The 57671-nt window shown below is 41.1% G+C and carries 54 protein-coding genes (1 of these 54 running past the window's edge); 12 read left to right on the forward strand and 42 right to left on the reverse strand.

Going from position 1 to position 57671, the window contains the following annotated elements; translation table 11 throughout:
• Positions 1–80: 80 nt before the first annotated feature.
• From PR683_RS19150 to PR683_RS19180, 7 genes are all read right to left on the reverse strand, one after another.
• Positions 81–791 carry an ArsR/SmtB family transcription factor gene (locus PR683_RS19150; protein ID WP_109913266.1) on the reverse strand — a complete coding sequence of 237 codons (711 nt, stop codon included), beginning with the start codon at positions 789–791 and terminating at the stop codon, positions 81–83.
• Positions 772–1179 (reverse strand): amino acid-binding protein, encoded by a 408-nt coding sequence (locus tag PR683_RS19155; RefSeq protein WP_109913267.1) that lies wholly within the window; start codon positions 1177–1179, stop codon positions 772–774. Before PR683_RS19155 ends, PR683_RS19150 begins: the two co-directional genes overlap by 20 nt.
• A complete protein-coding gene (locus tag PR683_RS19160) occupies positions 1172–1495 on the reverse strand; it encodes an antibiotic biosynthesis monooxygenase family protein (protein ID WP_109913268.1) in 324 nt (107 codons plus the stop codon). The genes PR683_RS19155 and PR683_RS19160 overlap by 8 nt, the downstream gene beginning before the upstream one ends.
• 118 nt (positions 1496–1613) lie before the next feature.
• A complete protein-coding gene (locus tag PR683_RS19165; RefSeq protein ID WP_184957451.1) occupies positions 1614–1946 on the reverse strand; it encodes a YfiM family lipoprotein in 333 nt (110 codons plus the stop codon).
• Positions 1947–2013: 67 nt separating this feature from the next.
• Complete coding sequence (gene pssA / locus PR683_RS19170) at positions 2014–3369, reverse strand: CDP-diacylglycerol--serine O-phosphatidyltransferase (RefSeq protein WP_109913270.1); 1356 nt, start codon at positions 3367–3369, stop codon at positions 2014–2016.
• Between the two features lie 159 nt (positions 3370–3528).
• The gene (locus PR683_RS19175; protein ID WP_272581944.1) at positions 3529–6174 is read right to left on the reverse strand and encodes a bifunctional acetate--CoA ligase family protein/GNAT family N-acetyltransferase; all 2646 of its coding nucleotides are present in this window, start codon (positions 6172–6174) and stop codon (positions 3529–3531) included.
• Positions 6175–6402: 228 nt separating this feature from the next.
• On the reverse strand, positions 6403–7104 hold the full coding sequence (locus PR683_RS19180; protein ID WP_109913272.1) for a tRNA-uridine aminocarboxypropyltransferase: 702 nt from the start codon (positions 7102–7104) through the stop codon (positions 6403–6405).
• A gap of 169 nt (positions 7105–7273) precedes the next feature.
• Between PR683_RS19180 and PR683_RS19185 the strand changes: the two genes are divergently transcribed.
• Positions 7274–8368: a tRNA/rRNA methyltransferase gene (locus PR683_RS19185; RefSeq protein ID WP_110731775.1), complete on the forward strand. Its 1095-nt coding sequence runs from the start codon at positions 7274–7276 to the stop codon at positions 8366–8368.
• 151 nt (positions 8369–8519) lie between these two features.
• On the opposite strand, the gene emrB is transcribed toward PR683_RS19185, so the two are convergent.
• The 11 genes from emrB to nrdH all read right to left on the reverse strand — a co-directional run bounded on the left by emrB (position 8520) and on the right by nrdH (position 21951).
• Complete coding sequence (gene emrB / locus PR683_RS19190; protein WP_272537974.1) at positions 8520–10058, reverse strand: multidrug efflux MFS transporter permease subunit EmrB; 1539 nt, start codon at positions 10056–10058, stop codon at positions 8520–8522.
• A gap of 14 nt (positions 10059–10072) precedes the next feature.
• Positions 10073–11254: a multidrug efflux MFS transporter periplasmic adaptor subunit EmrA gene (emrA, locus tag PR683_RS19195; protein WP_123382164.1), complete on the reverse strand. Its 1182-nt coding sequence runs from the start codon at positions 11252–11254 to the stop codon at positions 10073–10075.
• Positions 11255–11470: 216 nt separating this feature from the next.
• Positions 11471–11986: a transcriptional repressor MprA gene (gene mprA / locus PR683_RS19200; RefSeq protein WP_109913276.1), complete on the reverse strand. Its 516-nt coding sequence runs from the start codon at positions 11984–11986 to the stop codon at positions 11471–11473.
• A 663-nt stretch (positions 11987–12649) separates the two neighbouring features.
• Positions 12650–13849 (reverse strand): MFS transporter, encoded by a 1200-nt coding sequence (locus tag PR683_RS19205; RefSeq protein WP_109913277.1) that lies wholly within the window; start codon positions 13847–13849, stop codon positions 12650–12652.
• Between the two features lie 130 nt (positions 13850–13979).
• A complete protein-coding gene (proX, locus tag PR683_RS19210; protein WP_109913278.1) occupies positions 13980–14975 on the reverse strand; it encodes a glycine betaine/L-proline ABC transporter substrate-binding protein ProX in 996 nt (331 codons plus the stop codon).
• A 102-nt stretch (positions 14976–15077) separates the two neighbouring features.
• On the reverse strand, positions 15078–16253 hold the full coding sequence (proW, locus tag PR683_RS19215; RefSeq protein ID WP_164529095.1) for a glycine betaine/L-proline ABC transporter permease ProW: 1176 nt from the start codon (positions 16251–16253) through the stop codon (positions 15078–15080).
• Positions 16246–17445 carry a glycine betaine/L-proline ABC transporter ATP-binding protein ProV gene (gene proV, locus PR683_RS19220; RefSeq protein WP_004908883.1) on the reverse strand — a complete coding sequence of 400 codons (1200 nt, stop codon included), beginning with the start codon at positions 17443–17445 and terminating at the stop codon, positions 16246–16248. Before proV ends, proW begins: the two co-directional genes overlap by 8 nt.
• A 728-nt stretch (positions 17446–18173) precedes the next feature.
• Positions 18174–19145: a class 1b ribonucleoside-diphosphate reductase subunit beta gene (nrdF, locus tag PR683_RS19225; RefSeq protein ID WP_004908884.1), complete on the reverse strand. Its 972-nt coding sequence runs from the start codon at positions 19143–19145 to the stop codon at positions 18174–18176.
• A gap of 12 nt (positions 19146–19157) precedes the next feature.
• Positions 19158–21290, reverse strand: coding sequence for a class 1b ribonucleoside-diphosphate reductase subunit alpha (gene nrdE / locus PR683_RS19230; RefSeq protein ID WP_109913214.1), 2133 nt, complete (start codon positions 21288–21290; stop codon positions 19158–19160).
• 11 nt (positions 21291–21301) lie between these two features.
• The gene (gene nrdI / locus PR683_RS19235; RefSeq protein ID WP_115167758.1) at positions 21302–21715 is read right to left on the reverse strand and encodes a class Ib ribonucleoside-diphosphate reductase assembly flavoprotein NrdI; all 414 of its coding nucleotides are present in this window, start codon (positions 21713–21715) and stop codon (positions 21302–21304) included.
• 8 nt (positions 21716–21723) lie between these two features.
• A complete protein-coding gene (nrdH, locus tag PR683_RS19240; protein WP_109913212.1) occupies positions 21724–21951 on the reverse strand; it encodes a glutaredoxin-like protein NrdH in 228 nt (75 codons plus the stop codon).
• Between the two features lie 288 nt (positions 21952–22239).
• Here nrdH and PR683_RS19245 point away from each other — a divergent pair, with 288 nt between their 5' ends.
• The gene (locus PR683_RS19245; RefSeq protein ID WP_004908893.1) at positions 22240–22698 is read left to right on the forward strand and encodes a methylated-DNA--[protein]-cysteine S-methyltransferase; all 459 of its coding nucleotides are present in this window, start codon (positions 22240–22242) and stop codon (positions 22696–22698) included.
• Positions 22699–22914: 216 nt separating this feature from the next.
• Positions 22915–23124 (forward strand): transcription antiterminator/RNA stability regulator CspE, encoded by a 210-nt coding sequence (cspE, locus tag PR683_RS19250; RefSeq protein ID WP_004257099.1) that lies wholly within the window; start codon positions 22915–22917, stop codon positions 23122–23124.
• Positions 23125–23257: 133 nt separating this feature from the next.
• Here cspE and lipA read toward each other — a convergent pair whose 3' ends face one another.
• From lipA to rsfS, 9 genes are all read right to left on the reverse strand, one after another.
• Positions 23258–24223 (reverse strand): lipoyl synthase, encoded by a 966-nt coding sequence (lipA, locus tag PR683_RS19255; RefSeq protein ID WP_004908904.1) that lies wholly within the window; start codon positions 24221–24223, stop codon positions 23258–23260.
• A gap of 123 nt (positions 24224–24346) precedes the next feature.
• Complete coding sequence (gene lipB / locus PR683_RS19260) at positions 24347–24910, reverse strand: lipoyl(octanoyl) transferase LipB (RefSeq protein WP_231136593.1); 564 nt, start codon at positions 24908–24910, stop codon at positions 24347–24349.
• A 391-nt stretch (positions 24911–25301) separates the two neighbouring features.
• A complete protein-coding gene (gene ybeD, locus PR683_RS19265) occupies positions 25302–25565 on the reverse strand; it encodes a DUF493 family protein YbeD (RefSeq protein WP_004908910.1) in 264 nt (87 codons plus the stop codon).
• Positions 25566–25716: 151 nt separating this feature from the next.
• Entirely contained in the window at positions 25717–26928 is a 1212-nt protein-coding gene (gene dacA, locus PR683_RS19270) for a D-alanyl-D-alanine carboxypeptidase DacA (RefSeq protein WP_109913210.1), read from the reverse strand.
• A 172-nt stretch (positions 26929–27100) separates the two neighbouring features.
• Positions 27101–28069 carry an endolytic peptidoglycan transglycosylase RlpA gene (gene rlpA, locus PR683_RS19275; RefSeq protein ID WP_004908915.1) on the reverse strand — a complete coding sequence of 323 codons (969 nt, stop codon included), beginning with the start codon at positions 28067–28069 and terminating at the stop codon, positions 27101–27103.
• Positions 28070–28082: 13 nt separating this feature from the next.
• A complete protein-coding gene (mrdB, locus tag PR683_RS19280; RefSeq protein ID WP_109913209.1) occupies positions 28083–29195 on the reverse strand; it encodes a peptidoglycan glycosyltransferase MrdB in 1113 nt (370 codons plus the stop codon).
• A gap of 37 nt (positions 29196–29232) precedes the next feature.
• Positions 29233–31122 carry a peptidoglycan DD-transpeptidase MrdA gene (gene mrdA / locus PR683_RS19285; protein WP_004908921.1) on the reverse strand — a complete coding sequence of 630 codons (1890 nt, stop codon included), beginning with the start codon at positions 31120–31122 and terminating at the stop codon, positions 29233–29235.
• Positions 31123–31154: 32 nt separating this feature from the next.
• Positions 31155–31625, reverse strand: coding sequence for a 23S rRNA (pseudouridine(1915)-N(3))-methyltransferase RlmH (gene rlmH / locus PR683_RS19290; RefSeq protein WP_004908925.1), 471 nt, complete (start codon positions 31623–31625; stop codon positions 31155–31157).
• Positions 31626–31627: 2 nt separating this feature from the next.
• On the reverse strand, positions 31628–31954 hold the full coding sequence (gene rsfS, locus PR683_RS19295) for a ribosome silencing factor (protein ID WP_080641496.1): 327 nt from the start codon (positions 31952–31954) through the stop codon (positions 31628–31630).
• A gap of 344 nt (positions 31955–32298) precedes the next feature.
• Here rsfS and PR683_RS19300 point away from each other — a divergent pair, with 344 nt between their 5' ends.
• Positions 32299–32943 carry a DUF1722 domain-containing protein gene (locus tag PR683_RS19300; RefSeq protein ID WP_226537872.1) on the forward strand — a complete coding sequence of 215 codons (645 nt, stop codon included), beginning with the start codon at positions 32299–32301 and terminating at the stop codon, positions 32941–32943.
• On the opposite strand, the gene nadD is transcribed toward PR683_RS19300, so the two are convergent.
• The 8 genes from nadD to PR683_RS19340 form a co-directional block, all read right to left on the reverse strand.
• Positions 32931–33596, reverse strand: a complete 666-nt coding sequence (gene nadD, locus PR683_RS19305; protein ID WP_109913207.1) for a nicotinate-nucleotide adenylyltransferase — start codon at positions 33594–33596, stop codon at positions 32931–32933. The genes PR683_RS19300 and nadD overlap by 13 nt on opposite strands.
• Positions 33589–34620 carry a DNA polymerase III subunit delta gene (gene holA, locus PR683_RS19310; protein WP_272581945.1) on the reverse strand — a complete coding sequence of 344 codons (1032 nt, stop codon included), beginning with the start codon at positions 34618–34620 and terminating at the stop codon, positions 33589–33591. Before holA ends, nadD begins: the two co-directional genes overlap by 8 nt.
• Complete coding sequence (gene lptE, locus PR683_RS19315; protein WP_004908937.1) at positions 34620–35159, reverse strand: LPS assembly lipoprotein LptE; 540 nt, start codon at positions 35157–35159, stop codon at positions 34620–34622. Before lptE ends, holA begins: the two co-directional genes overlap by 1 nt.
• A 30-nt stretch (positions 35160–35189) precedes the next feature.
• Positions 35190–37772, reverse strand: coding sequence for a leucine--tRNA ligase (leuS, locus tag PR683_RS19320; protein WP_109913205.1), 2583 nt, complete (start codon positions 37770–37772; stop codon positions 35190–35192).
• A gap of 350 nt (positions 37773–38122) precedes the next feature.
• Positions 38123–38848, reverse strand: coding sequence for an amino acid ABC transporter ATP-binding protein (locus PR683_RS19325; protein WP_004257041.1), 726 nt, complete (start codon positions 38846–38848; stop codon positions 38123–38125).
• Entirely contained in the window at positions 38845–39522 is a 678-nt protein-coding gene (gene gltK, locus PR683_RS19330; protein WP_109913215.1) for a glutamate/aspartate ABC transporter permease GltK, read from the reverse strand. The genes PR683_RS19325 and gltK overlap by 4 nt, the downstream gene beginning before the upstream one ends.
• A 4-nt stretch (positions 39523–39526) precedes the next feature.
• Complete coding sequence (locus tag PR683_RS19335; protein ID WP_109913204.1) at positions 39527–40267, reverse strand: amino acid ABC transporter permease; 741 nt, start codon at positions 40265–40267, stop codon at positions 39527–39529.
• Between the two features lie 115 nt (positions 40268–40382).
• The gene (locus tag PR683_RS19340; protein WP_004908948.1) at positions 40383–41276 is read right to left on the reverse strand and encodes an amino acid ABC transporter substrate-binding protein; all 894 of its coding nucleotides are present in this window, start codon (positions 41274–41276) and stop codon (positions 40383–40385) included.
• 582 nt (positions 41277–41858) lie between these two features.
• Here PR683_RS19340 and PR683_RS19345 point away from each other — a divergent pair.
• The 5 genes from PR683_RS19345 to PR683_RS19365 all read left to right on the forward strand — a co-directional run bounded on the left by PR683_RS19345 (position 41859) and on the right by PR683_RS19365 (position 46643).
• Positions 41859–42269 carry a hypothetical protein gene (locus PR683_RS19345; RefSeq protein WP_042851762.1) on the forward strand — a complete coding sequence of 137 codons (411 nt, stop codon included), beginning with the start codon at positions 41859–41861 and terminating at the stop codon, positions 42267–42269.
• Positions 42270–42317: 48 nt separating this feature from the next.
• Positions 42318–44390, forward strand: coding sequence for a protein-disulfide reductase DsbD family protein (locus tag PR683_RS19350; protein WP_272581946.1), 2073 nt, complete (start codon positions 42318–42320; stop codon positions 44388–44390).
• Positions 44387–45118 (forward strand): DsbA family protein, encoded by a 732-nt coding sequence (locus PR683_RS19355; RefSeq protein WP_004908958.1) that lies wholly within the window; start codon positions 44387–44389, stop codon positions 45116–45118. The genes PR683_RS19350 and PR683_RS19355 overlap by 4 nt, the downstream gene beginning before the upstream one ends.
• A gap of 386 nt (positions 45119–45504) precedes the next feature.
• Positions 45505–46005, forward strand: a complete 501-nt coding sequence (locus PR683_RS19360; RefSeq protein WP_004908960.1) for a protein disulfide oxidoreductase — start codon at positions 45505–45507, stop codon at positions 46003–46005.
• A 110-nt stretch (positions 46006–46115) separates the two neighbouring features.
• Positions 46116–46643, forward strand: coding sequence for a protein K (locus PR683_RS19365; RefSeq protein ID WP_117162198.1), 528 nt, complete (start codon positions 46116–46118; stop codon positions 46641–46643).
• A gap of 48 nt (positions 46644–46691) precedes the next feature.
• Here the strand turns inward: PR683_RS19365 and PR683_RS19370 are convergent, their stop codons facing one another.
• Entirely contained in the window at positions 46692–47405 is a 714-nt protein-coding gene (locus PR683_RS19370; RefSeq protein WP_004908966.1) for an NUDIX hydrolase, read from the reverse strand.
• Positions 47406–47556: 151 nt separating this feature from the next.
• Between PR683_RS19370 and PR683_RS19375 the strand changes: the two genes are divergently transcribed.
• The gene (locus PR683_RS19375) at positions 47557–48576 is read left to right on the forward strand and encodes an SPFH domain-containing protein (RefSeq protein ID WP_109913202.1); all 1020 of its coding nucleotides are present in this window, start codon (positions 47557–47559) and stop codon (positions 48574–48576) included.
• Positions 48576–49499: a sugar kinase gene (locus tag PR683_RS19380; protein WP_272581947.1), complete on the forward strand. Its 924-nt coding sequence runs from the start codon at positions 48576–48578 to the stop codon at positions 49497–49499. The genes PR683_RS19375 and PR683_RS19380 overlap by 1 nt, the downstream gene beginning before the upstream one ends.
• Before the next feature lie 47 nt (positions 49500–49546).
• On the opposite strand, the gene lnt is transcribed toward PR683_RS19380, so the two are convergent.
• The 5 genes from lnt to miaB form a co-directional block, all read right to left on the reverse strand.
• Entirely contained in the window at positions 49547–51076 is a 1530-nt protein-coding gene (gene lnt / locus PR683_RS19385) for an apolipoprotein N-acyltransferase (protein ID WP_123382158.1), read from the reverse strand.
• A complete protein-coding gene (corC, locus tag PR683_RS19390) occupies positions 51076–51960 on the reverse strand; it encodes a CNNM family magnesium/cobalt transport protein CorC (protein ID WP_004908986.1) in 885 nt (294 codons plus the stop codon). The genes lnt and corC overlap by 1 nt, the downstream gene beginning before the upstream one ends.
• 365 nt (positions 51961–52325) lie before the next feature.
• Complete coding sequence (gene ybeY, locus PR683_RS19395) at positions 52326–52793, reverse strand: rRNA maturation RNase YbeY (RefSeq protein WP_004908987.1); 468 nt, start codon at positions 52791–52793, stop codon at positions 52326–52328.
• A complete protein-coding gene (locus tag PR683_RS19400; protein WP_004908988.1) occupies positions 52794–53846 on the reverse strand; it encodes a PhoH family protein in 1053 nt (350 codons plus the stop codon).
• Between the two features lie 39 nt (positions 53847–53885).
• Entirely contained in the window at positions 53886–55316 is a 1431-nt protein-coding gene (gene miaB / locus PR683_RS19405) for a tRNA (N6-isopentenyl adenosine(37)-C2)-methylthiotransferase MiaB (protein WP_004908990.1), read from the reverse strand.
• A 461-nt stretch (positions 55317–55777) separates the two neighbouring features.
• Here miaB and ubiF point away from each other — a divergent pair, with 461 nt between their 5' ends.
• Complete coding sequence (gene ubiF, locus PR683_RS19410) at positions 55778–56965, forward strand: 3-demethoxyubiquinol 3-hydroxylase (protein ID WP_109912840.1); 1188 nt, start codon at positions 55778–55780, stop codon at positions 56963–56965.
• Positions 56966–57035: 70 nt separating this feature from the next.
• Here the strand turns inward: ubiF and PR683_RS19415 are convergent, their stop codons facing one another.
• Positions 57036–57671 carry the 3' end of a dicarboxylate/amino acid:cation symporter gene (locus PR683_RS19415; RefSeq protein WP_109912839.1) on the reverse strand. The gene runs 720 nt beyond the window's last position, so 636 of the gene's 1356 nt are visible here — the last part of the coding sequence; its start codon lies off the right edge, out of view; the stop codon is at positions 57036–57038.

The raw sequence follows: 57671 nt of genomic DNA on the forward strand, positions 1-57671 counted from the left end.
ATCGAAGCCTCGTGATGAAAATCGCGAGGCTTTTTTGTATTGATAACATACTGAATTTTATCGATAATGCCTATTTTAGGTTAACCGATATTAATATCAAAAATACGTTTTAAAGCTTTTTTACCATTGGAAGTAAAAGTAATTTCTCTATAGCCTTTTGCTTTATCTATCCATCTATTTTTTTCAAAGAATTGTAGTAGCAAGGCTCCTGCAAGTCCTCCTAGGTGCATACGCCTTTCACTCCAATCCAAGCAAGCGCATGCTATTTTTCGTTTTGTATGAGGAATAATATCTATCCCAAATTTTTTAAATTGCGCCATACCAATATCTGATAACTTGTTTTCTTTAGCGGTAAACCAACCATTTTTATCCATAAATTCGTAGATCTGAACAGCAACTTCCCCTGCTAAGTGATCATAGCAAGTACGTGCTTTTCGCAGATGAATAGGTGTTGCTATTGTTGGGGTATACTCTAATTTAATGGATACCCCCATTAATGTTTCTAATAATTCGGCAATATCTGAGCCTGCAAGTCGGTAATACCGGTGCCTTCCTTGAGATAGACAGCTAATTAAGTGGCTATTTAATAGCTTAGTGAGGTGTGCGCTCGTTGTTGATGGTGCTATATCTGCAACTGCACTTAATTCTGTTGCTGTCCATGCCCTACCATCCATTAATGCACACAAAATGCTGACTCTTGAAGGGTCAGCAATCGCAAATGCAACTTTTGCGATAGATTTCTCTAATGGTTCTTTTTCTTCAATGAGAATACTATTTTTGCTTGGTATCATATGGTAGGTTTTCCCACTTCTTTGTAACTTCAGTAGTTAATATATTATTGTCTGTTATTAATATTAGCCTGTTATTATGGTCGCTATATTGGACTAAGATATTAATTTGGTGGCGTGCAAGCAGAGAAACAATTTCTCCAAGTTCGCCTGGGCGTTCTTGTTTTAATTTACGGATCACAGGTTTTGAAATACTTTCAATCTTCAGCCCTACTGTAGCCAGAGCATTGCTTGCTTTTTCTGGCTGGGTGACGAGAAAGTGAGCATGGCTTTTTCCTTCGATAGAAAAAACACCACCACCTTCAAGGCCAATACCATGTTTCCCTAATGTTGTCGCCAATAGTGCTAAAGCACCCACTTGGTTTTCAATAATCACATGAATATCATACATTAAAATTATCCTCTTTATTGAATGAGTAATCCTTTAGGGTATTAGCAATTCGAATTCTATAATGAGAAAAAATGGTTTGTTGTCCTTCAACTTGTGCTTCAATATGCATGAAATGTTTTTTCCAATTTTTTACGGCTTCTTCTGTTTCCCACCACGAAAGTGAGAGAATTTTTCCTTCAGTGGTTATACTTTGAAAACGTTCAACCGAAATAAACCCTTCTATGCGCATAAGTTCAGATTTTAGTTGACCGGCTAGTTCAAAATAACGATTTTTTTGTTCTGGTACTGGGATGGCTTCGAAAATCACTGCGATCATGAGTCTCTCCTTAATATTGAGAGCTCAACTATAAAGGGTTAATTAAGAGATACTTCGATGGTGAGCGAAATATTGAAAATAGCAGGGGAATTTAAAAGAATGGGAAGTAAGGAGAGGGTTACTTTAAGGACTGATATAAACTATAACCCGCTATTGACCCTGCAACATCATAGGCAAAATCATGCCAACTCCACCCCGTACCAGCAGGCCTGCTGTCATAAAGCTCTTTTGCTGCGCCAAGAGAAACTGAGAATAGAATACCGAATATGGCAGCATCGCGGTGTTGTATATTTTGTTTGTCTGCATAAGCGTTACCCGATGCAGCCATAGCGGCTGAAAATGCAAAATGTTGTGCTTTATCTTTGCCTTGCCAATTGTCATTGGACCAATGAAAACCACTGCATCCTGTGATGGAAAATATAAGTAAGCTAAAAATTAATGGCTTAAACATATTAGGTATCATTATCCAGATGATGAATGTAAAAAGCGTCACTTAAGTGACGCTAAATTGAGATGTATTATAAAATCCGACTAATTAACCGATCCACTCGTATTCGACGTAGACGTCGGATTAATTTTTTCACTTTAACAGGATAGGTTTGAATACTGTCTAATTCACGAAAATGGCTAACAACCTTAGTATGAGTTCGAATACACTCTAGCTCGTGATTGCGTTGCTCTTGCAACTGTTGTTTTGGGTCGTGAATTAATACTGCGTTTTCAAGATCTAACCCCCAAGCGCGTGGGTTTAAGTTGTTACCCGTGATCAATTGCCAGTGATTATCAACCCACATTCCCTTTAGATGATAGGTATTGTCTGCGTCTTTCCAGAGCCTAACTGTTAACTGCTGGCTATCAATAAAGCGTTGCAAGCGACTAACAAAACGGCGCAGATTGATCTCATAAAGGTATGGTAACGCACCAATTATTTTAAAGGGTTCTTCAGGTGGGATGTAGAAGTCATTGGCAGTTTTGTCGCCAATGATAATTTCTACTTGTTTGCCATCACGGAGTAACCGACTAATAACTCTGACTAACACCGCAGGTAAATTAAAATAAGGCGTGCAGATTGTTAGTTTATTATTTGTTGCACCCATTAAATGAGTGATAACACGGTTTAAATCGTTTTTCTTGCCGAGGCCAACAAAGGGAGTGACAGACAACTCATCATTTGATGCGTTTCCTGAAAATTGATAGGACGCTCCCCGTAAGCCCAAACGAAATTGCTTAATTAGGTGCTTAAACTCAGCTGTTTTTGGCCGATTCGGTGTATTTAATAGATGAATGGCATCAGACTGTAGTAATGCGTCATCAATAAATTTTTTCATTGATGCGGTAAGTTGGCTGTTTTTGATAAGGTGATAACGGTCATAACGGTATTTATTATGACGCTGTAAATAGACGTCATTAATACTTGCACCGCTATAGAGCAGAGTATCATCAAATAAAAAGCCTTTTAGGTGCAGAACACCTAGTGCTTCCCGTGTATTTACAGGAATACCGTAGATAGGAATTTCAATTTCAGGGTAATGTTTTGCAACATCGTAATACCAATCGGCGTTTGTGGCATTTGCAGCAGCCCCTATCCGGCCTCGTTGAGCACGGTGCCAGTCTACGAGAATTTTGATATCCAATGATGTATTAGCTTGTTTTGCAGCATATAGAGCATGAAGTACGTCTTTACCTGCATCGTCTTTCTCTAAATACAAAGCCGTTATGTAGATAGTATTTTGAGCCTGAGAGATTTGTTTAAGCAGTTCATCACGAAAATCTTCTGTCTTATATAGCGTTTTTACATCAGCAATTTCTTGAGATAGTTTTGGCAAACTGACCAAATATTGTTGATGTTTTGCTTGTTTTAATTTTGACAACATCACAGTGTGAATTTTCTCTTATTAGTCTAATAGCAACTCGCTTTGCGCACATTTTTAAGCGAATGATCTATGGATGATAGCATATTTAGCCAAACCATTTAGTATAAATTGACGACTTGTTTAATTACTATACAAGTTGAGCCGTATTCTTGGATATTTCTATAAGTGCAGTGTCAGATTAACTACTCCATCTTCAAACTGAACGTCAATTTCAAAGCCGAGTTTTTTCGCTAGGCTAATCATATTACGGTTTTCAGGCATGGTTATTGCCGTCAGTTTTTTAATGCCGTGGCTCCGAGTATAGTTAAGTAACTTTTGCATCAGTTGATAACCGAGCGTTTGCCCCTTCATGTCGGAACGAACCAGTACTGCAAATTCAGCTTCTTGGTTATCAGGATCCGCCATAGCCCGTGTTACACCTATAATTTCAGGAGCTGTATTGGGGTTTCTTACCGCAACAAAAGCCATTTCCCGATCATAATCAATCTGAGTCATATTGGCGAGATCATCATGGGTAAACTCACTAATTTCGCTAAAGTAACGATAATAAAGATCCTCTTTAGTAACTTGTTCTATAAAGGATTTTAGCAAAGGCTCATCTTCAGGGAGGATCGGACGTAGTAAACAGGTAAGGTCTTCTTTTAAATGAATCGTTTCTTCGAGTTCACTAGGGTAAGGGCGAATTGCCAGCCTAGATGTTGTTGCATCATCTGTTGGGCTTAGAGTCATGGAGACATCAAGTAAAGTGAATTCATCCCCTGAGGCAAGTAATGGGTGAATGTCTAACCTTGTAATATTTGGGCAATCAATAATTAAATTTGAAACGCGCACTAATAAAGCTGACAACCCTATGATATTTAAAGGTTCTAAAGCACTTCGAGATTTGATTTTGTAACTTTTGATGGCATTGATAACTTGGTAGCGAGCTAAAGCCATATTTAGCGGGGGAAGAGCGACAGCAGCTTGGCTCTCTTGTTGCCACTCAATACCACCTTCTCCTAACATGATGAGAGGGCCAAAAACAGGGTCTAGCTCAACAGCGATTCTGAGTTCTTGAGCGCCAGCTCGATTGGCCATACTTTGTACCAACAGGCCTTCAATTCGTGCATTAGGGAAATTTGTTGAAACACGTTCCATAATCGCTTTAGCTGCATCTTCTACCTCTTTAGCATTGCGTAAATAGAGCATGACCCCTTGTACTTCTGACTTATGAATAATATCAGGAGAGCGTAATTTCAAGGCGACGGGATAGCCAATTTTTTCTGCAATTTCAATGGCTTCATTACTAGAGTGTGCTATCCATGTGGGTAAGCTATTTAACCCGTAGGCTTTTAAAATAGGTTGAACTTCATGTGTATCCAAGTGTAGCTTATTATTTTCCAGTGCTTGTTGAATATATTCATGAGCTTGTTGAGTATTCGCTGTAATACCAATAGGTAAAGCCGGAGTTTCTTTGAGTTGTTTTTGGTTACGGCGATATTCCACCATATGCATGTATGCTGTGATTGCCCCTTCTGGAGTACGGTAGGTTGGGATCCCTGCTTCACTAAATAGCCTGCGAGATTCTTGAGATGAATATTCTCCACACCAGTTGGTTAAGATGGTTAGCCATTTTCCTCGTGGGTGCTGCTTAATCGTTTTAATAATTTTTTCTGCCATGGCTTTACTTTCCGTTATCGCACTGGGAGTGTGGATAAGCAATAAAGCGTCATGGTCGTGGCTGTCGAGCATTTTGTTCAGTACATTGATGTAGCGCTCAACGGTGGAATCATCCCCCAAGTCAATTGGGTTTTTCGTCGATAAATCAAGAGGTAACAGGGAGCTTAATTCATTTTCTGTTTCAACACTTAACGTTGCAAGTTTGCCACTACGCAAGAGAAGTTCGTCTAATGCCATCGCTGCGGGTGCAGAACCGTTGCTCATAATAGAGAGGCGTTCACCGCGTAATGGTGTCATATAGCTTAATGTTTCAACCGCAGAAAACATTTCGTGAGTATCTTGCACGCGAAGTAGCCCAGCACGTTGGATAGCGGCGTCATAAGCGGCATCTAGGCTCGGTTTATCGCCTAGAAGTTCTTGTGCTTTGCGGGTTCGACCGCTTTTTATTACTAATATAGGTTTATTACGTGAAGCACTGCGAGATGAGGATAAGAAACGTCGCGCATCACTAATACTTTCGAGATACAGCAAAATGGCACTGGTTTTGCTATCACGGGCTAAATAATCGAGTAAATCGTCAATATCAATATCGATGCTATCACCAAGGGCAATAAAATAAGAAAAACCGATGTCTCGGTGCCTTGCCCAATCCAGAACGGTATTTGATACAGCAGCAGATTGTGAGATAAACGCGAGTTTCCCTTTTAAGATTGGAATCGGGGAGAAACTGGCATTCAATCCTTGCCATGGGGCGAGAAAACCGAGGCTATTCGGGCCTAATAGGCGAATTTGATATTGCTGGGCGACTTTTTTTAATTCATTAAACTGAATGGAAGGGGATGATAAAATAATAACCACTTTACAGCCGGCTTCCCCTAATTGCTGTAAACAGGCGATATTACGTGAGTAATGCGTGCAGATAACGGCAAGGTCGGGTTTGAGTGGCAATTTATCTATGGAAGGATAAGCAAGTACGCCAAGGACAGAGTTTCGGTTTGGGTTAACAGGTAAAATAGGGCCTTTAAAGCCGCTGGTAAGTAGGTTTTTCATCATCACCGAACCTGCACGGCCAGGATTTTCAGATGCTCCAACGACAACGATAGACTTTGGCCTGAATAAAGATTCTAACTGACTGACTAAACCCATAGTTGATAACCCTTTGCTTTGCTGAACGAGATAAGCGTTCAATAGGTAAAAAGTGGCTGAGTGATACTTATGAATACTATGCCTTATCTTTGCGATTGCGCTAGTTTATCTGGTGAGTTTAATTAATTTATACAAGCACGTTCACGTTTTATCAGCACGATTATCTAAAAGTTATCATTTAATGGTACTAGGCTCGAAAAGAAAGAGAAAAATAGTACCAATAAATAGTTAGAGATGAGATTCAGTGAGTAGCATCTGTGCGATAGGGTGATGCGGCTTTCCTTCAAGGTATTTTTGACGGAACAAATTGAAATGGCTAAAGAGTTGTTGTGAAGCGTTTAAATCTCCCGCTAATTCTAAAACGGTAGCTGCAACTTCAGCGGTACAATGTTGCTCTTCCCTTGATGGTGTACGTAGTAAGTAATCACTCCTTGCTTTGGTATTAATTGAAAGCATTGGAATATCATTAAGATAAGGGCTTTTCCGAAACATTTTACGTGCTTCTGGCCAGGTCCCATCGAGTAAAATAAATAAAGCGGGTTTATCCGACAAAGTAGGCTCGTTGACTACGACGCGTTCATTTTGAGCGTAGCTTTCTGGGAAAATGAGGTAAGGTTGCCTTGTGGTGTCTTGTAATGCTGCCAGTAGCTGCGCATCAGGCTCTGTCCTTGACCACTGAAAGGCCAAAGTGTTGGGCAAAACATCCGCAATCAATTTTCCCGTATTGCTTGGCTTAAATACTTCACCATCAAACATAATCAAGCAGAATTGACTTTTTGCTTGTGACGATACGGTATCTTGGCACAGGCATTGTGGGATAGGTAACAAGCAATATTGGCAACGTTTTACTCGGCAGCCTCGCGCTTTAAATGGTTTAGTTGATAATGCGAGGCGCTGTTGACGCAAGTGATAAACGGCATTCGAAGTCATGTTGAGTGATATTTTTTAGGTCTAAAATGAAGGCACATATTGTACGCAAAACGATTTCTATGCGATAGAAGTATATTCAATAACTTTTAGATGAGATAATAGTGTGAATCGGTAGCGTAGCCATGCAACATCATGTAATCTTCGCGCCATAGCTTAGTAGGGGATAGTGATGAACGACTCGAATGATTTTAGTGGTAAAAACGGCAAAGTAAAAGTGATGTATGTCCGCAGTGAAGAGCAGGACAATAATAAAGGTAATGACAAACGCCGAGGCGGTGGCCGTGACGATAGGCGTGGTAATGACAAGCGTGGTGGCGATAGACGAGAGGGGGCCCGTCAAGATCGTGGTGGCCGCTCAAATCGCCCTGAAGGAAGTCGTGAAGGGCGTCGCTCCGATAACCGAAATGAGGTATCTCGTGAACGTTCGCCATGGCGCACTGTTTCAAAGCCAGATAGCGAAGAATTAGCGAATGACCACGGCGGAATTGTTGGCAAGAGTCAAATAGATCCTGAACAACTACGTAAGCAGCGCCAGGAAGAAACTCGTATCTATGGTGAGAATGCCTGCCAAGCTATGTTTAAAAACCGCCCTGATGCGATTGTTCGTGCATGGTTCTTACAATCCGTTACGCCGCGTTTTCGAGACGCGTTAAAATGGATGGCGGCAAATCGCAAGGCTTACCACGTGGTAGATGACGAAGAGTTATCGAAAGCATCAGGAACCGAACATCATGGTGGTGTCTGTTTTATCATCAAAAAACGTGGTGGAATGAGTGCGGATGCGTATTTACAACAAGCCGCAGAAAAAGATTGCGTATTGGCACTTGAAGATGTGGGGAATCCACATAATCTAGGTGGAATGATGCGTAGTTGTGCCCACTTTGGCGTAAAAGGCGTTATTTTACAAGATGCTGGCATGTTGGAGTCAGGTGCAGCAATTCGTACCGCAGAAGGTGGGGCTGAGCATATTAAGGCGATTGATGCTGATGGGCTGACTGACACTTTGGATAAATTCCGTAAAGCAGGCTACACCATTGTGACGACTTCCAGCCATAAAGGCAGTCAAGATCTCGCAAAAGCGAAGTTACCCGCCAAAATGGTACTAGTTTTAGGCCAAGAGAGTGATGGTTTAAGTGATAGTACGTGGGATCAAGGCGATATGAGTTTGTATATCGGTGGAACAGGTAAAGTGGAAAGCTTGAATGTCTCTGTTGCAACGGGAATTATGTTGGCCCAGTGGTGGCAACAAAACCAAGTTAAATAATCCTTACGTTTTATAAGAAAAATAAAGCCATACATAAAGGATGCATATCCCAGTTGTATGGCTTTTTTATTTCTGTCATGAAGACAACTTACTGAATCAGTAAGAGTATTTTGCCAATAGCCTCCCATAAAATTATATGGGGTTGGGCTGATTAATGAGCACCACCGCCGTCTTTCGAACCTGCCCCAAATGGTGGCTTAGCGAACCAGACAATGACCATTAGTAGGATGAAAATTCCAGCTGAGAGCCAAAATATCTCATTTGCTGACATAATCAGTCCTTGGTCAGTGATCGTTTTAGCGAGGTATGCCGAACTTTGCTGCTCATTCATACCAATTTTTGCCAGCTCGCTGTACATCTGTTGGGCATTTGGGTTGTATGGGTTAACAAATTCAGTGAGGTTTTCATGATGCATTGACTCTCTTTGGGTCCACATGGTCGTTGTGATTGATGTCCCGATGGCTCCAGCTAAGGTACGAGTGAAGTTAGATAAACTGGATGCAGAGGCCATTTTTTCTGGTGGTAGGCCAGATAATGTAATGGTTGTCAAAGGCATAAAGAAACAAGCGATAGCTAAACCTTGCACAAATTGCGGCCAAGCGGCCTCGGCAAAACTCATTTCAGGTTCGAATGTATAAGCACGCCAATAGTAACAAACTGCATAGATAATAAAGCTGAATGTCACTAAATAACGCATATCAATTCGGTTACCAAAACGCCCTATAATTGGCGTAATCAGTAGCGGTAATAACCCTACAGGAGCAGAGGCTAGCCCTGCCCAGGTCGCAGTATAGCCATAAACCTCTTGTAGCAATTGCGGCAGTAGTACAATCGTCCCGAAATAGAGCATGTAAGCCAAACTTAGGGATAAACAGCCAATCGTAAAATTGCGTTCTTTAAACAGGGATAAGTCGATGACGGGATGGTCATCGGTGAGTTCCCAGACAATTAAGAAGGCGATAGCGACAACGGCAATAACGGTTAGGACGATAATTTCAGTCGAGTTAAACCAATCCAGCTCTTTGCCTTGGTCAAGCATGATTTGTAAAGCACCAATACCGACAACCAATAGTACCAAACCAATAGTATCAATACGCTGAATAGATATTTTAGTTTCACGGCCTTTTAAGGTACGCATGATGGCAAAAATGATTGCAATACTAAATGGCACATTGATAAAAAATATCCAGCCCCAATGGTAATTATCACTAATATAACCACCAAGAATCGGTCCGCAAATAGGTGCAATAACGATAGTCATTGACCAAAGGGCGAGGGCCATGTTGCGCTTGGCAGGAGGATAATTATTAAGCAGTAGGCTTTGAGACAAAGGAATGAGAGGCCCTGCGACTAAACCTTGTAAAACACGAAATAAGATCAACATCTCTAGGCTGCCAGAAATACCGCACAGCCATGAAGTTAAAGCGAACAAGCCAGTGGACCATAAAAATAGCCTGACTTCACCGATTCTACGCGCTAACCAACCAGTAACAGGGATGGAAATTGCATTAGCAACACCGAAAGAGGTTATTACCCATGTTCCTTGTGAATTGGAAGCCCCTAAATTTCCAGCAATGGTCGGAATAGCTACGTTAGCAATTGTAGAATCAAGAACTTGCATAAATGTTGCCAATGAAAGGGCAATCGTCATCCATGCGAGTTTAGATCCCGTTAAAGGTGCTGTCGTCACGATTGCACCTCCACCTATTGATTCTCTAGGTTATTATTAATTATCTCAGTAACTATTTTGTCTGCAGGAGACATATCCACAGCTAATGCAGCAGTATGATAAGCAGGAGTAGCGCGCATCCCTTTAGAAAGCACTTTGCCGTTTTTATCTAATGTATCAACCGTAACTTCGGTGGATAAACCGATACGTAGTGGATGCTCTTCAAGCTGAGTTTCATCTAAGGCAATACGCACGGGGAGGCGTTGGACTACCTTGATCCAGTTACCACTGGCATTTTGTGCAGGTAATAAAGAGAATGCGCTACCTGTTCCCATATCAAGCCCAACTACAGTACCGTTAAACACGATATCTTTACCGTAAAAATCAGTCGTGACTTTCGCAGGTTGGCCGATACGCATGTCCGCAAGTTGTGTTTCTTTAAAGTTCGCATCAATCCACATACCATTGGAAGGGACAATGGCCATTAATGGTGTTGAAGGGGTAATTTGTGAACCCACTTGCACACTGCGACGTGAAACATAGCCATCAACAGGGCTGACGATCTTCGTCCGTTGTAGGGTGAGCCAAGCGTTTCTAACTTGTGTCGCGGCCTGTTCTACTGCGGGTTGTTTTTCAATTTCGGTATTCAAAACAATGGCTTGATTAGCATTATATTGTTCTATTGCCATGTCTAATGCTGCTTTTGCACTGACAACGGCTTCTCTCGCGTGTTGTAGTTCTTCTTTACCGATGACATGGCTACTGCCTAAAACTTCGCGACGTTTTAAATCATTCTGTAAGCGGTTTAATTCAGACCGTTTTACGTCAATATTGGCTTGTAGCTGGCGGCTATTAACCATGTGCTGGCGAGTCTGGCGTACACTGTTCGCTAATTCTGTTTTTGCTTTATCGAGTGTTAATTCTGCATCACGTGGGTCTAGTTCAACCAAAACAGTTCCACTTGTCACGAAATCGGTATTATCCACATTGACTGTCATAACGCTCCCAGAAACTTGGGATTGTATTTGTACTTGGTTACCCGCGACATAAGCGTTGTCAGTTGATTCATAGTGGCGAAGAACGAGATACCAGTAGACCACCCAGCCAACGCCTATAATAATAAATAATAGAGTCAAAAAGATAAGCGCACTTTTGCGTTGTCTTTTTTTATTTCGTTGGGGAGTTTGCGTTTGTTGCATTTCCTCAGGGGAACTCATACTCGTATTTCTCCACTTCTATGGATAAGGATCACGGTTGTTTCCAGTAGTTAGGTATTAACCACTGGAAACTGAGACTACAAATGATTTTGCTGTTTGATGGGATATCGTAAAGCATAAGGCTGAAAGGATAATGAAATATTATTGGCTGAAAAGTATTTTTTCAGCTTTGAGCTAAAGAATGGCTCAAATACATTAACCTTACAATTTCTGTGGTCAATCTTTTATAGTATCTAGTTTTGTCAGTAATTTACGCATCAGCGTGTCAAGCTGTTGTTTTTCATCAGTATCTAAAACAGACCAAATATCAATTAATGCGCTGTGTTGAGGTGGCAATAGACCATTTAAAAATTCAGTCCCTTTTTCTGTGAGGTGTAGATGAAGGCAACGTCTATCGTTGTGACTTTCTTTGCGTTCAATCCAACCATTTTTTTCCAGTTCATCTGCAATTCGTGTCGCATTGGTTCTTGAGGAACCAAGAGCAGCACTGAGTTCAGATGGCTGAATACTGCGGGAGTCTTTTGTATCAAGGATCATGAGTGCCATAAACAGTGTTTCATTGATACCTTGAGACCTTAACATATTATTCCGAGTTTCAAGTAATTTTCCATGAACATGCATGCATAAGCGTGTTAGCAGAATTTCTTGATACGGAATAGGACTTTCATGTGAATCTTGTTGTTCTACACGAGCATTGAGTAGCTCTTCAGTCGGTGTAAATGAACTTTCCATTATTGGGATACCTTATTAGTTTCAGTTGGTAAGATTACAACTGTCATCAACCATCTAAATGGTATATTAAAAGATAGAATTAGCAATTATACTTAATTAATATCGCCGATTTTATTTTGATAATGATACATGATTCATAAATTTTATGAATGTAATTCGCCAGTTTTAGCATAGCCTATCGACTATTTCACTCAGAGTGCGTTAATTTTGACTATAAAACAACCAACCTAATACTAAATTAAAGGCTAATTCCAATCATACAAAACAATATATAATCACATGACATTAACTCAATACCATTTTTTTTGTTACCCAATAATTACAAGTTAGATAGATATTTTCAATGCGTAGGTGTAATTACTTATTTTTGTATAATTAAAACATTATTTGATGAAACAGTAATTTAATTTATTAACAGGAATACTACCTTTTTATCGAGTCATTGTATTTGTTTAACTGTGTCATTCACTAATATTTACTTTGTTTACTATTACAGTTGATAACTATCAGTTCTGTGATGGGCTGTTTATTTATTCAATATTCAACGTATTGGATGGATAAAATTGAACCGTATATTTTTAATGCATTATAACTTTTTATATATTGATGTGTGGGCTCGTTAATTTTTATCTAAAAACGTATTGATATCGGTATGAGTCATATTTAGTCATCAGTTGTGGTGATGACGGGATCAAAGCGAATCCCTATAGACCAAATAATTAAACTTATGGTGGTCAAGATTGCACCTGCAACCGCAACACCCTCCCAACCCGCATGTTCATAGGCATAACCTGAAAGGAGAGACCCTAGAGCGCCTCCAATAAAATAACTGGTCATATAGCCAGCGGTTAGGCGGTTACGAGCTTCTGGTAATATACGATATAACGTACTCTGACTAGTGACATGGACGGCTTGCACTGCAAGGTCTAACACTAATACACCAATGATAAATGCAACGAGGGAATATTTAGCTAAGCCGATAGGTATCCAGGACAATAGCAATAATACCAATCCAATAGTCGTAATGCGCTTTCCTTTTCCTTTATCGACAAGATGCCCTGCTTGGGAAGCCATAAGTGCACCTGCAGCACCGACTAAGCCAAATAAACCAATAGTCCCTTCGGAATAATTGAATGGCGGGCTGGCTAACAAGAAAGCCATTGCGGTCCAAAGTAAACCAAAATTAGCAAATGATAGTGCACCGAGAGAAGCGCGTACCGCGAGCACTGGAGTGCCGAAAAATAGCCGGCCAATAGAGCAAATCAGCTGAAAGTAGTTTAAGTTAGTTTTTTGATGATAACGTGGAAGTTTAATGGCTAGAACAATCATTAATAGCATCAATAGCGCAAAGGCCACCCAATAGATAGCACGCCAGCCACCGACCATAGCAACAGCACCCGATACAGTTCTTGCAAGTAAAATACCTAGCAATAAACCACTCATAATCATTCCTACCGCTTTGCCTCGTTTATGTGGCTTAGCAATAGATGCCGCGAGAGGGATCAGAACTTGTGCAACAACAGAAAATAGCCCTGTAAGGGCGGTACCTAAAAGGATTTGCCAAATATTATTTGAAAGCGCTGTAATTAATAACCCTAATGCAGAAAGAAAGGTCATGGTTAAAATTAAGCGTTTACGCTCAAATAAGTCGCCCAAAGGGACTAAAAATAGTAAACCTGCGGCATAACCGAGTTGGGCGGCGGTGACAATAAACCCAGCCATATTGGTTGTTAAATTAAACTGCCCCGCAATGGTCTCTAAAAGCGGTTGAGCATAGTAATTACTGGCAACGACAAGGCCTGTGGCAATGGCCATTAAAATAGTGAGGCCCGTTGTCAGCTCTGCAGTTTGGGTCTGTTTCATGAGGATTACCTATTATTAGCTAGGTGACTACTATAAACAAAATTTATTACCTTGGTTTATTTCTTTTTGTCATTGATGCAAAAAAGCCACCGGTTAGGGTGGCTGAGGTTATTAATCGGTTTGTTTATTTTTACTTAGCGGCTGCTTGCGCTTCCTTTACCCAACCATCAAAAGTGGATTGATGGGCTTTGATCCACGCATTTGTGTGGCGTTGAATATCCGATTGTGAGGCTTCACCGTTATGCATTCTTAAGTTCTGTGCATTGATATCGGCAATAGGTAGCTTCATCACTTCAAATAATTTTGCTGCTGCTGGGTTATCCGCAGCCCATTTTTTATTGGCGACGATATGCATGGTATTTGGTGGGAAACCATAATTTTTTCCGTTAGGTAATGTGGTGTCTGTTTTTTCACCATTTGGCATTGAAGAGAATGGCACTTCTAACCAAACTACATCACGACCCGGCTTGAGGACATCACTTATCCAATAAGGCGTCCACGTATAATATAAAATAGGCTTACCTTCTTTATATCGGGTAATGGTGTCAGCCATCATCGCCGCATAGTTACCTTGGTTATGGTCGACCGTTTTTTCTAGGTCATAGGCTTTTAAATGGTTATTGATGGCCGCTTCACAGCCCCAACCTGGGTTGCATCCCGTTAAATCCGCTTTACCATTGCCATTTGAATCAAAGAGCTTGGCAATTTTAGGATCTTTGAGTTGTTCAACATTGGTAATATTGTATTTTTCAGCCGTTTTTTTGTCGATGAGGTAGCCTTGAGCCGCATTAACAACATAATTCCCTTGACGATAGAATACATTATCGCCGCCAGCAGCGTCATATTGTGCGTTATGTAAAGGAACCCAGCTGGTGGCTAGGTAAGTCGCATCGCCGTTCGCAATGGATGCGTAAGCTACGTTATAGTCGACTTCTTTGATAGGCTGAACATCATAGCCAAGTTCTTCAAGGGCTTTCGCCACAATCAGTGTTTGGAATGTTTCTTCACTGATCGTGCTTTGCACTGGGTTAATTTTGATTCCTTTACCCGGCAGGTCGTTAGCACCGGCAAATGGAACGGCAAACATGGCTGTTAGTGCAGATGCAAGAATGATTTTATGTTTCATTATATTGTTCCCTCTGTTTTTTCGCAGCGAGCTTGGCTTTCATGCTAAGTGCCAAGTTAGGTGCCATATGAATGGCACTCAGGTGAATGGAGGATGTTTTGATTAATGGTTTTTTTTACAAAATGGGCGCATAACTAACCCAATAGGCCCTTTTTGGTACCAGCGGCATGATGTTTTGCCACGAGTATCTTGCCCTAAAGATTGGGTAAAACGGTCTAAGATGATAGCTAGAATAACAATACCGACCCCTCCGACAGATGCGAGCCCCATATCAAGTCGACCAATACCCCGTAAGACCATTTGGCCTAAGCCCCCAACAGCAATCATTGAAGCGATAACGACCATTGACAGTGCTAACATCAAGGTTTGGTTGACCCCAGCCATAATGGTTGGCATCGCTAATGGTAATTGCACTTTAAACAACATTTGGCGAGGGCTTGCACCAAATGATTCAGCGGCTTCAATTAAATCAGCTGGAACTTGTTTGATCCCTAAAATGGTCAAACGAATGATGGGCGGTAAAGCAAATATAATAGTGACGACAACACCAGGTACATTACCGATACCAAATAACATAACAATCGGGACTAAATAGACGAATGCTGGTGTGGTTTGCATCGCATCAAGTAATGGACGAATAACTTTAGCGGCTCTATCACTACGTGCCAGCCAAATACCCAGAGGCAATCCTATGACAATACAAAACAGCAAAGAAGTGAGAACCAGAGACAGAGTCACCATGGCTTCTGACCAAGCACCAATTGCTCCGATGGCTATCATCGAAACAAATGTGGCCACCCCCATCGCGCGTCCTGCTAATTGCCAAGCGAGTAATGCGAAAATGATAATGGCAACAGGGGACGGTAGTGAGGTGAGAAATTGTTCAAACCCACTTAGAATAAAATCAATGGGGGCACGAATCCCTTGGAATACAGGACGAAAGTTAAGTACTACCCAATCGATAGCATGCGCAACCCATGAATCAAGAGGGATCAGTGTGTGCTGGAAGGGATCCATAATATTAAACTGATCGGGGATGATGCTATCTGTTGGAGTGGCATCAAGCCAATCACTTGAACTGGTGTCAGCAGGTGTGGTTGTGTCTGATGCATTTCCCCAAGGATCATCCCCAGCGGTATTTATTTCGCTAGAGCTTGTTGCTGCCCATGGGGCATCCGCCGGTATATTCTCAGTACCTTGTGTTGGCGTATTCGTGGCTTCAGTATCCGCCCACGGGTCTTGTTGGGTATTCGTTGCTTCTTGATTCTGCTTACTCATTTGGTGTCTCCTTATCCAGCGCCTGTAACAGCATTCCTTTTGAAATTACGCCCAAATAGCGGTTTTTTTCGTTAATAACCGGAACAGCACAAGGGGCTTGTGCCACGGTAGAAATAACTTCATTTAAGGATGTATCACCTTGAATTGGCTCGATATCAGTTAATATTGCAGCTTCAATACCAGCTTTTTCATGGAGTGCTTTTTCTAAGGATTCAACAGAAACCACACCGGCAAAGGTATGTCCTCGAGAAATTAAATAACCGTGATAGCGGTCTTCATCGTTGAGGACTTTTAGCGCTGAACGAGGGCCAAAACCCGGTGCGATATGCAATAGTGCATTAGGCCGTCTGCGTGCAATGTCCTTAGCACTGAATACTTGGCTGATATCTACACCGCGGAAGAAGGTCTTAACATAGTCATTTGCTGGATTATTGAGAATTTCATCAGGTGTGCCGACTTGAACGACAACGCCTCCTTGCATAATGGCAATACGGTCGCCAATTCTCATAGCTTCATCAAGATCATGAGAAATAAAGACAATCGTGCGTTGTTTATCCCCTTGTAAGGATAGCAATTCATCTTGCATTTCAGTACGAATGAGTGGGTCGAGAGCGGAGAACGCTTCGTCCATTAACAGAATATCAGGGTCATTAGCTAGCGCTCTGGCTAACCCGATACGTTGACGCATCCCACCAGAGAGCTCATCTGGGTATGAATTAGCCCATTTTTCAAGATTAACTTGCTCAAGCGCACTCATGGCTTTCTTATGGCGTTCTTCTTTTGGAATGCCAGAAAGTTCCATACCAAAAGCAGTGTTATCGATCACGTTCATATGTGGCATCAGCGCAAAGGATTGAAACACCATACTAATTTTTGTTCGCCTAACTTCGCGCAGTGCTTTGTCTGAAATATTGGAAATATCCTCTCCATCTATCATGACTTGCCCGCTGGTCGGTTCGATCAGGCGATTGAGGAGGCGCACCAAGGTCGATTTTCCTGAGCCAGAAAGTCCCATGACAACAAAGATTTCGCCTTCTTCAATCGTCAGATTAACATCTTGAACACCTACGGTAAGGCCTGTTTTTTCAAAGATATCATCTTTATTCATACCTGACTCTAATAGCTTAAATGCTTGATCAGGATTGTCCCCAAATATTTTATATAAATTTTTAACTTGTAATTTTATTGCCATATATTATTTACCCAATTTTCAATCAACAAGGAAGACAAATTACCTATATTGAAAGTGATGAATTCTATAGTGATAGTTAACATTATGTTTCCTATCTATGATTATCCTTTGAAAATTATTAGGGCAGAGATTCCTATATTCGGTTTAATGGGTTAGTTAATTATGGATTAAATTCAAATTTCTCCATTTGAGTTATTAGTAAAATTTGCAAGCAATAAACCCTAGCATAATAAAATCAGCTGACAACCCTAGGTTAAGTATAATTAATCAAAAATAATAGAGATGAAATGTGATGCGATTAATGTAAATAAAAACGATGTTAAGTTATATGATGATAGCTTTTATAGTTTCTATATTAAAGTTAACTTACTGTTGGGATTGAATTTAATTGAAAATAATTCACACTAATTTAATCAATATGCGAGTTGCCGATTTTATTCGATTTTTATGTGGAATAAATGCTTGGTTGATAGATGAAAAAATAGAAATTAATATCAAATTCATTAAATAAATTTATGTAAAATAAGGTGATAATTGATTGAATTAAAAATAATTGCCAGATTAACTCATTAAAAATGAGCAATTAAACAGATATACATATAAAAAACGAATTAATTCGGCTGTTTTTTGAGCGAAAAAATACCATGACAAATAAAATTATTATAATTCATCATGGTATGGATTTGGTTGTGAGTGATTCTTATTGATAAATTAAATTAACAGTTCAATTAGAAGTTCCAGTCATCATCTTCGGTACTGACTGCTTTACCAATAATATAAGATGAACCGGAGCCCGAAAAGAAATCATGATTTTCATTTGCATCAGGAGATAAAGCCGATAATATCGCTGCACTTACATCGGTGACGGTATCAGGAAATAAGGCTTCATAACCTAAATTCATTAATGCTTTATTGGCATTGTAATGAAGGAATTTTTTGACATCTTCCGACCAACCTACTGTGTCATAAAGTTCTTGTGTATATTTCACTTCATTTTCATATAAATCGAATAATAATGAAAAAGCAAAATCCTTAATTTCTTTCTGAGTATTCTCATCATATTGGGATAATGACTTTTGAAATTTATAGCCAATATAATAGCCGTGTATGGCTTCATCTCGAATAATTAAACGTATAAGATCTGCGGTATTGGTTAGCTTTCCTCTACTTGACCAATACATTGGTAAATAGAAACCCGAATAAAACAAAAATGATTCTAAAAAGACACTTGCGATCTTTTTCTTTAAAGGGTGTGAATCACAATAGTAAGATAGGATGATCTTAGCTTTATTCTGTAATGCAATATTTTCTTCACTCCAGCGGTATGCATCATCAACATCAATCGTTGAACAGAGAGTTGAAAATATTGAGCTATAAGAGCGCGCATGTACTGCTTCCATAAAGCTAATGTTCGATAAAACGGCTTCTTCGTGAGGTGTTTGTGCATCTGGCATTAAGCAAGGCGCACCCACTGTATTTTGAATCGTATCTAGCAGGGTAAGGCCAGTAAATACACGTATTGTTAGCTGTTTTTCTGCAGCAGTTAAAGTATTCCAAGAAGGAATATCATTAGATAATGGCACTTTTTCGGGAAGCCAAAAATTACTTGTTAATCGGTTCCATACTTCTAAGTCTTTATCATCCTGAATACGGTTCCAGTTAATGGCTTTTACTGGTGTGCTAGATGTGCTGGTGGTCATAATATTTTCCTATTACAAAGTGCAAGATACGCAGCCTTCGACTTCAGTTCCTTCGAGGGCAGTTTGGCGTAATCGGATGTAATACAATGTCTTGATTCCTTTTCGCCAAGCATATATTTGCGCTCGGTTAATATCTCGCGTGGTGGCATCATCTTTAAAAAATAGAGTCAAAGATAAACCTTGGTCAACGTGCTGAGTTGCCATGGCATAAGTATCAATAATTTTTTCAGGCCCGATTTGGTAAGCATCTTGGTAATATTCCAAGTTCTCATTCGTCATGAAAGGCGCAGGGTAGTAGACACGACCAATCTTACCTTCTTTACGAATTTCAATTCGTGAAACAATGGGGTGAATGCTTGATGTTGAATTATTGATATAAGAGATAGACCCTGTCGGAGGTATCGCTTGCAAGTTTTGGTTATAAATTCCATAGGTAATAACAGACTGTTTTAAGGCTTGCCAGTCTTCACGAGTTGGAATTTCGATACCCGAACGTCGGAATAATTCCTGAACGGCTTGTGTTTTTGGCAGCCAAATATTGTTGATATATTTATCAAAATAATCACCAGAGGCATAAGTTGAATGTTCAAAACCAACAAATGCAGTTTTTCTTTCAATAGCTAATTGATTGGATGTTTTTAATGCGTAATAGGTGACGGCATAAAAATAGATATTGGTGAAATCGAGCGCTTCTTCTGAACCATAATAGATATGTTCTCTTGCCAAGTAGCCATGTAAATTCATTTGCCCTAACCCAATCGCATGTGATTGTCGGTTACCTTCGGCAATGGAAGGGACAGAACGAATGTTACTCATATCTGAAACCGCACTCAGTGCTCTAACGGCAGCCGCTATTGATTGAGCGAAATTCGGTGAATCCATCGTTTTAGCAATATTCATGGAGCCTAAATTACAGCTAATATCTTTACCAATTTGTTGATAGCTTAAATCGTCTTCATAAACACTAGGGCGATTAACCTGCAGTATTTCTGAGCACAGATTGCTCATATTAATGCGCCCTGCGATAGGGTTGGCTCGATTCGCGGTATCTTCAAATAAAATATACGGATATCCTGATTCAAACTGGATTTCAGCTAAAGTTTGGAAAAATTCCCGAGCATTAATTTTGTATTTTTTTATCGCTTTGTTATTGACCATTTCATGGTATTTGTCTGTCACACTGATTTCAGACATAGGGACACCATAGGTGCGTTCAACATCATATGGTGAAAACAAATACATGTCCTGGTTATCTTTCGCTAGCTGGAAAGTGATATCAGGAATAACTACCCCTAAAGACAGTGTTTTAATCCGTATTTTTTCATCTGCATTTTCACGCTTCGTATCAAGAAAACGCATGATATCAGGGTGGTGAGCGTGCAAATAAACGGCACCGGCACCTTGCCTTGCGCCTAATTGGTTGGCATAAGAAAAAGCATCTTCTAACATTTTCATAACAGGAACAACGCCAGAAGATTGATTTTCAATTAGTTTTATTGGGGCACCTTGCTCTCGTAAATTGGTCATTAAAAAGGCAACACCGCCCCCGCGTTTGGATAACTGCAAAGCAGAATTGACTGAGCGACCAATGGATTCCATGTTGTCTTCAATTCTTAAAAGAAAACAAGAGATTAACTCACCACGTTGTTTTTTACCGCAGTTAAGGAAGGTGGGAGTTGCAGGTTGAAAACGACCTGTAATAATTTCATCGACATACAACTTAGCAAGGGATTCATCCCCTTGAGCAAGGGTTAAAGCAACCATACAGACGCGATCTTCATAGCGTTCGAGGTAGCGTTTACCATCAAAGGTTTTCAGCGTATAGCTAGTATAATATTTAAAGGCACCGAGAAACGTTTGAAAACGAAATTTGTGTGCGTATGCCTGTTTAAACAGTGCTTTGATAAATTCAAAGTTATATTGTTCTAATACACTGTTTTCGTAATAGTTTTCTTGTACTAAAAAGTCTAACTTTTCTTTTAAATCATGGAAAAATACGGTGTTTTGGTTCACATGCTGTCGAAAATAGTGATGAGCCGCTTCTTTGTCTTTATCAAATTGAATACGGCCTTCGTTATCATATAAATTCAACATCGCATTGAGCGCATGATAATCCACATCTGATATATTTTGCATTTTATCCATTTGGAATAACTCTAGTTGTTTGTACGTTGCCAAAACGTTTTTAGGCCTCGTTGAACGGATTGAACATCTTTATCAGTACCAAGAAGTTCAAACCGATATAGGTAGGGAATATGGCATTTTTGCGCGATGATATTTCCAGCTATCGCATAGGCATCACCAAAATTGGTATTACCCGCAGCAATAACACCACGGATAAATGCGCGATTGCCTTCAATATTAAGAAATTGAATCACTTCTTTTGGAACAGCCCCTTTTGTACCACCACCACCATAGGTTGGTAGTAATAAAACATAAGGTCTTGTCGCAATTAGGCTACTTTCGTGGTTGCCAATAGGTAACCGTGTTGCAGGGATACCGAGCTTTTCAATAAAGCGATGGCAATTTTCTGAGCGACTTGAAAAATAGATGAGTGATTCCGTTTCCATGACATCACCTAAGCGGCTAATAGGCTAATCATGTCAGGTCGAAAACCGGCCCAATGTTTGTCACCTGCAATAACAACAGGGACTTGTTGATAACCTAATTTTTTTACGAGTTCAAGGGCTTGGTTATCTTCAGTAAGGTCAATAATTTGGTAGGAAATAGATTTGCGATCTAAGGCTTGATAAGTAGCATTACACTGAACGCAGTTAGGTTTACTATAAATGGTAATCTCAGTCATGTTATTTACCTTTTGAATGTTTATTCGCATTAAAAATAAGGCATGTGATACATAAATACTATATATGGATTTTAAATTTATCAACCATACAATATGTAGTGAATATGAAATATTGAATGATAATCATTCTAATTGTTGGCTAGGTGGTTATTAACATTGAAAATAAAAAAATATCGTATTAGATGATTCAGATAGACACTCTAAGAAAAAAGATCATTGCAAAGTGGAAATAATTTACTCTATAACTGTATATACAATCAGGTAATTGAGTCCTTTTGAGGAGATACTATGTACCATCAATATTTAGCGACACCGGATAAATTTCCTAAACCGTGGGTCCATATTACGGCTGATGACAACGGAATAACGAGCCTTTATTTTGTTGATGAAAAAACAGAAAAAGAAACGAAGAATGAGCATTCGAAGCTTTGTGTGAAAGAACTAAAGGAATATTTTAATCACAAAAGAACCGTTTTTACGGTGGCATTAAATCCACAAGGTACAGAATTTCAGAAAAAAGTCTGGAAACATCTTTGTGGGATACCTTATGGGGAACGCTGGAGCTATAAAGATTTGGCTTTAAAGTTAGGCTCAGCTAATTATTGTCGCGCAGTCGGCATGGCAAACTCACGTAATCCAATCTCATTAATTGTTCCTTGTCATCGTGTACTTGGACATGATGGGAAATTAGTGGGGTATACAGGGGGCTTAGATATCAAAGACTGGCTACTTTTACATGAGAAGTAAAAACTAAATAATTAGCTATAGATAATACTATTGGTTGTGATAATTGCTATTGATAAGAATTATTGTCGAAATCAGAACCTATTCTATCGATAAATAATATTTTTTTATCTTTTTAGTCCATTTTCGTGATCTAGGTTGTAGACAAGTAACTGAGAAATCTGATGTACTGAGCTTGATACAGATGGTGTGTCTATTTTATTTTAAAGGTAATATTTGATGTCTAAAGTTAAAGGTAACGTTAAGTGGTTCAACGAATCTAAAGGTTTTGGTTTTATCACTCCAGAAGATGGTAGCAAAGATGTATTTGTTCACTTTTCTGCGATTATGGGCGATGGTTTCAAAACCTTAGCTGAAGGCCAAAAAGTGGAATTTGAAATTACTGAAGGTGCTAAAGGCCCATCTGCTGCTAACGTTATTCCTCTGTAATTTTTATAATTAAGATTAAAACGAACAGCTGAAAACTCGCGCTAGTTATCTAGGGCGAGTTTTTTTATCTATTGCAATAAAAAATGCCTGATGAAAATCAGGCATTTTTTGTTTATACGTAAAATAGTGGAGGCTATTTAACTTCCTCACCTTTAGCTTGTAAATCAGCATGGTAAGAAGAGCGAACGAATGGGCCGCAAGCTGCGTGAGTGAAGCCCATTGCCATGGCTTCTTCTTTCATCTCATCGAACTCCGCAGGGCTGACATAGCGTTTGACGGGTAAGTGATGACGGCTTGGTTGTAAGTATTGGCCTAGTGTAAGCATCGTTACGCCATGGCGACGTAAGTCGCGCATAACCTCGATAATTTCTTCATTGGTTTCACCAAGACCAACCATTAACCCTGATTTAGTTGGGATATCGGGATGGGCTTCTTTAAATTTTTCGAGCAATTTTAAAGACCATTCATAATTAGCACCAGGGCGAACTTGACGGTAAACACGTGGTACATTTTCAAGGTTATGGTTAAACACATCAGGTGGTGTTGCGGTTAAAATTTCTAATGCGCGATCCATACGGCCACGGAAATCAGGAACTAGTGTTTCAATTTTAATCGATGGGCTTTTTTCACGAATAGCGCTAATGCAATCAGCAAAGTGCTGTGCTCCGCCATCACGTAGATCATCTCGGTCAACTGACGTAATAACGACATAGCGTAATGCCATATCTTTAATGGTTTGCGCTAATTTTTCAGGCTCGTTGGCATCCGGTGCATTTGGACGACCATGAGCAACATCACAGAATGGGCAGCGGCGGGTACAGATAGCGCCTAAAATCATAAAGGTCGCAGTACCATGGTTAAAGCACTCAGAGAGATTAGGGCATGAAGCTTCTTCACAAACAGAATGCAGCCCATTTTTGCGCATGGCTGCTTTAATGCCTTGAATACGAGTGGAGTCAGCAGGAAGCCTAATTTTCATCCAGTCAGGTTTACGTAGAATTTCTTCTCGTTCAGTCACAACGTTTTTGACAGGGATCAGCGCCATTTTGTCGGCGTCACGATATTTAATTCCGCGTTCTATCTGAATTGGTTTACTCATAATATGACGGTTCCAGTTATCTTTTATGCTGATGGATAAGTGATAATTCTAAATAAAACCAAATGAAGGCTGTTATCCATTCATTAAAATATTTTTTAAAAATGTTAAAAAATTATAGCATTATTATTGAACAATATGAAATCCCAGTGTGTCACAGAATTGACGAATTAGCACAGGTTGAACATCAGATAATGACACATTGGGAGCAAGATCACTAACCTGAGTCATCTTTAATTCACTGTAACCACAAGGGTTTATGCGATTAAAGGGTTCAAGATCCATACTAATGTTCAAAGCGAGACCATGAAAAGAGCAGCCTTGCCTTATGCGTAATCCAAGAGAACAAATTTTGTCGCCATTCACATAGACACCGGGAGCATCAGGGCGAGGATACGCTGCTATATTAAAGTGGGCAAGGGTATTCACGACGGTATTTTCCAGTGCGGTGACGAGTTCTCTAACACCAATTTTGTTGCGCTTTAAGTTGAGCATCACGTACATCACTTGCTGTCCTGGCCCATGATAGGTGACTTGACCACCTCTATCACTTTGTATAACAGGGATATCACCGGGGGCTAGTACATGCTCTGCTTTCCCTGCTTGACCTTGAGTAAATACGCGAGGGTGTTCAACTAGCCATACTTCATCACACGTATTTTCAGTGCGCTCTTCAGTAAATTGATGCATCGCATCGGATACTTGCTGGTACGGCGCAAGGCCTAATTGACGGATAATTATCGTTCGTTCTGACAATGTTTTAACATCCACCTGAAAAAATTGAGTACTTAGTATAACGCTGGTAGGGGGGGAGTGCTAGTTTTGTCATGTTATGAATATGTTAACGCGATTTTTTTGAGTGAAATATGAAAAAGGTAAAAATTTGGGGACGTTTATATTTTTAGGTTTGGGAATTGATATGAAAAGTTATTTCTCATTAGGCATTTTGATGAAAAACTTATTTTATTTGTACTATCAGCAAGAAAAAATAATTATAAGGCTCTGTAGTGCAGAATAAATAAAAAACTACACCTTAATCGGTTATGGTTAACCTTTGGGATGTAGTTTATTTTTACAGAAATTAAAGTACAACTTTAACTAATTCTAATGCACCTAATTCGCTATACAAAGTTTCCACTTGTTCAATATGGGTGGCATTGATAGTTATAGAAACGGAGTGATAATTCCCCTTGCTGCTCGGTTTTACGTCTGGAGAGTAATCCCCCGGAGCATGACGTTGTATCACTTCAATCACTTGATCAACCAATTCAGGCTGTGCCAAACCCATGACTTTGTAAGTTAATGGGCATGGGAACTCAAGCAGTTCACCTAATTTCGTTTTCATGGGCACTCCTAATTTTTAAATTGGGCTGCTGGCTGAAAAAGATTGGCTGGTATTAAACCAGCCAATGAGATGTATTCATCCAACAAACATTTCGATACTTACTCTATTTCGATATTTACTATATGGGGATGACTTATTTTAGTTTCAAGTCTTAACCAAACCAACGGTGGAAGAGTAATTTAATATAGTCAATTAACCGACTGAAAAAGCCACCTTCTTCAACATCTTTTAATACTGCTAAAGGGTGCTGTTCGATAATTTTACCATCAAGTTGGAAGCTAATAGTACCGACTTGCTGCCCTTTGGTTAATGGGGCTTCTAGCTCAGTTGTAGATAGCTCATAACTGGCTTTTAAATCTTTTAAGCGACCTCGTGGGATGGTGAGGTATAAATCTTCAGTGACACCTAATTTTACTTCATTTTCATCACCAAACCAGACTGGCACACTGGCAAAATCCACATTGGCTTGTAATGGTTTAACGGTTTCATAAAAGCGGAAACCGTAAGTGAGTAACTTTTTACTTTCGGCATCACGGCCTTTGCTGCTTTTACCTCCCATAACAACGGAGATCAGGCGCATATCACCATCGGTTGCGGAGGCGACAAGGTTATAGCCAGCGGCATTAGTATGGCCTGTTTTGATGCCATCAACAGCAAGGCTCTTATCCCACAATAGGCCATTACGGTTTGTTTGGCGGATATTGTTAAAGGTAAATTCTTTTTCTTTATAGATTGCGTACTCATCAGGCACATCACGTACGAGTGCTTGCCCAATAAGTGCCATATCACGGGCTGAGCTGTATTGGCCTTCGGCATCTAAACCATGAACGGTTTGGAAATGGGTATTTTTTAGCCCTAATTTGTTTACATAGCCATTCATTAATTGAACAAAGTTGGCTTGGTCACCCGCAATGTAGTCGGCCATAGCAACACAAGCGTCGTTACCTGATTGCAAGTTAATACCACGAGTTAATTGAGATACGCTAACGCGGTCGCCAGGTTTTAAGAACATCAATGATGAGCCTTTAAACACCGGGTTACCGGTAGCCCACGCATCATTTCCGACCGTGACGATATCATTTTCACCAATTTTACCTGACTTAATTGCTTGACCAATAACATAACTGGTCATCATTTTTGTCAAACTCGCAGGATCGCGGCGTTGGTCGGCATTACTTTCAGCGAGAACTTTCCCTGAATTATAATCAATTAAGATATAAGCTTCTGCATCAATAGCAGGTGCTGCAGGAATTGATGTATTCGGGAAGGTTTCATTAGCATTCGCAATATTAGCAGTCATAAGAAGGAGTGCGGAGCCCAGCACAGTATGACGCACGATGCGTGATGGAGCGACATTATTCATGGTTTTACCATTACATCCGAAATTCGGTTAACACAAGGAGGCGCAGTTTAGCAAAAGAATGGGATAAGAAAAAAGCCACTTTTGCACTGTACCAATGATTTTTTTGTCAGTTTAACATTGCCTAACTTTAGGTTGCATCAAATGTAATGGAGCAACCTAAAGCTACGTTGTACTAAGGCGCAACGACCATTGACGATTGATTTTTTTCAGACTGTAAACGGCCTTGAACCTCAACGGCTTGTTGCCTTGTACTAAATGGTCCTAACTGTACTCGGTAAATGCCATTATAGGGTTGTAACCGCCCAGGAACATTAAACTGTGTTTTCAATTCATTCAGCATATTTTGTGCATTGGTTTGGCTACTAATGGCGCCTGCTTGAACGAGAAAACCACGCTCAGGAACCACTTCTTCCGTTGTTGTTGGTGGTGGCGTTGGTGTTTGTAAGCTCATGTCAGGCATCGTAGGCTGCATCGGCTCTTTTGGTTGCTGAACGGGCAATGTATTTTCTGGCGTTGGCAAGTTCTCCATCACAGGGGTACCCATTGGGCCAGAACCTAATTGCGGGCGCCCCGGCAATGCATAGCTTTGTTTCACAAAATTAGAGCCAACGGTTCCAGTTCCTGACAAGGTGCCGTCTTGAGCGACTTGAATGGCATCAATTTTAATTTTTGTCGTTGGCATTAAATTCAGGCGGTCAGCGGTTGCACGTGACACCGCAATACTTTTTCCTGGCGTATAAGGCCCACGATCATTAACACGCACGACCATCATCCGGCCATTCATCATGTTGGTGATGCGGACATAGCTAGGGATCGGTAACGTTGGGTGAGCTGCAGTTAATTCCACTGGATTAACACGTTCACCAATCGCAGTCATATTTCCTGCAGACTCCGCACCATAAATAGACGCATAACCCACTTGGCTAAATTGTGACGGGTCGCGTACGATTTGGTACTGTTGACCATTACGTGAGTAATCATTATTGGCAGTTGGATGATACGGCTCATAATGAGGCTCTGCACCTAATACATCTTGAGTGGGTACATTGGTTGGCACTTGGGCTGGTTGTTTAACTTCGTCTGTCACACAGCCACTAAGTAGCGCGGCGGTGACGCCAAGCATTATCCATTGTAAACGCATACTAAGCCTCATTTTATAAACTTTTGGAAAGGAATTTTCGGTGTGTATGTATCGACATGATAATACCGAATCCAGCCATTAAAACAATCAAAGCGGAGCCCCCGTAGCTCACTAAAGGGAGGGGAACACCAACCACTGGTAATATACCACTGACCATACCGATATTCACAAATACATAGACAAAAAGGATTAAGATCAAACCACCAACCATAACCCGACCAAAAGTATTTTGTGCGCTAGCAGCAATATAAAGCCCACGAATAATCAATAAAAGGTATAAACCAAGTAAAATAAGCACACCGACTAAGCCAAGTTCTTCTGCTAACACGGCAAAAATAAAGTCGGTATGTCTTTCCGGTAAAAATTCAAGTTGTGATTGTGTGCCATGTAGCCAACCTTTACCCATTAATCCACCAGAACCAATCGCAATTTTTGATTGGATAATATGGTAACCAGCGCCTAGTGGGTCAGTTTCTGGGTCTAATAACATCATGACACGGGCTCTTTGATAACCATGCATTAAAAAGAACCACAGTAGTGGAATAAAGGCGGCGAGCGCAATGGCGGCAACTGCAATAAGCCGCCAACTCATTCCGGCAAGGAACAAAACGAATAGGCCTGAAGCTGCAACTAAAATCGAGGTACCAAGGTCAGGCTGTGCAGCCACTAATAATGTTGGTACAAAAATCAATACGAGTGCAATTAATGTATTTTTGAATGAAGGAGGGCATAGGTCTCGGTTCATGAAACGAGCGACCATTAAAGGGACGGCAATTTTTGCAATTTCAGAGGGTTGGAACCGAATAAAACCCAAGTCTAACCAGCGCTGTGCCCCTTTACTTATCTGCCCAAAAACATCAACAAAAATCAGTAAAATAACGCAGAAGATAAACAGGTGAGGCGCCCAATTTTCATACATTCTAGGGGGGATCTGCGCCATTACTATCATAACGACGAAGCCTGTCGCTATCTGCCCTAATTTACGCTCCATCATTTCAGGATCTTGGCCGCTAGCACTCCACATAATAAATGCGCTGTATGCAAGCAACGCGATAATAATTAGCAGCATAGGCACATCTATATGCAGACGTGTGGATAACGAAATTTTTTTCTTATCGTCTGTCATATTCTTTATAGCTCATTGTTATTATTAGGATTATGCATCAGCGGTCTTCTCCTGCATTAGTTGCTGACACCGCGACTTCAGTACGGTTATCACCAAGAAGAACGTGGTCAAATATTTGCCGCACAATGTCACCGACTGCTGGGCCCGCGCCCCCGTTTTCCAGAATAATTGCAACGGCAATCGTGGGTTTATCATACGGAGCATAAGCAATCATCAATTTGTGGTCGCGTAGGTGCTCAGCAAGTTTACTGGCATTATAGGTTTCATAGCTGAAGACCTGCGCAGTACCTGATTTTGCTGCCGCTTTATAAGGGGTACCAATGAAACTACGGCGTCCAGTACCATTCGGTGCATTAGCGACACCGTACATTCCATGCTTCGCTAGCTCCCAAAAACCGGAATTGATATCGCCAATTTGTTTGGTTTCTTTGTCTTCATAAGGCACCATGGCATTACCCAATTTTGTGCCGTAAAGCAAATGTGGGGTTTTAACTTGGCCATCATTGATTAATGTCATTAATGCTTTTGACATTTGAATTGGTGTTGCTGTCCAATAGCCTTGCCCAATCCCAACTGGAATGGTATCGCCTTGATACCAAGGCTTTTTATAGCGTTTTTGTTTCCATTCACGGGTTGGCATGATACCAGAACGTTCTTCTGCAAGGTCAATTCCGGTATAATCACCAAAACCAAAACGACCCATCCACTCAGAAATACGATCAATCCCCATATCATAAGCCACTTGATAGAAGAAAGTATCCGCTGATTCAATGATTGACTTTGAAACATTCAGCTTGCCGTGCCCCCAGCGCTTCCAGTCACGGTAACGTTTTTCGGAGCCCGGCAATTGCCACCAACCAGGGTCAAAAATGGTCGTATTCGGTGTGATGACCTTTTCACTTAATGCCGCAACAGAAATAAAGGGTTTTACTGTCGATGCAGGGGGATATAACCCTTGAGTTGTTCGGTTAATCAGCGGTCTGTCAGGATTATTTAATAACGCTTGATAATCTTTATTTGAGATGCCGTTTACAAACAAGTTAGAGTCATAACTTGGATTAGATACCAGAGCCAAAATTTCGCCATTACGTGGGTCAGTGACCACTACGGCTGCACGGCTGGTGGTTAACAGTTTTTCGATATAAATTTGTAATTCAAGGTCAATAGTGAGGTAGATATCTCGACCTGCTTGCGGTGGTTGCTCATGCAATTGTCGAATAACGCGACCGCGGCTATTCACTTCCACTTCTTCATAGCCGGTTTTACCGTGTAAGACATCTTCATAATAACGCTCAATACCTAATTTACCGATATCATGACTAGCAGCATAATTAGGTAATAAACCTTCTTTATCAAGACGTTCAACATCTTTGTCATTGATTTTTGCCACATAACCAATCACATGGGTTAATGCTGAACCATATGGGTAAGAGCGTCGTTGGTAACTTTTGACTTCTAAACCGGGAAAACGGTACTGATTAACGGCAAAACGAGCAACTTGAACTTCGTTGAGCTGGGTTTTCAATGCAATAGAGGTAAACCGACGTGAGCGCTTACGCTCTTTTTCAAAATTAGTAATGTCTTCGTCAGTTAAATCTACTACATTACGAAGGTTATCTAAGGTTTCTTGCAGATTACTGACTTTTTCCGGCACGATTTCTAGCTGGTAAAACGTGCTATTAAGGGCGAGTTGAGTCCCTCTGCGGTCATAAATAATCCCACGGCTTGGTGCAATAGGCACCAATTTGATTCGGTTATCATTTGACCGTGTTTGGTAATCTTCGTGGCGGACAATTTGTAAGTGATACAAATTGGTCACAAGAATAGACGTTAAAATGACAATCACACCGAAAGCGATAAGCGCTCGGCGGATAAATAAAACTGATTCAGCGGTATGGTCGCGAAAAGGGGTGCGTTGTGTTTTCATCCCATTGCCATTTTGAACATATTTAAACCTGACTATTCCCTGTGATAAGGGTGATTAGTCGTAATACTCCATGCGCGATAAAGACTCTCGGCAACAAGAACACGAACCAGTGGATGAGGTAGCGTTAGTGGTGATAGTGACCAACTTTGCTCTGCCGCCGCTTTACAAGCAGGTGCAAGGCCTTCGGGACCACCGATTAATAAGCTGACATTACGGCCATCTTGTTTCCATTTATCGAGTTGTACGGCAAGTTTTGGGGTGTCCCAACGATCGCCTGGAATATCCAAGGTGACGATGCGATTTCCTTTACCTACAGCTGCGAGCATTAATTCGCCTTCTTTTTCTAGAATGCGTTTTATATCTGCATTTTTCCCGCGTTTTCCTGCAGGGATTTCCGTTAATTCAAATGGCATATCTTTAGGAAAACGGTGGAGGTAATCCATAAAGCCGGTCTGGACCCAGTCCGGCATTTTTGTTCCAACGGCGATGAGCTGTAATTTCAAACTCAGCTCCAGAGCTTTTCTAATTCATACATACGACGACTCTCATCTTGCATAATATGAACAATGGCATCGCCAAGGTCGACGACTATCCAATCAGAAATACCTTGCCCTTCAACACCTAATGGCATTAAACCATTTTTACGGCAAGCTTCGATTAACCTGTCAGCGACTGACATCAAATGGCGACTTGATGTCCCTGTACAGATGATCATCTGATCGGTAATACTTGATTTCCCTTGAACATCGATAGTAATGATATCTTCTGCTTTAGCATCATCAAGCTGATCGATAATAAATTGTTGGAGTTCAGTTCCTTGCAAAAGGTTCACCTTTTATTCAAATAAACAGAATATCACGTTAAACACTGTTTGTAGTTTGTAGATAAAATAATCGCTGATAACAAAGTAAACATATTAACAGCCCTGCTATTTTACCCTAGATTTTAAGAAAAATCGGCTAAATTATTTTTTATTCATCGTGGAGTGAAATTTATAGGGATATCCGTACATTTGAGCAAGAAGTTTGTGCTAACTTTACAAAATAACGCTAAAAACTGTACTCCTGACAAATATTTTAGAATGAGACATGTATTGTGCAAATAATTAAACCAAAAGTTTTTATATTTGAAGGAATTAATCATCTATCCGCTAATATTCATCCACAGGTGAATTCTATGGTTAAATTTGTAACGAACCTCACCCATGAGCGGATGCAAAATAAAGTTAATGGTATTATTTGCTCTAGACAGCAACTTGTTAAATTACAAGGATTATTCCCTGCGAATATTCCGATATTAACGGATGATAAGCTACAAGATATAGCGTTGTGGGACTGCTTTTTAACGAAATTGTATACGATAGAAAGATTAGATGGTTTATATAACGATTTAACACATCACAACATAATTCAATTTCATAGTTGCCATAAATATCTCATCATGGCGTATTCGCCTATTGGCTATCAGTATACAGGGCGTTTAGTGGCGAGTATTAAAAGTAGCACCGACCTTGTGTGTTTTTTTAATCAATATAAAGCCTGTTTAATGGAAATATTGGCGGCAGTGCCAGCAAAAAACATTGAAGTTAATGCGTTGAGCCATATGCAAGGCTATTTCAAACATAAAGCCACGAAAGATGAGAAAAAACGCTTATTATGGCTGATTAATGACTATTTAGCGGGTAATTTACCACTAAACAGGCCATTAGAGATGATGAAGCAATTGCTTGTTCAATACCCAGACAGCTATTTAATGGAGCAAGTTATTTTTGAGCCATATCCTAATAGTTGTTCAATAAGAGAGCTCCCTTATTGTTGGTAAAGGTGCTGTTGATGAATATATTGCAAAACCGCATCTGGAATTAATTCGTGACAAGAGTCGCCCGAGCTTAATTTTTCGCGGATCTCTGTTGCAGAGATATTTACCAATGGGGTATCCCCAATAAAAATGTACCCATTGGCCGTTTGATTTAAAGCAATCGGGTCTGTTGTTTGATGTTCTAACAGCCAGTTTTGCATTATAGGGTCGGAAAATTGAGTGGCATACCCCGGACGCGAACAGACTAATAGATGACAGTTATCTAAAATTCGATCCCAACCGTACCATTTATTAATCGACAATAAAGAATCTTGACCAATAATAAACGCAAGGGGCTTTTCTGGCCCAATTTCTTGACGTAGTTCAGCGAGAGTTTCTATCGTATAAGAAGGGCTATTTTTCGCTAATTCACGCGTATCGATAGCAAATAAAGGGTTATCCTGTATTGCTAACTTCACCATTTCTAAACGTTGTGATGGAGTTGCTTCTGGTTGTGGGCGATGGGGGGGAACGTGGTTTGGTAGCAAGATCACTTTTTCGAGCCCAACTTGCTGAGCAAGGGCTTGCACAGGGCGTAAATGTCCAAAGTGAATGGGGTCGAATGTTCCACCGAATAACGCTAGTAAGTTATGCTGTTTTGAAAATGAATTACTCATGAATAAAATTCTCTGCAAATGCTTTGCCGCATAATAGCATAGACAGTGATTGCAGGTCAGGCCATGGAGAATGGCTAAAATCTTGTTTTATATTGATTTCTGCTTGCGTTAATAACATTAATGCGGATTGCAATTGATGCAGTGTTAAGCGTTGTAAGGCTTCAGTGAGCACACCTCGGCGGTTTTGCCAAACTTTGTGCTGATCAAACAATGTTTTTAATGGGGCTGTTACAGATTGGCGTTTCAATGTAATTAGCAGCATCAGATCGCGTTGGATTGAGCGCAATAATATAACGGGCTCAACATCCTCTTGTTGCAGTTGCTCTAAAATATGCCAAGAACGGCGCGATTTACCAGCCAATAGGGCATCAACCCAATGATAGGGCGTAAAATGCGCAGAATCATTCACGGCACTTTCGACACGAGGGTAGGTGAGTTTACCATCAGGATAAAGAAGGGATAGCCGTTCAAGTGCTTGCGCTAAGCCAAGTAAATTCCCTTCATAACAATAGCAAAGTAGTTGGTTAGCTTCGGTTTCTAAAGAAAGCCGCATACTGTAGGCGCGTTTAGAAACCCATTGTGGTAACCGTTGATATTCAGGGGGCAGGCAACTGATATAAATGGCGTCTTGGCTAATCGCTTTAAACCAAGCACTGTTTTCTTGTGCTTTCGTGAGTTTATGGCCGCGTAACACAAGAAGTAGGTCTGAATGGAGTAGCTGCGCCAGTTGATTCAACTTTTCTGCCATGGCAGCGTTAGGGCCATTTTCAGGCAACAGCAGAGTGAGTGTTTGGCGGCTAGCAAACAGGCTTAAAGCTTGACAGAGACTAAAAATTTCATCCCAGTCAGTATTTTGCTCAAGAGAAAACGAAAAATGTTCCTCAAAGCCTTGTTCTTGTGCCGCTTTGCGGATGGCATCTTGGCTTTCTTGAAGAAGAAGGGGCTCATTGCCCCATATTAAATAGCGGCCTCTTAGAGACTCTTGTAACGAAGAGGCCAGCTGTTCAGGGTAGATACGCGTCATTATGGTTGAGTATTCGCATCAGCCGCTTGGTTTTTTGCCTTCTCAAGTTCTGCTGAATGAACAAGCAATAATTTACGTACAATATTACGTGCAGCTTGTTCTTGCATTTCTTGTCTTACAATTTCTTTTTCAGCATCTTTCGCAAGCGCTTCTAAAGGGTTGTCGAAGAAAGTGCGTTCAACACGGCTTTGTAAAGGATAGATAGCTCCATCAGGCATCAACACTTGCACATTCATTACCAGTGTTAATTGTTTCTCTGCCGCTTTACCATCTTGATAAACGGACACAGTTTCAGTGTTTTCATTAGAGCTCAAAACTTTCAAAATGGGGACACCGGCTCTTCCCGTTTCGAGAATGGTCACGTTATTGAGCCGCAGTTGCTCCCTAAGCGCCCTTGTAAGGTAGCCATATGGGTCACTTGAACTTAGCTGCAATGTTCTCAGTTCCTCAGGAATTTGAGTTGTTCCTTGAAGACGAAAACCGCAACCTGCGGTGACTAGTACCGCTAAGCTCAAAAATAAAGTTATCAGATAACGCACCTGGCCTCCTTATCAGCCAATAACCTAATATTAACCTACAACAAGGTTAAGCAATTTGCCTGGGACATAGATTACTTTGCGGATGCTAACACCTTCAAGGTATTTCGCTACGCTCGGTTCATTTTTTGCCATATCTAGGACAAATTCTTGGTTTGCATCAGCCGGAACGGTAATGCGACCACGAACCTTGCCATTAACTTGAACGACAACCAGTTTGGTATCGTCAATCATGGCTGTTTCATCAGCAACTGGCCATTGTGCGAAATCGATGTCTGTTTGGTGACCGAGCGCTTTCCACATTTCAAAGCAAGCATGTGGAATGATTGGAGATAGCATCAGTGTGATTGCTTCGAGAGACTCTTGTACTAATGCACGGTCTTGCTCAGTTTCCTGTGGTGCACGAACTAATTTGTTCAAGAATTCCATGATAGCGGCAATCGCAGTGTTAAATGCATAACGACGACTGAAATCATCGGAGACTTTCGCGATTGTTTTGTGCAGGTCACGACGTAAGTCTTTTTGTTCTGGTGTTAATGTGCTGATATCTAAAGGTGAAGTTGCACCTTTTTGTGAATGCTCATGTACTAAACGCCAAACGCGACGCACGAAGCGGTTAGCCCCTTCAACGCTGGATTCTTGCCACTCAAGGGTTAACTCTGGTGGTGCAGCAAACATCATAAACAGACGAACAGTATCCGCACCGTATTTTTCGACCATTAATTGAGGGTCAATACCGTTGTTTTTCGACTTAGACATTTTGCTCATGCCGGTATACACCAGTTCATGACCTTCATTGTCTACCGCTTTAGTTATACGGTTTTTGTCGTCACGTTCAACAATGGCATCGGCTGGGGAAACCCAAACACGTTGGCCATCGCTACCTGTGTAGTAGAATGCATCAGCCAGCACCATGCCTTGGCACAGTAAGCGTTTTGCTGGTTCATCGGAGTTGACTAACCCTGCATCACGCATCAACTTATGGAAGAAGCGGAAATACATTAAGTGCATGATGGCGTGTTCGATACCACCAATATATTGGTCAACCGGTAACCAGTAGTTTGCTGCCTCAGGGTCTAACATGCCGTCGTCATATTGCGGGCAGGTATAACGAGCATAGTACCAAGAAGATTCCATGAAGGTATCGAAGGTATCGGTTTCACGTAATGCAGGTTGACCATTAATGGTCATTTTAGCCCATTCAGGATCTGCTTTAATCGGGCTTGTAATACCGTTCATTACGACATCTTCTGGCAAAATGACAGGTAACTGATCTTCAGGAACCGGAACCACAGTGCCATCTTCCAATGTTGCCATTGGGATTGGAGCACCCCAGTAGCGTTGACGTGAAACACCCCAGTCACGTAAGCGGTAGTTTACCTTGCGTTGACCAGCACCCAGAGCAACGAGTTTATCTGAAATAGCATTGAAACCCGCTTGGTGGTCTAATCCACTGAATTCACCTGAGTTAATCAGTGCATTTTTCTCAGTCATCGCTTCTTGGGATAAATCAGGCTCGTTGCCATCAGCATCGGCAATAACCGCTTTGATGGGTAAGTTGTATTTGTGGGCGAATTCCCAGTCACGTTGGTCGTGAGCAGGAACGGCCATAACTGCGCCAGTACCGTATTCCATTAAAACAAAGTTAGCGACCCAAATTGGCAGTTTTTCTTGGGTTAATGGATGAATAACGAATAAGCCGGTTGCCATGCCTTTTTTATCCATGGTCGCCATATCCGCTTCCGCAGTTTTGGTGTTACGGCATTCATCAATAAATTGGGCTAATTCAGGGTTATTTGTCGCGGCTTCTTTAGCCAGAGGGTGACCCGCTGCAACAGCCACATAAGTTGCCCCCATAAAGGTATCAGGGCGAGTGGTATAGACTGTTAAGGTTTCATCACGGTCTGCAACATTGAATGTGATCTCAGTCCCTTCGGAACGGCCGATCCAGTTGCGCTGCATGGTTTTGACTTGCTCTGGCCAGTCATCTAATTTGTCGAGGTCGTTGAGCAGCTCTTCTGCGTAGTCGGTAATTTTAATAAACCACTGTGGGATTTCTTTGCGCTCAACAGGGGTGTCACAACGCCAGCAGCAGCCATCAACCACTTGTTCATTCGCCAAAACAGTTAAGTCGTGAGGGCACCAGTTAACCGCAGAGGTTTTTTTGTACACTAAACCTTTTTCATACAGTTTAGTAAAGAACCATTGTTCCCAACGGTAATATTCAGGAGTACAAGTGGTGACTTCGCGATCCCAATCGTAACCAAAACCGAGCATTTTCAGCTGGTTTTTCATGTAATCGATATTGGCGTAAGTCCATGGTGCAGGAGCAGTATTATTTTTAACCGCAGCACCTTCAGCAGGCAGACCAAACGCATCCCAACCAATTGGTTGGAGAACGTTTTTCCCCAACAAACGTTGGTAACGAGAGATAACGTCACCCATGGTGTAGTTACGTACGTGGCCCATGTGTAGTCGACCAGAAGGGTAAGGTAGCATGGACAGGCAATAGTATTTTTCTTTGCTGTTGTCTTCTGTCACTTTGAAAGTTGCTTTTTCATCCCAGTGACGCTGTACTTTAGGCTCTATATCTTCTGGACGATATTGTTCTTGCATGGCACCGATAATCCTATGGTGAATAAAGGCTACATCTGTAGCGTGAATGTCTTTCTTAATTGAGATCCGCATAGCATAGCGGATCTACACCGAAAACAACAATAGTTGATTAGCTGAACCTAATAGGGGGAAGCTGGATATTGTTTTTCGGGGAACGGATCAGGATATTTTACGCTGATAACCAAACAACTTAACTAAAAAAACAGTGAAATGGTAGTGGTTTCGTGAACTATTTCAAATTCAGCAAGTTGTTGTTGATTTATTCGCTTAGGCAATACTCATAGTGCAACAATATTGCCCCGCATGAATGTGTGTTAAGGCTAGGGAGCCTAATGGCTCCCTGAGAAAGATTAATGGAGAATTTTTGCGAGGAAATCTTTTGCACGATCAGATTGTGGGTTAGCGAAAAAGTCTTCTTTTTTACTGTCTTCGACAATCTTGCCTTCATCCATAAAAATAACGCGATTAGCCACTTTTTTGGCGAAGCCCATTTCATGGGTCACCACCATCATGGTCATTCCTTCATTGGCGAGCTCAACCATAACATCGAGTACTTCATTGATCATTTCAGGGTCAAGGGCCGATGTTGGTTCATCGAACAACATGGCGATAGGATCCATACACAGCGCTCGAGCAATAGCGACACGTTGTTGTTGTCCCCCTGAAAGCTGAGCTGGGAATTTATTGGCATGACTGGATAAACCCACGCGTTCCAATAATTTCAAACCTTTTGCTTCAGCTTCTTTTTTATCGCGGTTTAATACTTTAACTTGCGCCAATGTCAGATTTTCAATAATCGACAAATGAGGAAATAGCTCGAAGTGTTGGAATACCATCCCAACTTTAGAGCGAAGTTTTGCAAGGTCAGTTTTTTTGTTATTAACTTGAATATCATTCACAAAAATCTCACCCTGTTGAATTGGTTCTAAACCATTTACTGTTTTTATTAATGTGGATTTACCAGAACCAGATGGCCCGCACACAACCACAACTTCACCTTTTTTAACTTCAGTTGTGCAGTCTGTAAGCACCTGAAACTGGCCATACCATTTGGATACATTTTTCAGGGTTATCATGAAACAGTCCTTTTCTTAAGATAATTCACTAACATAGAAGCGCCAAAACTGATAATAAAGTACACCAGACCCGCAAACAGTACCATCTCTACTTGTGTCCCATCACGCTCACCAATATTGGTGGCAGTACGGAAAAAGTCTGTCAAACTGAGTACATACACGAGGGATGAGTCCTGAAACAGAACAATTCCTTGAGTTAACAACAGCGGCACCATGGCTTTAAAGGCTTGCGGTAATACCACGAGCCGCATGGTTTGCATATTTGTCATTCCCAAAGCTAACGCCGCAGAAGCTTGTCCTCGTGAAATACTTTGAATACCCGCACGAATAATTTCAGAATAATAAGCTGCTTCAAAAAGAGAGAAGGCTATCATTGCAGAAATTAAACGAATATCATTTTTTGGTGATAAGCCTAGAACATTTTGTAATAAGCTAGGAACGATTAAGTAGAACCACAGCAAAACCATAACCAACGGAATAGAACGGAATGTATTCACATACAGGGCTGCAAACCAGCTGATTGGCTTGAATGTGGATAACCGCATCACGGCCAAAACCGTTCCCCACAAAATTCCCACCACTATCGCGGTCAGTGTAATTTTCGCAGTGACAATGAAGCCATCGATTAAAAAGGGCATACTCGGAGCAATTGAGCTCCAATCAAATTCATACATCATTTTATCGCCCTCCAATGGTGCCTGGTAAGCGAACTTTGCGCTCTAATAACGTCATCAAAATCATGATAATGACGTTAATACCGACATAAGCTAATGTAATTGCGGTAAAGGATTCCCATGCGTGAGCAGAATAGTCCAATAGCTTTCCTGCTTGTGCCGCCATATCGACTAAGCCAATGGTTGACGCAATGGCTGAGTTTTTAACCAAGTTCAACATTTCTGAGGTCATTGGTGGCAAAATGACCCGATAGGCATTGGGTAATAGAACGTAGCGATAGGTTTGTGGCAAAGTGAGCCCCATTGCGAGTGCGGCACTTTTTTGCCCTCTAGGCAGTGACTGAATGGCTGCACGTACTTGCTCAGTCATTCGTGCTGCGGTGAATAACCCAAGGCAAAGCATTGAGGAAATAAAGAATTGATAATTAGGATCCAATTCCATTTTAAACCAATCCCCGATTGAACGAGGGAGAAGTTCTGGAATAACTAAATACCAAGTAAAAAATTGTACGATAAGCGGTACGTTACGGAATAACTCTACGTAAGCGGTACCTAAAAAAGCTAAAAAGCGGTTAGGTACGGTACGTAAAATACCGAAAAATGAACCGACTAAAAATGCGATGATCCAGGCGCAAATAGAAAGTGTTACGGTGACTTCGAGGCCAGATATTAACCACCCTAAGTAGGTGGTATTCCCAAAAGGGGCTTCCTGAAGGAAAATCCCCCAATTCCAATTAATAGACATAATATTGACTTCCTGTGGGCAATGAAATTCCCGAATACTGTCGTAAAAGAGGATGCAAGGCGGGGAACGACCGCCTTGCAATTCTTACTTCAGTAATACCCTGTTTGTCTTTTTATTAGTTTAATGCTTTATCATTTGGTTCTTTAAATAAGGCTTTCATTTCATCGGATAACGTAAATTTCAGGTTCAGATTTTTCGGAGGAATAGGTTGGTTGAACCAGCGATCAAAGGATTTTTCAGCGACACCTGATGTTTGTGCATTCGCAATGGTTTCATCGATAAGCGCTTTAAATTGAGGGTCATCTTTACGCAACATACAGCCATAAGCTTCTTCGGTTTGCGGCTTGCCAACGATTTCCCAGATATCCGGTTTCTTCGCTTTTGCACGCTCACCTGCTAACAACGCATCGTCCATCATAAAGGCAACAGCACGACCTGATTCTAAGGTACGGAACGAATCACCATGGTCTTTCGCACTGATAATGCGCATTTTCATATTTTTTTCATCATTTAACTGATTCAACAGAATTTCAGAAGTTGTACCTGAGGTCACGACGACATTTTTACCGGCTAAGTCAGCAAAGTCTTTCACACCAGAGTCACCTTTAGTGAGTAAGCGCGTCCCAACCACAAAGATTGTGTTAGAGAAAGCGGCTTGTTTTTGTCTTTCTACATTATTGGTTGTTGAACCACATTCAAAATCAAATGTGCCATTTTGCAGGAGTGGAATACGGTTTTGTGATGTGATTGGAATGAGTTTGACTTGCAGATCAGGCATGTTTAATTTTTTCTTCACTGCATCAACAATGGCATTTGAATAATCCTGTGAGTAACCAACCACTTTCTGGCTATTATCATAGTAAGAGAAAGGTACGGAAGATTCACGATGACCAACAACTATTACACCGTTGTCTTTGATTTTTTTCAGAGTGCCGTTTAACTCCTCTGCTTGGACTGCGCAGGTTGCACCTAAAATCATCATCGATAATACAAGTTTACTTATACGCATAGTTACAACTCCTTTAGAACATCGGTGTAAACCCGTTGTAATTTTTAAGGTGCTATCGCGAGATAACGCCTGAATTACTGTGGTTTCGTAGTGTTGTGTTTGCAAATGTTTCGCAGATTTAGACAATTCCGCGATTATCCGCTATATGTTTTATTGTTGTTAAAAAATAATTAAATTTGTTAATTAATGAAAACGAATTGTTTCAATTTCGGGAGCTGTCTCGCATATTATTTGGGTAATTTTTGAATTACCGCACTAACATGGTGATTTACCATCTAAAATTGTCTTAAACTGATAATCATGCACTGTTAAGGTGCAAGTTATCTTCGTTTCATGCCATATATTAGATAAAGCAATTTGCGTGCCTAGTTTTGGTAGAACTGCATTTTTGTTTACTGAAAAAGAGGGTGATATTTGTAAAGTTAGCTGATGGCACTTGTACGGAATGTTTTGCTGTGTAAGATGTAACCTCTATTTAACTTATAGATGGGGTAACGGTATTAGTCAAAGATAGGTTTTTATCGTTATGGTTGTCAAAGTCGCATAATTAGTGTTATTTCAGGAAGTTATACCAAGATGCGCATGAACAGGCATTTAAAATTAGGTAAAGGATTAGTGATATTCGCCTGTCTGATGGTATTGGTTTGTATGAATCAACGTGCCGTCGGAGAGCGTTTGCTCGCCAATTTTTTTGTGCCAGATGTATTAGCGCAAGCACAAATTAACACGGGTACTCACGTTTCTTATATCGATCAATCACAGGTAAAACAAAGTGATAGCAGCGGTACACATCTTTCCAGCTGTGAACTGAGTGCTAAGTCATTAATGACTTTGCTACCTGCTGTTCTTGAACCATTCTTCTTCATGTTTCTTTCTTTGGCTGCGCTAACTTTATTTTGTACTAATCTATTTATATCTAGAGCAAATAATGAAGAGAAGCATGCCCCTCCAAGAGTCAGACGACACTTACAATTTTGTAATCTTCGGAATTAGCACACAACGGATAGGGACTCGTTTGTGTAATTTATTCTGGAGGAAACAATGCGTTTTTTAATTAATTCATTTTTTATATTTTTTGCACTATTTTCGAGCAGTTTATACGCTGCAGATACGGGGTGGTTGCAACCTGCGAATACGGGGTGGATGAATGACAACACTCCACGGCATGCGCAGGTCAGGTTATTAAGTTCGGCACAGGAAAATGGCAAAATCGACATTTTGCTCGATGTAAAACTTGATGACGGGTGGAAAACCTATTGGCGTTCGCCTGGCGAAGGTGGAGTCGCACCTGAAATTGTATGGTCGTCACCTGTTGAATCAACAGATTGGCAATGGCCAACACCTGGTCGCTTTGATGTCGCGGGTGTTTCAACTCAAGGCTATATGGGAGATATTGTTTTCCCCATTACAGTCACAAGTAATGAAAAGCTCGATAAACTTGCTGGAACACTCACGTTATCAACCTGCAGTAATGTGTGTATTTTAACCGATTACCCGTTTGAACTCGATTTAACAGAGCCAGCTCCTGCTGACTTTACTTGGGCATTTAACCAAGCCAAAGGGGCGGTTCCACCATCTAGTGGCTTAGTAGAGCAAACCAAAGTTGGCTTTACCAATGATAAGCTAATCATTGAATTACAAAAAAGTTCAGGAAATTCGTGGGAACAACCTAACATTTTTACTGATGTGGTTGAAGGTGCAGCATTAGGCGTGCCTGTAATAGAGACAACAGGCAATCATTTAACAGCAACAATAGATGTTGGTGATGATTGGGGAGGCGAGTCTCCCGATTTAACCGGTAAAACAGTTTCTTTTGTGGTTGCAGATGGCGAAATTTCGCAGCAAATTAGTCATCAAGTGAGTACATTTACTGGCACGATAGCATCAAAAGTGAGTGGTGCTTCGTTATGGCAGGTGATGCTATTTGCACTTTTGGGGGGCTTGATCCTTAATCTGATGCCATGCGTTCTGCCTGTGTTAGCGATGAAACTTGGCTCTGTATTGATGGTGCCTCATGGTGAGCAAAATACCATTCGCCGTCAGTTTTTATTGTCATCTCTTGGTATTTTAGTTTCCTTTTGGTTACTGGCGCTATTGATGACGTTATTACGAGTCGGTCAACAAGCTGTTGGTTGGGGTATTCAGTTCCAAAACCCATGGTTTATCGGTTTTATGGTATTGGTAACAGCGCTATTTACTGCAAATTTATTTGGCTTATTTGAAATCAACTTAGGTAGCAAGGCCAATACACGCTTGGCAACAGCTGGGGGGCATGGTAGCAGCGGTCATTTTTGGCAAGGGGTATTCGCGACATTATTGGCAACACCTTGCTCTGCACCATTTTTGGGCACAGCCGTAGCATTTGCACTGGCAGCGCCGATGGAAGAGTTGTGGTTGATCTTCACCGCATTAGGTATCGGTATGAGTTTACCGTGGTTACTGATCGCTGCTTTTCCGGATATCTCTCGCTTACTACCAAAACCAGGTATGTGGATGCTGAAATTACGCGCCATACTAGGGTTAATGATGCTGGTATCTAGCTTATGGTTAATTAGCTTATTAATACCACATTTTGGTGTGCCTACTTCGACGGCGATTGCTGTCATTTTCTTAGTATTATTAGTTGTTTTTATCGCGATAAAACGAGGTGTAAGGGCAGCTATCTTGCCATTCATATTATTTGCCGTTTTTGCTGGTGGGTTTGTTTGGATGACGCAAGAACAGCATTCCGGCAGCCGTTCTCTCGTTAAAGATACCGTAAATTGGCAACCTTTGACTGAGCAAGCGATTACGGCTGCGCTGGCGGATAACAAGCGCGTCTTTATTGATGTTACTGCTGAATGGTGTGTGACTTGTAAGGCAAATAAATACAATGTACTACTGAGAGATGATATCCAACAGCTACTTAGTGAACCTGATGTTGTTGCTTTACGGGGTGATTGGACCAAACCTTCACCTGAAATTACGGCATTTTTACAAAAACGTGGGCAGGTCGCTGTTCCATTTAATCAAATTTATGGCCCTAACTTGGCCGAAGGCGAAGTACTGTCAACAATACTTGACCGTGAATCGCTAATATCCGTTATGAATCAGGCCAAAGGAGCCACAAAATGAAAAAAACAATCTTAGCCGTTTTATTTTCGTCGCTAATGATGGGGTCAGTAGCACAAGCGGCACCTTTAAGTGCAGACCAAGAAGCGCAAGTGCGTAAATTAGTGCGTGATACTTTGATTGAAAACCCAGAAATTTTGGAAGAAGCGATTGTTGCCCTGCAAGCTAAACAAGGGGAAAGACAACAAGCCCAAATGAAAGAAACGTTAAAAGCGGAGCACGATGCTTTGTTTAATGACCCAACCAGCCCGCGTATCGGTAAAAAAGATGCCAAGTTAGTTTTGGTTAATTTTACTGATTTTAACTGCCCATTCTGTAAGCGTTTCGACCCACAACTGATGGATCTTGTGAAAAAATACCCTGATGATGTGGCTGTGGTAATTAAATACTTACCATTTAAAGGCCAGACTTCAATGGATTCAGCTCAGTTAACCATGACGCTGTGGCAAGAAGACCCGAAAGCATTTGAAGCTCTACACCACAAATTTATGCAAAAACAAGGCATGCTATCAGATGCCAATATCAAAGATGCGCTTAAAGCGACAGGAAACGATAAACTGAAAGCCAGTGATAAGAGCCGTGATGGCATTCGCACCAATATGATGTTGGCAGAGAAATTGGGTGTGAATGGTACGCCAGCAACATTGGTAGGTGATGAGTTGATCCCAGGTGCTATTGATGCACAGCAGTTTGAGGCGGTAGTGAAGGAGCAGTTGGCTAAGCTCAAATAATCCTCGTTATCCTCGTCATATTTCGCGCTGTGGCGTTGTTGGCTGCTCTCGACTACGTGAGTCACATACTTGTGTATTCTCCCCACGATAGTCTCGTTTGCCGCCTAGCCACAACGCGAATTATTTAGAGGATAAAGATTAAATAATCTAAACTCTAAAATTAGAGGATAAAGATTAAATAATCCAAACTCTAGAATTAGAGGATAAAGATTAAACAATCCAAACTCTAAAATTAGAGGATAAAGATTAAACAATCCAAAACTCTAGAATTAGAGGATAGGAAAACAAATATTTAATTAAATGCTAAAGCATTCATTTTAAGTGGATGTTTTGGTTTCTTACATCATTGATTTGTACTATTTGATACCAAATAGGTAAGCAACTATATGAATAAAATAAAAAAATGGTCTAAAGAAATTATTGTTTTGGCAATTATTTTATTTATTGCCTTTACAGTGATGGATTTATGGCGCAAGCCACAAACCCTTGCGCCTGTATTATTGGAACAACACACTCTGGCCAACGGTGAGACGGTTTCATTGGCAGAGTTAAGTAAAGAAAAACCGATATTGGTTTATTTCTGGGCGACGTGGTGTGGGGTCTGTAATTTGACTTCGCCAACGGTATCAGAATTAAGCCAATCAGGTATGCCAATTATTTCGGTAGCGATACGTTCAGGTGAAACATCTCGCTTAATCAAGGGGATGGAAAACAAGGAGCTAACTTTTCCTGTGATCAACGATATAAGCGGGCAACTTTCCAATGCGGTTGGGGTCAGTGCGACGCCCACTTTTATGGTGATTGATAACGGTGAGCTAGTCAGTTTTACATCGGGTTGGACGAGTTCTTATGGCTTAAAAATGCGTATGTGGTTGGCATCTTTTTAGTTTTCTATCATCCCCTTTGGGCTAAAAAAGGGGATTTTTCTGCCTATAAGTTTAATTTATCATTATGGTAAACTCATTCGGCTATATAAATAATAAAATAGGTGAATGGGATGGCTATGTTTAAAAAAGTGGTTGGATTATTTTTAGGTGTGATACTAATCGCGGGATGTTCCCCTGAGGTGGAAGAGAAAACAGTACCGGAACAACCGTCAGGAACGATCGAAAATTCACAAATAGAACAGCGTTATGATGAAATAAAAGCTAATTCAACAGAAGATAAAATTAATGCCTTTAATGCTAAAGGAGATGATGACCCAACGATGTTACGGGGCATTTTTCTGTCTGACATGGCAGAATCATTACCTATGCTGATTGATGATGTGACTCTATTGACTGAAGTCACCGCGAAAAATGGCATGTTATTTTACCAATACACCATCAAAGGGATCCCTGATAACGTATTGGAAGGCGATAGCTGGCAGCAAAATATGCGTGAAATTTTGAACCGCAACTACTGCGGTAAAAATGCAGGTATGGATATTTTGCATGGAATGTTCCCTGAAGGCATTACGCATAATTACCATAAGTCCAACAAACTCATTTTTACTTATATTGTGACCCCTGCGATTTGCCAATAGCATTCATTGCGGTGCCTGATAATATTGATTTATCAGGCAGTTCAAAAATTAAAATTCCAAATTACGAATAAAACGGTAATCCGCTGATTGTGGTTTTAAGCGATATAAATTAGCAGGGCGACCGCGCTCATGGCGTTTCTCTCCAGTATCAATCAACAAATCCGCTTGTTCAAGTCGGCGCCTAAATGATTTATTTTGCAGGGGCTTACCAATCAGAACTTCATGGACATGTTGAAGTTCAGCTAAGGTAAAAACTTCAGGTAATGCAAAGCCTGGAACTATCGAATAAAGTGATTTTTGCTTTAGACGTTCTCTCGCTTGTTGATAGAGTTTAAAATGGTCGAACGCAAGAGAAAGCTGATCTATTTCATCAATAGAGACCCACCTGACAGAATCTACTGTATCAATATGGGCTTCACAGGCTTGGTAAGCAATTAGAGCCGTATAACAAACAGTGACAGACCAACCGCGTGGATCACGTTGGTGGTTTCCAACTGTACAAAGCTGCTCAATATAAGGGGGGATCACGCCTGTTTTTTCTTTTAGTTTACGTAAAATAGCTTCTTCTAAGGTTTGATCATGTTGCTCATCAATAAATCCTCCCGGCAAACCCCATTTCCCCTTTTCGGGGAAACTAGCTCGTTCAACCAGTAATACCTTCAACGTGTTTTCATGGTAAGCAAACAAAACGGCATCGACAGTGAGTAAAGGTGATAAATAATCCTTTCTGTCATAGCTAGCAAGAAATTCTTTTTCATTCATATTGTTACCACTCAAATTCAAAGGTGAAGTTTAGGGGGAAATCATACAGATAAAAATAGTTATTGTCATTAGGACATTTATTTCTTGACTTCTTTTTGTCTATAAGACAATAATAAATTAAAGTCTTAAGGACATTAATGAGGAGTACACTATGTTTAACTTTAAATATTTCAAAGCAGACTCATCAACTTTTGTTATTCAATCAGTGAATGGAAAAGTGCGTAAACAAGGTAAGGGGCTCAGTTTTTGGTATAACTCGGATAAAACCTCTATTGCGGCGCTTCCATTGAATGCACAAGAAGCCCCCTTTATTTTTAATTTACAATCTTCTGATTTCCAAAGTTTACGTATTCAGGGACAAATTTCTTTTCAGGTAGTCGCTGCCGAAAAAACGGCGGATGTTTTAAATTTTAACTTAACTAAAGATGGAAAAAGCTATGCATCTGAAGATCCACTTAAACTGAGCGACAGGGTAGTGCGTGCGGCTCAAACTATTATCCAAGCTAAGATACAAACTACTTCATTACGAGATGCATTATTGATTAGCCAATCATTGGTGACATTAGTTAGCAAGCAACTTGCAGAACAAGCTGCAATCGAGTCATTAGGCATCGCTATTTTAGATGTTTCCATTGCAGCAATTGCACCTTCACCTGAAACCCTCAAAGCATTAGAAGCACAAGCGAGAGAATCCATTTTGAAAGAAGCGGATGACGCTATCTATGCCAGACGAAAATTTTCTGTCGAACAAGAAAGGACGATTAAAGAAGCTGAGCTAGAAACTGACTTATCTGTGCAGGCCAAAGAGCAGCAAATTGAAGAAGCTCGCCTTGATAATGAACGTAAGTTGTTACGTGAACGTGCAGAGATTAAGCAAGAAGAATTAACAGCACAGGTGAGTGCGGAAGCAAAACGTAATGAGTTGGTGGCACTTAGCGTGGAAAACCAACGGATCCAATCTGATGCAGATGCCTATGCGATTGAATCTAAAATGAAAGCTTATAGCCAATTACCAGTGGAGAACTTAAAAGCGCTTGCGTTGGCGAAAATGGGACCAGAGCAATTGATGGCAATGGCATTTGAATCATTAGCACAAAATGCAGGAAAAATTGGCGAGTTAAATATTTCCCCTGATTTATTTGGACAGCTAATGAAAAAAGGGGCGAAATAATGAATAAGATTGATGATGCCCGATTCATTCTCGTGATACGTAAAACTCGCTTACAGGAGCTCATTGAACGTTTCAATACATGGCCTCAGGCAAAATTTTATTTGGAACATAATCATGTGGAAGTCGATGATTACTTGAATGAACATGATTTATATCAGCGGCAATTAGTTCAAGCTGAATCAATTTTGAAGTCTTTAGGCCGATTTCAATTATTGGAAAGAAAATTATTACCAAGCTACCAATTTTCTAAGCAGGACATTATCGTCGTGATTGGGCAGGATGGCTTAGTGGCTAATACGTTAAAGTATTTAAAAGGGCAGCCCGTTATTGCGATTAACCCCGATCCTGCAAGGTGGGATGGAAAACTACTGCCATTTGAAATTAGTCAATTACAGGAGGTGGTAACGAAAACATTGAAAGGTCAGGTTGAACAAAAATCAGTGACCTTTGCACAGGCAACAACCAATGACGGGCAATCACTACTGGCGGTGAATGATTTATTTATTGGCCCGAAAAGCCACACATCGGCACGTTATTTATTGAACTGGAATGGAGAACAAGAGTTTCAATCATCCTCTGGAATTATTATATCGACCGGACTTGGGTCAACGGGGTGGTTTCAATCTATTTTAGCGGGGGCACAGGCAATTATGGGAGGGAATAATCATCCGTTAGCACAAGGATTTGGCTGGGAGGAATGTAAGTTACAGTTTAGTGTTAGGGAGCCGTTTTTAAGTAAAACGACAGGAACCAGATGGGTATTTGGCACGATAGAGCCGAGTAACCCGTTAGCGGTGGAGTCATTAATGCCCGATAACGGCGTTATTTTTTCCGATGGTATTGAAGATGATTTTTTACAATTCAATGTAGGTTGTATTGTGACAGTGAAAATTGCAGATGTACGAGGGTTATTAGTTGCTTAGCTAGTTTCCCCACCTCATTTATAGACATCGAGGTGGGGTTAACATCGTTACTTTTGACGTCTATTCATAGCAAAACCGAGAATACCAAATACCACGACCACTCCCCACATCGGATAATTACTCCAACGTGCGTAAGGAGTCAGCCCTGTTGTTGGGGTGACTTCAGTAGCCAGTGTTGCCGTTTTAAATTGTGGCAGCATATCCTGAATAGAGCCATCTGCACTGATCACTGCGGTGATACCATTATTGGTTGAGCGCAACAGTGGGCGGCCTAACTCCAAAGAACGCATCCGTGCCATTTGGAAGTGTTGCCAAGGGCCTATGGATTTTCCAAACCACGCATCATTTGAAACAGTAAGTAAGTAGTCGCTATCAGGCTTAAAGTTATCTCTGACCTGTGTACCTAAAATAATTTCATAGCAAATCGCAGCCGTTAGATGAATATTACCAACTGCTAATTGCGCTTGTTCATAATCGCCACGGCTAAAACCCGACATCGGCAAATTAAAGAACGGTGCGATAGGGCGCAGTAAATCTTCTAAAGGTACATATTCACCAAATGGCACTAAATGGTGTTTGTTATAGCGGTTTTTAGATGGATATAAATACGGTTTTTTATCGCCTAATACAATGATTGTATTATAAAAAGTATATTCACCATCCATCGGGCGTGCATCCACAATACCCGTAATTAACTGAGTGTTCGACTCTGCCAGTAATTGGTCGAGAGATTTAAGCCACGTTTGGTTGTCGAGCTCAACGGAAGGTACTGCCGATTCAGGCCAAACAATCAAAGACGCTTTACCGATATAAGGGCGAGAGAGCTCCATATAGGTGTCTTTGGTTTGTTGTAAGAAGCTGGCTTCCCACTTCATTGATTGGGGAATGTTGCCTTGAACCAGTGCCACTTCCATTTTCTTGTCTTCAAGGGAGGTAAACCATTGTACATTTTTGGCAATTAATGGGGCAAAAATTAAGGCAGCCGCAACAGCGAGCGCGATAAAGCTGCGGCGTAGGATAGCGAGTACTAGCAGACCACTGATGCTAAATAATAGCAACGTAATCATTTCCACCCCAAATATAGGAGCGAGAGCTTTCATCGGCCCATCAATTTGGCTATAACCAAATTGCAGCCATGGAAAACCAGTGAGAACCCAACCACGTAAAAACTCAGTAACCTGCCACAGTGCTGGGGCAAAAAAGACTAAACGCCAAATATTGGCATGTGGGGCAAATTTAGCCATCAATGCGCCAAAAAGCCCAGTATAAAGAGAAAGGTATGCCGCTAAAAGAATAACAATAAATACGTTAACAGGGCCTGGCATGCCGCCAAAATCTGCAATGCTGACGTAAACCCAGTTAACGCCACTACCGAATAAGCCAAATCCCCAAGCAAAGCCGATAGCAAAAGATTGCTTGACCGTGCGCTGCAAGGTCAGTAATTGGAGGAAAAGGATAGAAAGTAGTGCGGCAGGCCAGATGTCAAAAGGCGAAAAAGCCAGCGTTCCACTGGCTCCGAAAATTAAAGCCAGCAGTAACCGCAACCGCTGACTTTGATAAATAGACGTTGAGTTCATTAAGTCTTTTCTTCTTCCAAAGTTGGAACTGGCGCGTCGTCTGGGATTTTTACGTGAAGCAGAAGGATCCGGCGACTATCTGCCATCGCAACTTTAAATTGATAGTTGTCTATGGTTATGGTTTCACCACGAGAAGGTAGATGACCAAAGGCTTGCATAACGAGGCCACCGACCGTATCAACTTCTTCGTCACTAAAATGAGTCCCAAAGGCTTCATTGAAATCTTCAATCTGCGTCAGGGCGCGGACAGAATAAGAATGGCGGCTAAGCTGGCGAACATCAACATCGTCTTGGTCGTCATACTCGTCTTCGATTTCGCCTACGATGAGCTCTAAAATATCTTCAATGGTTACTAGACCAGAAACACCACCAAACTCATCAATAACGATAGCCATATGATAGCGTTGAGAGCGGAATTCTTTGAGTAGTCTGTCTACTCGCTTACTTTCAGGTACAACAACCGCTTGGCGTAATACCTTATCGATACTAAAAGGCTCTGCGTCGGTACGCATAAATGGCAGTAAATCTTTTGCCATCAATAACCCTTCGATATGGTCTTTGTCTTCACTAATAACAGGGAAGCGTGAGTGAGCAGAGTCAATAATGACATCAAGGCACTCATCAAGCGTTTGATTACGTTTTAAGGTAACAATTTGGGAACGCGGGATCATAATGTCGCGCACGCGTTGATCCGCGATATCCATTACCCCTTCAAGCATTTCGCGGGTGTCAGGATCGATCAAATCGTTCTGTTCAGAGTCGCGGATTAATTCGACCAAATCATCACGATTTTTAGGTTCACCATGAAATAGGTGATTTAACAGTGCAAAGAACCCTTTCTTAGGACCAGGGTTATCGCTACTCGAAGAGTTATCGTCGCTCATGGCGGTTAATTTTTTTTTCCTCAAAAAATACTCGTCATACTTCGAACTGCAGCGTTGTTGGCTGGACTCGGCTAATCGAATCACATACTTATGTATGCTCATCGAGATATCCTAGCTTGCCGCCTAGCTGCAATTCGAATTATTTAGAGTATTCACTCGTCGTATCTCGAACCGCAGCGTTGTTGGCTGCACTTGGTACCAAAAGTAGCCCAAGTCAAAGTATTTGGAGCTTAGGTTAGTTAATAAAAACAGTTTGCTACATTCTTTTTTAGCACAAAATTGACGGTTTATCTGCAAAATAACCGTCAGTTTTTTGTAAAATAATGCTTTCTTTGAGAAAGATATCTCAAAAAATTATAGTTAGGTCACTCTTTTTCTGCAAGATATGGGTCTTCGTAGCCTAATTCAGCCAGAATTTCGGTTTCTAAACTTTCCATTTCTTCTGCTTCATCATCTTCAATATGATCATAGCCTAAAAGATGAAGGCAACCATGAACGACCATATGAGCCCAGTGTTCTTCTGCCGTTTTTTGTTGCTCGATAGCTTCTTGCTCAACAACTTGGCGACAGATAATTAAATCACCGAGCAAAGGCAGCTCAATTTCTGGCGGAGCCTCAAAGGGGAATGACAACACGTTGGTCGGTTTGTCTTTGCCACGATAGGTTAAGTTTAAGTGATGGCTTTCGGGTTCATCAACCACCCGAATAGTGACTTCACTTTGTGCTTGAAATTTAGGCAAAACAGCTGTTAACCAACGCTGAAATTCGGCTTCAGGAGGCAAGCCTTCAGGGTTTTCGCACGCAATTTGTAAATCGAGAATAATGTCACTCATTTATAGATTTTCCTGCTTTTCAAATTGCTTTTGCTGTTCTTTTTCTTCACGTAACTGTTGGCGACGTTTATTGTCTTGTTCTTCCCATGCTTCATAAGCCATGACGACTTTGGCAACAACAGGATGACGAACCACATCTTCACTGTGGAAGAAATTGAAGCTTAAATCATCGACTTCGGAGAGCACTTCAATGGCATGACGTAATCCTGATTTACTACCGCGAGGCAAGTCAACCTGAGTAATATCTCCCGTCACAACCGCTTTAGAATTAAAGCCAATACGTGTTAAAAACATCTTCATCTGCTCGATGGTGGTGTTTTGGCTCTCATCTAAAATAATAAAAGCATCATTCAACGTACGGCCACGCATATAGGCCAGCGGCGCGACTTCGATAACATTACGCTCAATCAGTTTTTCAACTTTTTCAAAGCCTAACATTTCGAATAGCGCATCATAAAGTGGGCGCAGGTAAGGGTCGACTTTTTGGCTGAGGTCGCCCGGTAAAAAACCAAGTTTTTCACCTGCTTCAACAGCAGGGCGCGTAAGCAGAATGCGGCGAACTTCTTGGCGTTCTAAGGCATCAACTGCCGCGGCTACCGCTAAATAGGTTTTCCCAGTTCCCGCAGGGCCAATGCCAAACGTAATATCATGGTCTAAAATATTGGCGATATATTGCGCTTGATTTGGGGTGCGTGGTTTGATCACACCACGTTTAGTCTTAATATTCACCGCTTTACCGTAGTCAGGAACGCTATCGGCGGATTGCTCTAAAACACGGCTATCCAGAATGGCTAAGTGAATATTTTCAGGGTCGATATCAGGGATAACACCGCGCACAGGCGCGGTATCAACATACAGTTGACGCAAAATTTTGCTGGCCGCTTGAACGTTCAGCGGCTTACCCGATAACTTAAAACGGTTATCACGGCGATTAATTTCGATAGCAAGGCGGCGTTCTAGCTGCTTGATATTATCGTCAAATGGCCCGCAGAGGCTCATTAAACGTTGGTTATCTGCGGGTTCTAGAAAGATTTCTTGTGTTGCGATTTGCAAATTTTTTGTCTCGGTCACTGAATATCCTATGGTTGTGGCTTAGGGCTGAAAACTACCAACACCTAGCTCATCTTCTTTACGGGTGCGTGCAATAACAGACTCTGGCGATTCATGAACGCGAAGACCCATTTGATCTTCTGTACGAATGACTTTACCGCGTAATGAGTTGGTATAAACATCCACAATTTCGACATCCACAAATTTACCAATCATATCCGGTGTACCTTCAAAGTTCACAACACGGTTATTTTCAGTACGTCCAGACAGCTCCATAACATTTTTACGCGATGTTCCTTCAACTAAGATACGTTGAATGGTTCCCACCATTTGGCGGCTGAAGCTTAATGCCTGCTGATTAATGCGCTGTTGCAGTAAGTATAGACGCTGTTTTTTCTCATCTTCCGTTACGTCGTCAGGTAAATCTGCAGCGGGTGTGCCAGGACGTGCGGAATAAACAAAGCTGTAGCTCATGTCAAAATTCACGTCAGCAATCAGTTTCATGGTTTTTTCGAAGTCTTCGGTTGTTTCACCAGGGAAGCCCACGATAAAGTCTGAACTGATAAGAATACCAGGGCGTGCTTCGCGTAGTTTGCGAATAATGGCTTTGTATTCAAGTGCCGTATGAGCACGTTTCATCATCGTTAGAACGCGGTCTGAGCCACTTTGCACAGGTAGATGCAAGAAGCTGACTAATTCTGGAGTATCGCGGTAAACTTCGATGATATCGTCAGTAAATTCAATTGGGTGGCTAGTGGTAAAGCGAACTCGGTCGATACCATCAATAGCTGCAACTAAACGCAGTAATTCTGCAAATGAGCAAATTTCACCATCAAAGGTCTCACCGCGGTAAGCATTCACGTTTTGACCCAGTAAGTTAACTTCACGCACACCTTGTGCAGCTAACTGTGCGATTTCAAATAGAATATCATCACAAGGGCGGCTAACTTCTTCACCACGGGTATAAGGCACTACGCAGAAGGTGCAATACTTATTACAGCCTTCCATAATCGAAACGAAAGCCGTTGGCCCTTCAGCACGAGGTTCGGGTAAACGGTCAAATTTTTCAATTTCAGGGAAGCTGATATCAATAACTGGGCTGCGCGTACCTTGAACTTGGTTAATCATCTCAGGCAAACGGTGCAAAGTTTGCGGGCCGAAAACGATGTCAACGCTTGGTGCACGTTGGCGAATAAAATCCCCTTCTTGTGAAGCGACACAGCCGCCTACACCAATAATAATGTCAGGGTTTTTGTCTTTAAAAAACTTCCAACGACCAAGTTGATGGAAGACTTTTTCTTGTGCTTTTTCACGAATTGAACAGGTATTAAGCAGTAATAAATCTGCTTCTTCAGCAATTTCAGTGAGTTGATAACCATGGGTATTTTCTAATAAAGAAACCATTTTGGATGAGTCATACTCATTCATCTGGCAACCCCAAGTTTTAATGTATAGCTTTTTATTCGTCGACATGTCGTATATCCGGTGTTTTCGAAGCGGCTAGTGTAATGGACTCCGAAACGCGTTGTAAATCCAAAGTCCTACCCTTTATATTTGGGAACTCGCATGCATTTTGATTAAGGACATCATTGTATGATGGGATAAATGCAAAGATATTTAAAATAATATCACCACACGAAATCTAAGGGCAGGCAATTTGCCTATTGTTTTAAAATTAGCACGTATTGTATTCATTTGCGGCATCAGTGACCAGAGGATGTTGCAAAATTGTGGTTATTTTTTGTGCAAATTAAAGTGTTTTCGGCAAAATACACTGTTTGTAAGGTTATAAAGATGAAGGGCTCGAATAACCTCTAAGCCTTCAATGCTTATATTTCCTGTGAGGATCATCATTTTTCGGTACAATACCTTTATCAACGTGGTCACTGTTATCAAACAACAATCTTTATTAAACAATAAATAGTAGCGAACGTATGAATAAATTAATCGAATCTTATGATGTTGTCGTCGTTGGCGCAGGTATGACTGGCGCGGCAGCAGCATTGGGCTTTGCTCAAGAAGGCATGCGAGTCGCTTTGCTTGAAAAAGCACAACCTGCGGCCTTTGACCCACAAAGTGCTCCAGATGTTCGTATTTCTGCGATTAGCCGTGCTTCTGTTGAATTGTTGGAGCAATTAGGGGCTTGGCAACATGTTAAAGCAATGCGAAGTGCTCCATATCGTCAGTTAGAAACATGGGAAGAGCCAGAGAGCAATGTGGTTTTTGATGCTCAGAGTCTTGGGTTGCCTGAACTTGGGTTTATGGTAGAAAACCGTGTGTTACAGCTTGCATTATGGCAAGAATGTGAAAAATACAGCAATCTAGACCTTGTCTGCCCTGCGAGACTTATCAATTTATACCAACCTAAGTCACAAGAAGAGTGGATATTAGCATTAGATGATGGCCGAGCTCTGCAAGCTAAGCTTGTTATTGGAGCTGATGGCGCGAATTCGCAGGTCCGCAAAATGGCAGGGATTGGTAGCCGTGGCTGGCAGTATCGCCAATCATGTATGTTGATTAGCATTCAAACACAGCAGTCTCAGCAAGATAAAACATGGCAGCAGTTTTTTCCATCAGGGCCTAGGGCATTTTTACCGCTGTATGATAATTGGGCTTCATTAGTCTGGTATGACAGCCCTGCAAAGATTAGGCGTTTACAAGGCATGTCAATGGAACAGTTGACGGGAGCGATTTCTGAAGCTTTCCCTGAACGTTTAGGGCCTGTTACCGCAATTGCGTCAGGGGCATTTCCACTGACTCGTCATCATGCTCGTCGCTATGTAATAGATGGATTAGCATTGATTGGTGATGCCGCTCATACCATTAATCCATTAGCGGGGCAGGGAGTGAATTTAGGCTACCGAGATGTTGATGCGTTGTTGAAAGAAGTGATTTACGCGCGCGAATACATACAACCTTGGCATTCCCTTGATGTATTGAAGCGTTATCAACGCCGTCGTTTGCCTGATAATTTAATTATGCAAGCTGGAATGGACGTATTTTATATGGCATTTAGTGAAAAGTTACCAGGATTGAAAATAGTTAGGAACCTTGGGTTGATGGCGGCACAGCGTGCTGGAGAAGCGAAAAAGCTGGCGTTGAAGTATGCTTTAGGTTTATAGAAATTATCTTGAATATAATAAATAGGCCGCTAATTAGCGGCCTATTTATTATTAAGTGAAGAAGTTATGGTTATTTATTATTAGCTAAATCAACCGGCTGAATATTACTTGTGTCTGTATTGATGCTGTCATCTTCAGTAATCACTGAATCTAATGTTTCATTTTTTGCTGAAAATGCATGAGCCAGTTTTTCTGTGTCGAGTTCTTTTTCCCAACGCGCAACAACGATACACGCACATGCGTTACCCACTAAGTTAGTTAATGCACGGCACTCAGACATAAAACGGTCGATACCTAAAATAAGCGCCATACCTGCGACAGGAACGCTTGGCACCACCATCAGTGTGGCTGCTAAGGTAATAAACCCTGCACCCGTCACACCAGCTGCACCTTTTGAGCTTATCATCGCAACTAACAGCAACGAAATTTGTTGCCAAATAGTGAGCTCAATATTAGTGGCTTGGGCAATAAACAATGCAGCCATCGTCATATAAATATTCGTACCATCAAGATTGAATGAATAACCCGTTGGGATAACTAACCCGACAACCGATTTTTCACACCCTGCATGCTCCATTTTGCGCATTAAGCTTGGCAGTGCCGCTTCGGAAGAAGAGGTACCTAAAACTAACCATAGCTCGTCTTTGATATATTTAATTAGCGCAATGATGGAGAAGCCGTTGTATTTAGCAACTGCACCCAGAAC

Source organism: Providencia sp. PROV269 (assembly GCF_028477785.1).
GTDB classification, from domain to species: domain Bacteria; phylum Pseudomonadota; class Gammaproteobacteria; order Enterobacterales; family Enterobacteriaceae; genus Providencia; species Providencia rettgeri.

What these genes read in the sequence shown, in the direction of transcription:
- PR683_RS19335 (WP_109913204.1), bottom strand. Translation starts at nt 40,267, where the DNA reads ATGTCTATTAATTGGAATTGGGGGATTTTCCTTCAGGAAGCCCCTTTT.
- PR683_RS19205 (WP_109913277.1), bottom strand. Translation starts at nt 13,849, where the DNA reads ATGAAACAGACCCAAACTGCAGAGCTGACAACGGGCCTCACTATTTTA.
- proX (WP_109913278.1), bottom strand. Translation starts at nt 14,975, where the DNA reads ATGAAACATAAAATCATTCTTGCATCTGCACTAACAGCCATGTTTGCC.
- PR683_RS19175 (WP_272581944.1), bottom strand. Translation starts at nt 6,174, where the DNA reads ATGGGTTTAGTCAGTCAGTTAGAATCTTTATTCAGGCCAAAGTCTATC.
- lipA (WP_004908904.1), bottom strand. Translation starts at nt 24,223, where the DNA reads ATGAGTAAACCAATTCAGATAGAACGCGGAATTAAATATCGTGACGCC.
- PR683_RS19360 (WP_004908960.1), top strand. Translation starts at nt 45,505, where the DNA reads ATGAATAAAATAAAAAAATGGTCTAAAGAAATTATTGTTTTGGCAATT.
- PR683_RS19350 (WP_272581946.1), top strand. Translation starts at nt 42,318, where the DNA reads ATGCGTTTTTTAATTAATTCATTTTTTATATTTTTTGCACTATTTTCG.
- proW (WP_164529095.1), bottom strand. Translation starts at nt 16,253, where the DNA reads ATGAGTAAGCAGAATCAAGAAGCAACGAATACCCAACAAGACCCGTGG.
- ybeD (WP_004908910.1), bottom strand. Translation starts at nt 25,565, where the DNA reads ATGAAAACGAAATTAGGTGAACTGCTTGAGTTCCCATGCCCATTAACT.
- PR683_RS19160 (WP_109913268.1), bottom strand. Translation starts at nt 1,495, where the DNA reads ATGATCGCAGTGATTTTCGAAGCCATCCCAGTACCAGAACAAAAAAAT.
- PR683_RS19165 (WP_184957451.1), bottom strand. Translation starts at nt 1,946, where the DNA reads ATGTTTAAGCCATTAATTTTTAGCTTACTTATATTTTCCATCACAGGA.
- mprA (WP_109913276.1), bottom strand. Translation starts at nt 11,986, where the DNA reads ATGGAAAGTTCATTTACACCGACTGAAGAGCTACTCAATGCTCGTGTA.
- PR683_RS19150 (WP_109913266.1), bottom strand. Translation starts at nt 791, where the DNA reads ATGATACCAAGCAAAAATAGTATTCTCATTGAAGAAAAAGAACCATTA.
- nrdH (WP_109913212.1), bottom strand. Translation starts at nt 21,951, where the DNA reads ATGACTGAGATTACCATTTATAGTAAACCTAACTGCGTTCAGTGTAAT.
- PR683_RS19325 (WP_004257041.1), bottom strand. Translation starts at nt 38,848, where the DNA reads ATGATAACCCTGAAAAATGTATCCAAATGGTATGGCCAGTTTCAGGTG.
- PR683_RS19375 (WP_109913202.1), top strand. Translation starts at nt 47,557, where the DNA reads ATGTTTAACTTTAAATATTTCAAAGCAGACTCATCAACTTTTGTTATT.
- ubiF (WP_109912840.1), top strand. Translation starts at nt 55,778, where the DNA reads ATGAATAAATTAATCGAATCTTATGATGTTGTCGTCGTTGGCGCAGGT.
- mrdB (WP_109913209.1), bottom strand. Translation starts at nt 29,195, where the DNA reads ATGACAGACGATAAGAAAAAAATTTCGTTATCCACACGTCTGCATATA.
- corC (WP_004908986.1), bottom strand. Translation starts at nt 51,960, where the DNA reads ATGAGCGACGATAACTCTTCGAGTAGCGATAACCCTGGTCCTAAGAAA.
- mrdA (WP_004908921.1), bottom strand. Translation starts at nt 31,122, where the DNA reads ATGAAAACACAACGCACCCCTTTTCGCGACCATACCGCTGAATCAGTT.
- PR683_RS19355 (WP_004908958.1), top strand. Translation starts at nt 44,387, where the DNA reads ATGAAAAAAACAATCTTAGCCGTTTTATTTTCGTCGCTAATGATGGGG.
- holA (WP_272581945.1), bottom strand. Translation starts at nt 34,620, where the DNA reads ATGACGCGTATCTACCCTGAACAGCTGGCCTCTTCGTTACAAGAGTCT.
- emrA (WP_123382164.1), bottom strand. Translation starts at nt 11,254, where the DNA reads ATGAGTTCCCCTGAGGAAATGCAACAAACGCAAACTCCCCAACGAAAT.
- PR683_RS19365 (WP_117162198.1), top strand. Translation starts at nt 46,116, where the DNA reads ATGGCTATGTTTAAAAAAGTGGTTGGATTATTTTTAGGTGTGATACTA.
- gltK (WP_109913215.1), bottom strand. Translation starts at nt 39,522, where the DNA reads ATGTATGAATTTGATTGGAGCTCAATTGCTCCGAGTATGCCCTTTTTA.
- ybeY (WP_004908987.1), bottom strand. Translation starts at nt 52,793, where the DNA reads ATGAGTGACATTATTCTCGATTTACAAATTGCGTGCGAAAACCCTGAA.
- PR683_RS19370 (WP_004908966.1), bottom strand. Translation starts at nt 47,405, where the DNA reads ATGAATGAAAAAGAATTTCTTGCTAGCTATGACAGAAAGGATTATTTA.
- miaB (WP_004908990.1), bottom strand. Translation starts at nt 55,316, where the DNA reads ATGTCGACGAATAAAAAGCTATACATTAAAACTTGGGGTTGCCAGATG.
- PR683_RS19345 (WP_042851762.1), top strand. Translation starts at nt 41,859, where the DNA reads ATGAACAGGCATTTAAAATTAGGTAAAGGATTAGTGATATTCGCCTGT.
- PR683_RS19340 (WP_004908948.1), bottom strand. Translation starts at nt 41,276, where the DNA reads ATGCGTATAAGTAAACTTGTATTATCGATGATGATTTTAGGTGCAACC.
- PR683_RS19185 (WP_110731775.1), top strand. Translation starts at nt 7,274, where the DNA reads ATGAACGACTCGAATGATTTTAGTGGTAAAAACGGCAAAGTAAAAGTG.
- nrdF (WP_004908884.1), bottom strand. Translation starts at nt 19,145, where the DNA reads ATGACCACCAGCACATCTAGCACACCAGTAAAAGCCATTAACTGGAAC.
- proV (WP_004908883.1), bottom strand. Translation starts at nt 17,445, where the DNA reads ATGGCAATAAAATTACAAGTTAAAAATTTATATAAAATATTTGGGGAC.
- cspE (WP_004257099.1), top strand. Translation starts at nt 22,915, where the DNA reads ATGTCTAAAGTTAAAGGTAACGTTAAGTGGTTCAACGAATCTAAAGGT.
- PR683_RS19380 (WP_272581947.1), top strand. Translation starts at nt 48,576, where the DNA reads ATGAATAAGATTGATGATGCCCGATTCATTCTCGTGATACGTAAAACT.
- nrdI (WP_115167758.1), bottom strand. Translation starts at nt 21,715, where the DNA reads ATGGAAACGGAATCACTCATCTATTTTTCAAGTCGCTCAGAAAATTGC.
- nrdE (WP_109913214.1), bottom strand. Translation starts at nt 21,290, where the DNA reads ATGGATAAAATGCAAAATATATCAGATGTGGATTATCATGCGCTCAAT.
- rlpA (WP_004908915.1), bottom strand. Translation starts at nt 28,069, where the DNA reads ATGCGTTTACAATGGATAATGCTTGGCGTCACCGCCGCGCTACTTAGT.
- PR683_RS19245 (WP_004908893.1), top strand. Translation starts at nt 22,240, where the DNA reads ATGTACCATCAATATTTAGCGACACCGGATAAATTTCCTAAACCGTGG.
- pssA (WP_109913270.1), bottom strand. Translation starts at nt 3,369, where the DNA reads ATGTTGTCAAAATTAAAACAAGCAAAACATCAACAATATTTGGTCAGT.
- PR683_RS19300 (WP_226537872.1), top strand. Translation starts at nt 32,299, where the DNA reads ATGGTTAAATTTGTAACGAACCTCACCCATGAGCGGATGCAAAATAAA.
- PR683_RS19180 (WP_109913272.1), bottom strand. Translation starts at nt 7,104, where the DNA reads ATGACTTCGAATGCCGTTTATCACTTGCGTCAACAGCGCCTCGCATTA.
- leuS (WP_109913205.1), bottom strand. Translation starts at nt 37,772, where the DNA reads ATGCAAGAACAATATCGTCCAGAAGATATAGAGCCTAAAGTACAGCGT.
- nadD (WP_109913207.1), bottom strand. Translation starts at nt 33,596, where the DNA reads ATGAGTAATTCATTTTCAAAACAGCATAACTTACTAGCGTTATTCGGT.
- PR683_RS19155 (WP_109913267.1), bottom strand. Translation starts at nt 1,179, where the DNA reads ATGTATGATATTCATGTGATTATTGAAAACCAAGTGGGTGCTTTAGCA.
- lipB (WP_231136593.1), bottom strand. Translation starts at nt 24,910, where the DNA reads ATGCATCAATTTACTGAAGAGCGCACTGAAAATACGTGTGATGAAGTA.
- lnt (WP_123382158.1), bottom strand. Translation starts at nt 51,076, where the DNA reads ATGAACTCAACGTCTATTTATCAAAGTCAGCGGTTGCGGTTACTGCTG.
- dacA (WP_109913210.1), bottom strand. Translation starts at nt 26,928, where the DNA reads ATGAATAATGTCGCTCCATCACGCATCGTGCGTCATACTGTGCTGGGC.